A 56,702-nucleotide genomic window follows, 5' to 3' on the forward strand; every position below is an offset into this window, starting at 1 on the left:
GTGGTCGGAACGCCCGACGGGATGTAGCCGGTCTGGCCCTTCTTCGCCAGCTCCTCCAGATGCTTCTGGTAGCGCTCCGGAGAGACGACCTTGACGTTGAACAGCATCCGGGAGTGGTCCACGCCGCAGAGTTCGGCGCACTTGCCCATGAAGGTGCCCTCCTTGTTCGGAGTCACCTCGAAGCGGTTGGTGTGGCCGGGGATGACGTCCTGCTTCATCAGGAACGGCACCACCCAGAAGGAGTGGATGACGTCCCGCGAGGTCAGCACGAACTGGACGGTCTCGCCCTTGGGGAGCCACAGCGTCGGGCCGGGGTTGTCGTTCTGCGGGTTCCGGTCGCCGGGAGTGCCCGCCGTGTAGACGCCCTCGGCGCCTTCGGGGAACGCTTCCTTCATGCGGTCCGGGATCGCGTCGAGGGCGGTGGCCTTCTCGTGCGACGTGGACGGGTCGCCGTCGACGTCCTCGATGTAGTTGAAGCCCCAACTCCACTGGTAGCCGACGACGTTCACCACGTGGTCCGGCTTGTCGGAGGTCTCCAGGAGCTTCGCCTCGTCGCGCGCGGTGAAGTAGAAGAGCACGGCCACGATGATGATCGGGACCACCGTGTACAGCGCCTCGATCGGCATGTTGTACCGGGTCTGCGGGGGCACCTCGACCTTGGTCTTGGACCGCCGGTGGAAGATGACACTCCACACGATCAGACCCCACACCAGCACGCCCGTGGCGAGCGCGGCGGCCCACGAACCCTGCCAGAGGGAGAGGATGCGCGGCGCCTCCTCCGTGACCGGGGTGGGCATGCCGAGGCGGGGGAAGTCCTTCGATGTGCAACCGGTCGCGGTCGCCAGGACCAGGCCCGCCAGCAGTGCGTGGTGCAGCTTCCGCCGCATCGGGCGCCTCGACATGGGGGTACCGCCCCCGCCCTTCGGGCGGTGGGGGAGGTCGGAGCCGTTGGGACTCACGTAGCGCCTTCCCGAGAGTCTCGCCCGCTCGGCCGGGCTCGGCCGTTGGATGGTCGGGCGCGGCCCTGGCGGGGCAGGGGTTTGGATGTTTACGCGGACCAAACCCTAACGGACGCCATTTGGGCCCGCGCGGGGAGGGTGCCCAACGCGCCGCACCGCACCCCGAAGGGGTGGACGCGCCGCCCCACCGGCGGCGTTGCCGTACGGGGCGGGCCGCCTGACGGTGCGTACACGGCACGTCGGGGCGGTGCGGGCGGGTGGTCGCGGGCCCCCGCGCACGGGTGTCCTAACGTGCGTACGTGTCCTACTTCGACGCCGCGTCCTCCCTCCCCCTCCACCCCGTCGCCCGCCAGGCGCTGCTCGCGTCCCTCGACGAGGGCTGGGCCGACCCCGCGCGGCTGCACCGCGAGGGCCGCCGGGCGCGGCTGCTCCTGGACGCGGCGCGCGAGACCGCCGCCGACGCCGTCGGCTGTCGGCCGGACGAGCTGTCGTTCACCACGTCCGGCACGCGCGCCCTGCACACCGGCGTCGCCGGGGCGGCGGCCGGGCGGCGACGCGCGGGCCGCCGGCTGGTGGTCTCCGCGGTCGAGCACTCCGCCGTGCTGCACGCGGCGGCGGCCCACCGCGCGGCGGGCGGCGAGGTGACGGAGGTCGGCGTGGACCGTACGGGACGGGTGGACGCCGAGGCGTACGCGCGGGCGCTCGCGGCCGGGAACGGTACGGGGCACGGGGTGGCGCTCGCCTGCCTCCAGAGCGCCAACCACGAGGTGGGCACCGTGCAGCCGGTCGCCGAGGTGGCGGCGGCGTGCCGGGAGGCGGGCGTGCCGCTGCTGGTGGACGCGGCGCAGTCGCTCGGCCGCCAGGCCGTGCCGGAGGGCTGGTCGCTGCTGGCGGGCAGCGCGCACAAGTGGGGCGGGCCGTCGGGCGTGGGGCTGCTCGTCGTACGGAAGGGGACGCGGTTCGCCGCGCCGCCGCCGGTCGACGAGCGGGAGGCGGGGCGCGCGCCCGGCTTCGAGAACGTGCCCGCGGTCGTCGCCGCCGCCGCGTCCCTGCGCGCCGCGCGCGCGGAGGCCGAGGCGGAGGGCGCGCGGCTGCGCGCGCTGGTGGACCGGATCAGGGCCCGGGTGCCCGAACTGGTGCCGGACGTCGAGGTGGTGGGCGATCCCGTACGGCGGCTGCCGCACCTGGTGACGTTCTCGTGCCTGTACGTGGACGGGGAGGCGCTGCTGCACGCGCTGGACCGGGCGGGCTTCTCGGTGTCGTCCGGCTCGTCGTGCACGTCGAGCACGCTGACGCCGAGTCATGTGCTGAAGGCGATGCGTGTGCTGTCGGAGGGGAACGTACGGGTGTCGCTGCCGCCGGGGACGGACGCGGCGGAGGTGGACCGCTTCCTGGAGGTGTTGCCGGAGGCGGTGCGTTCCGTACGGGCGCACCTGGGGGCACCGGCCGGGAGCGGCACCCCGGCGGCCGAGGCGGAGGGAACGTCCGCTGGGGTGACCGTCGACGCGTTGGGGCGGCTGTGCCCCGCCCCCGTCATCGAACTGGCGCGGGCCATCGGCGGGGTGCCGGTGGGCGGCGTCGTCACCGTGCTCGCGGACGACGAGGCGGCGCGGCTGGACATCCCCGCCTGGTGCGAGATGCGCGGCCACGACTACCTGGGCGCGGAGGGCACCGCGTACCGCGTGCGCCGCCGCGACTGACGCGGCGGCGCACGCCGTACGGGTACGGGTACGGGGAGCGGGGGGCGCTCAGCCGAGGTGGGAACGGACCTCGGCGGCGGCGTCGTCGCCGTACGCCTTGGTGAAGCGCTCCATGAAGTGGCCGCGGCGCAGCGCGTACTCCTGCGTGCCGACCGTCTCGATGACCAGCGTGGCCAGCATGCAGCCGACCTGCGCGGCCCGCTCCAGGTCGACGCCCCAGGAGAGGCCGGTGAGGAAGCCCGCGCGGAACGCGTCGCCGACGCCGGTCGGTTCGGCCTTGCGCTCCTCCTCGGGGCAGCCGACGAGGATCGGCTCCTCGCCCTTCCGCTCGATCCGCACGCCCCGCGCGCCCAGCGTGGTGACGCGGGTGCCGACGCGGTCGAGGATCTCCTCGGCGGTCCAGCCGGTCTTGGTCTCGACGAGGCCCTTCTCGTACTCGTTGGTGAAGAGGTACGCCGCGCCCTCGGTCAGGACGCGGATGTCGTCGCCGTCCATCCGCGCGATCTGCTGCGAGAAGTCCGCCGCGAAGGGAATGCCGCGCGTCCGGCACTCCTCGGTGTGGCGGATCATCGCCTCGGGGTCGTCCGCGCCGATGCTCACCAGGTCGAGGCCGCCGACGCGCTCGGCCACGGTGTGCAGCTCGATGAGGCGGGCCTCGCTCATGGCGCCGGTGTAGAAGGAGCCGATCTGGTTGTGGTCGGCGTCGGTGGTGCAGACGAAACGCGCGGTGTGCAGCGTCTCGGAGATGCGCACCGAGCCGGTGTCCACCCCGTGCCGGTCGAGCCAGGCGCGGTACTCGTCGAAGTCCTCACCGGCCGCGCCGACCAGGATCGGCGCGGCGCCGAGCTGGCCCATGCCGAAGCAGATGTTGGCGGCGACGCCGCCGCGGCGGACGTCGAGGGCGTCGACGAGGAACGAGAGGGAGACCGTGTGCAGCTGGTCCGCGACCAACTGGTCGGCGAAACGGCCGGGGAAGGTCATCAGGTGGTCGGTCGCGATGGAGCCGGTGACTGCGATACGCACGACGAGATCTGCTCCTGGAGGAGAAGACGGGAGAGGGTCCCGTTCACGCTACCCGCTCCGGTGACGGAGCCGAACAGGGTGTAACTACCAGATAGTAGGGCCTTCCCGGCGCAGCACGGGCCGCATAGCGTCGCCCCCATGACGAACCACCCGCACCTCCCCGCGTTCCCCCCGTCCGAGCCCGAGTCCCTCGCCCAACTGCGCGGTGACTGCGCCCGGATGGCACCGCACTGGCACCAGGCGGCCGACGCGGGCCCCGTCCCCGGCTCCGCTTCCGGTTCCGTTTCCCGTTCCGCCACGGCGCCCGCCGGGCGCCTTCCCGCCGCCGAAGCTTCGCACGGCGTACGGGTGCCGTCACGCTCGGCGCAGCTCGTGGCCGGTATGTCCGAGTACGGGAACTGAGGGAACCGCTCACGGCGGCGCTCCGTCCAACCGGCGTCCCGCACCAAGGGACGCGACTCGAACGACGAGCGATGAGCGGAGCCGAAGGAGCGAAGCCGTGAGCACCCAAGAGAGCCCCGAGCAACCCCGGGAGCGACGTCGTCGCCTGACCGTCCTCTCGGTGGCGGCAGCCGTACTGCTGGCCGGGGGCGGAGGCGCGTACCTGGCCGCGAACGCCTCCGACGACGACGGCGGTTCGTCCGCCGCCGACGGCGGATCGCCCGAACCGCTCGTACTGGACGGCGCGGGCCGTACGGAGGCGGGCGGCGGTGACGGCGGCCGCTCCGGCGTGGCACCGGGCGAGCCCGACCCGGGCGGCACCGCGAAGTACCGCGCCGCGGGCGAGCTGCCCGACGGCCCGGACTCGGCGTCCGTGCACCGCCGCGCCGACGACGTCGACAAGGACGAGGTCGCCGGGATCGCGAAGGCGTTGGACGTGCCGGGCACGCCGAAGCTGGAGAACGGCCGCTGGACCATCGCGGGCGGCAAGGACGAGCCGTCGCTCTCGGTCGGCAGCGACAGCGCGCCGGGCATGTGGACGTACACCCGGCAGCCCGACCTGATCGACACCTCCTGCGGCACCGACCACGGCAAGGGCGGCGGGAAGCTGCCCGGCCACCAGAAGTGCGCGCAGCCGGGCGAGGGTTCGGCGGACGACGCCGTGCCGTCGGACGGCACCGAGCCGGTGTCGGAGGCGAAGGCGAAGGAGGCCGTCAAGCCGCTGCTGGAGGCGCTGGACATCTCCGACGCGAAGCTCGACGCGTCCTCCGCCTACGGTTCCGTACGCGTCGTCGACGCCCGGCCGGAGGTGGACGGCCTGCCGACGCACGACTGGGGCGGCAAGTTCACCGTCGGCCCGGACGGCGAGGTGGCTCGGGCGCACGGGCAGCTCGGCGAGCTGGACAAGGGCACCGAGTACCCGGTGATGAGCGCCGAGGAGACGCTGAAGCAGCTGAACGAGTACGGCGGCCCGACCACCCTGGAGGCCCGCTGCGCCACCCCGCCGCAGGCGAAGAAGCCGGGCGGCGGGTCGGAGACGAAGCCCGCGCCCGGCGGCACGTCGGAGGACGTGCCCTGCGGCCCCGGCACGGGCAAACCGCTGGCGGTGACGGGTGCGGAGTTCGGGCTGGCCACGCAGTTCTCGAAGGGCCAGCCGGTGCTCGTACCGTCCTGGATCTACGAGGTCCAGCGGCCGGGCGGCGAGGAGACCTACCCGGTGGCGTTCCCGGCCGTGCAGCCGAAGTTCCTGGAGCGCGGCGACGGTGACGACGGCACCGCCGAGCCCCCGTCCACGGGCGGCGGCGCGGAGAAGAGCAAGGCGCTCTCCTCGTACGAGGCCGACGGCCGGACGCTGACCGTCACCTTCTGGGGCGGCGTCTGCCACAAGCACGCGGTGAAGGCGGACGAGTCCGGGGACAAGGTCACCGTCACGGTCGAGGAGCGTGAGCGGGACCCGGAGAAGAAGGCGTGCGTGATGGTCGCGAAGAAGCAGACCGTCGAGGTCACGTTGGACAAGGCGCTCGGTGACCGCGAGGTCGTCGACGCCCGGAAGGGTGCGCCGCTGCCGGAGAAGTGAGGCGCGGCTGAGGCGCACCACGGCGAAGGCGGCGGGCCTGTGGGGGGCCGGCCGCCTTCGCCGTGTCCGCGCGTCGTACGGGGGCGGCGTACGGGCCGTCGTACGGGGTGGGAGAGCACGGAGCCCGTGGCGGCACACGTCGGGCCCGGCACCGCGGTGCGGCGGCCGGGCCCGGTGGTGCCGCCGTCAGCTGAACGAGTCGCCGCAGGCGCAGGAACCGGTCGCGTTCGGGTTGTCGATGGTGAAGCCCTGCTTCTCGATGGTGTCGACGAAGTCGATGGAGGCGCCGCCCAGGTACGGGGCGCTCATCCGGTCGGTGACGACCTTCACGCCCTCGAAGTCCTTCACGACGTCGCCGTCGAGGGAGCGCTCGTCGAAGAACAGCTGGTACCGCAGGCCGGAGCAGCCGCCCGGCTGGACAGCCACACGCAGCGCCAGGTCGTCGCGGCCCTCCTGCTCCAGCAGGCTCCTGACCTTCGCCGTGGCGGTGTCGGACAGGATGATGCCCTCGCTCACAGCGGTCTCGTCCGATACGGACATCTGCTTCTCTCCCGGGTTGTACGGACTGCTCTGCCACCGGCTGCAACCAGCGGCATCCCGGATTCATTCCAGGCGGTCGCGTCGTTTCACGCGCCTTCATGCTCGCACACCGGTCCCCGCACGGTCACCGGTCCGTTCCCGACCCCGCATACGTACGACCCCGGCACCGTACGCATCCGGGTCGTACGGTGCCGGGCCCGCGCGGTCGGAACGCGTCACATCGACGCGAGGGCCATCGTCAAACTGACGCGAAGCGGCTATGATAGATAGCGTCAAAGAGACGATAAGTCTCGTGTTCTGGAAACAGAAAGGGTGCGTGACGTGTCCACCGCCCAGCCCCTGGACGTACAGCCGACGCCCCTCGCCCTGCTCCTGCTCGGCCGCGAGGCGGACCCGAGGAGCGAACGCGGGGTGGAGTGCCCCGGGGACCTGCCCTCGCCGTCCGACCCGGACCTGGTGGAGCGCGCGCGGGCGGCCAAGGCACGGCTCGGAGACCGGGTCTTCGTGCTCGGCCACCACTACCAGCGCGACGAGGTCATCGAGTTCGCGGACGTGACCGGCGACTCCTTCAAGCTGGCGCGGGACGCGGCGGCCCGCCCGGAGGCCGAGTACATCGTCTTCTGCGGCGTGCACTTCATGGCCGAGTCCGCCGACATCCTCACCTCCGCCGCGCAGCAGGTCGTGCTGCCGGACCTGGCGGCGGGCTGCTCGATGGCCGACATGGCCACCGCCGAGCAGGTCGCGGAGTGCTGGGACGTGCTCACCGACGCCGGGGTCGCCGACGCCACCGTGCCCGTCGCGTACATGAACTCCTCCGCCGACATCAAGGCGTTCACCGGTCGGCACGGCGGCACCATCTGCACCTCCTCCAACGCGCGACGAGCCCTGGAGTGGGCCTTCGAGCAGGGCGACGACGGGGACGCGAACGGGCGGAAGGTCCTCTTCCTCCCCGACCAGCACCTCGGCCGCAACACCGCCGTACGGGACCTGGGCATGTCCCTCGACGACTGCGTCGTCTACAACCCGCACAAGCCCGGCGGCGGGCTCACGCCGCAGCAGCTGAGGGACGCCCGGATGATCCTGTGGCGCGGGCACTGCTCGGTGCACGGCCGGTTCTCGCTGGACTCCGTGCGCGACGTGCGGGAGCGGATCCCCGGCGTGAACGTCCTGGTGCACCCGGAGTGCAGGCACGAGGTGGTGGAGGCGGCCGACGAGGTCGGCTCGACGGAGTACATCATCCGCGCCCTCGACGCCGCCCCCGCCGGGTCGAAGTGGGCGATCGGGACGGAGCTGAACCTCGTACGGCGACTGGCGAACCGTTACGCCGACGAGGGCAAGGAGGTCGTCTTCCTCGACCGCACCGTCTGCTTCTGCTCGACCATGAACCGGATCGACCTGCCGCACCTGGTCTGGACGTTGGAGTCGCTGGCCGACGGCACCGTGGTGAACCGCATCGAGGTCGACGAGGAGACCGAGCGGTACGCCAGGCTCGCGCTGGAGCGGATGCTCGCCCTGCCGTGAACCGCGGGCCGCGAGCGGGCCGTGCGCCGCCGCGTGCCGGGTCCCGCCACGGGGGTGGGCCCGGCACGCGCGCGAGGATGGGGGCATGCTGCTGCGACCGCTGCGCGACACCGCCGAGGACGCCGAGACCGTCACCCGGATCGTGGCCGCCGCCGTACGGCCGCACGAGCCCTACCGGCCGCACGCGGGCGCGCTCCCACCCGGCACCGGCACGGGCACGGGCACGGCGACCGGTACGTACGACGACCCGTACGAGCCGCCCGACCCCTTCGCCGCGTACGACCCGCCCCCGCCCGCCGACCGCCTCCGGGAGACCGCCCGCCACCTCGTCCGCACGGACCCGCTCGGCGGCGGCTGGCTCGCGCAGACCGCCGACGGCCGCCCGGTCGGCGTGGCCCAGTCCGCGAAGCGCGAGGGCACCTGGACGCTCGCGCTGCTCGCCGTGGTCCCCGAGGCGCGCGGCGGCGGCGTGGGCACGGCGCTGCTGGGGCGGGCCGCGGAGTACGGGCGCGGCTGCCTGCGCGGCGTGCTGTGCTGCCCGCAGCAACCGGCGGCGGTGCGCGTCTGCCGCCGCGCCGGGCTCGCGCTGCACCCCGCGATGCGGCTGCGCGGCGGCGTCGACAAGGCGCGGCTCGCCGCACCGGACGGCGCGGTCGTACGGGGCGGCGCCGCGCAGCGGGACCTCCTCGACTCCGTCGACCGCGGGCTGCGGGGCGGCGCGCACCGCGCCGACCACGACCTGCTGCTGCGGCACCACACGCTGCTCGTCACCGACGACCTGGCGGGCAGCGGCTACTGCTACCTCGGCGCCGACGGCACGGTCGAACTCCTCGCCGCCACCTCCCGGCGGCTGGCCACCCGGCTGCTCACGGCCGCGCTGCTGGCCGTACCGGACGGGACGCCCGCGCACGTCCCGTACCTGACGGCCGACCAGCAGTGGGCCCTCGACGTGGGGTTGGCCGCGGGCCTCGACGCGGTCGCGGCGGGCTTCGTGGGGCTGCGCGGGATGCGGCCCCCGGCGCCGTACGTGCCGTCGCGGGTCCTCGGCTGACGGCGGCGGGCCCTGGTCGCGCACCGGCGCTCACCGTCCGCTCACCGCCCGTCAGCTGCCCGGCTGCACCAGCCCGCTCTCGTACGCCGCCACCACCAGCTGGGCGCGGTCGCGGGCCGTCAGTTTGGACATGGTGCGGTTGACGTGCGTCTTCACCGTGAGGGGGCTGACGGAGAGGCGTCCGGCGATCTCGTCGTTGGACAGCCCGGCCGCCACCAGGGCCAGCACCTCGCGCTCCCGCCCGGTCAGCAGGTCCATGCCCGCCACCTGCCGACCCTCCCCCACGCCGCCACCCGAACCGCCGCCCTGCGCGAGGAACTTGGTGATCAGCCCCTTCGTCGCGACCGGTGACAGCAGCGCCTCGCCCTGCGCGGCGATCCGGATCGCCGCCAGCAGCTCGCCCGGCTCGGCGCCCTTGCCGAGGAAACCGGAGGCGCCCGCGCGCAGCGACTGGAGCACGTACTCGTCCTGTTCGAACGTCGTCAGGATCACCACCTTCACCGCCCCCAGCGCCGGGTCGGCGCTGATCGCGCGCGTCGCGGCGATGCCGTCCGTACCGGGCATCCGGATGTCCATCAGGACGACGTCCGCGGCCCGTTCGCGGGTGACCGCCACCGCCGCCGCGCCGTCCGACGCCTCCCCGACGACCTCCATGTCGGCCTCCGAGTCGACCAGCACCCGGAACGCGCTGCGCAGCAGCGCCTGGTCGTCGGCGAGCACCACTCGGATCGTCATCCGGAACCCTCCTCGGGGGCCGCCTGGAGCGGCAGCCGTACGTGTACGCGGAAGCCGCCGTCCTCCAGCGGCCCCGCCTCGCAGCTGCCGTGCAGCGCCGCCGCGCGCTCCCGCATGCCGCGCAGCCCCAGCCCGCTGCCGGTCGGCGCCGACGACGGCGCCTGGCCGCCGCCGTCGTCGAAGACGGTGACGTCCAGCGCGGCCCGGTCCCGCGCGAGCCGCACCCACGCGTGCGCGCCGGTGCCGACGTGCTTCTGCACGTTCGTCAGCGCCTCCTGCACCACGCGGTACGCGGTCAGGTCCACGGCGGACGGCAGCGGTCCGCCCGTCTCCGGCAGGTCCAGCTCGACGGTGAGCCCCGCCCGTACGAAGCCCTCCACCAGGTCGTCCAGCACGCCCAGCCCCGGCGCCGGTTCGGTCGGGGCGGCCGGGTCGCCGGACTGGCGGAGCAGCCCGACGGTCGCCTGCAACTCGTCGAGGGCGTGCCGGCTGGCCTCCCGTACGTGCGCCAGCGCCTCCTTCGCCTGGTCCGGGCGCCGGTCGAGGACGTGCGAGGCCACTCCGGCCTGGACGTTGACGAGGGCGATGTGGTGCGCGACGACGTCGTGCAGCTCGCGGGCGATGCGCATCCGCTCCTCCGCGACGCGGCGCCGCGCCTCCTCCTCGCGGGTGCGCTCGGCGCGTTCGGCCCGCTCCTGGATGGCCTCGACGAAGTCGCGGCGGCTGCGTACGGCGTCGCCCACGGCGGCGGCCAGGGCGCACCAGGCGAGGGTGCCGAGGTTCTCCTGCGCGTACCAGGGCTGCGCCCCGTACAGCATCGCGGCCCCCGTCACGACGAACACCGTCGTGGCGCCGACCCGCCAGGAGAAGGAGCGGTCGGTGCGGGCGCACACCGTGTAGAGGGCGACGACCGTGGCCATCGACAGGGACGAGCGCTGGTCCGAGGGGGCGCCCGCGTCCAGGTCCAGCACCAGCCCGAGGACGGTGACGAACGTCGTGAACGCCAGCACCGGCAGCGGCATCCGCCGCCGCAGCACGAGGACGACGCAGCTGAGGGCGGCCAGGGACACCAGGTCGGCGTGGAGCTGCCGCTCCCCGAAGTGCGGCCGCCCGTCCACGGAGTGCGGCTGCGCGGCGGCGCCGACGAGCACCACCACGAAAGTGCCGCAGGCGAGGAGCGCGTCGGCGACGTACGGGTGGGCCCGGAGCCAGCCGCGCACCTCGGGGACGCGGGCCGCGCCGGAGAGGGTGGTCACGGGAGGCACGTTACGGCGCGGGGGCGCGGCGTACGCCCGCGGGCACCGCCGGTCAGCCCGCCGGGCCGGGGATGAGGCCGTCCTCGGTGAGCATCTCCCGCACCTCTTCGAGGCTCGCGTCGGGGGCGGGGAGGATCAGCTCGGACGGTTCCAGCGAGTCGTCGGGCAGAGCGGCGCCGCGCGTCCGTACGGCGCTCAGGAGCGCCGTCAGGGTGCGGCGGAAACCGGGGCCGTCACCGGACTCCATCTCCTTCAGCAGTTCGTCGTCGAGCCTGTTCAACTCGGCGAAGTGGCTGTCGTCCAGCCGGACCTGACCCTCACCCATGATCCGTACGATCACGACGCTCTCCTCCTCCGGGGCGGTACGCCCGCCGTCGGCCGGGTGCCCACGGGCACCGCCCGCGGACGCCGTCGGCGGTCAGGTCACTGCTTGTCGAACCGGGGGGTGCCCTGGGACTGCTGGCCGCCCTCGATGGCCGGCTTGCTCTCGCCCGGACCGGCCAGCTCGGCCTTCATGCGCTGGAGCTCCAACTCCACGTCGGAACCGCCGGACAGCCGGTCCAGCTCGGCGGAGATGTCGTCGTGCGGCGTGCCCGAGGGGTCCTCCAGGGCGCCGGACGCGAGGAGTTCGTCGATGGCGCCCGAACGCGCCTGCAACTGCTGCGTCTTGTCCTCGGCCCGCTGGATGGCCATGCCCACGTCGCCCATCTCCTCGGAGATGCCGGTGAACGCCTCCCCGATCCGGGTCTGCGCCTGCGCCGCGGTGTACGTGGCCTTGATGGTCTCCTTCTTCGTACGGAACGCGTCCACCTTCGCCTGGAGCCGCTGCGCCGCGAGCGTCAGCTTCTCCTCCTCGCCCTGGAGCGTCTGGTGCTGCGTCTCCAGGTCCGTGACCTGCTGCTGGAGCGCGGAACGACGGGTCAGCGCCTCACGCGCCAGATCCTCGCGGCCCAGTGCCAGCGCCTTCTTGCCCTGGTCCTCCAGCTTGGCGGACTGACCCTGGAGCTGGTTCAGCTGGAGCTCCAGGCGCTTGCGGGAGGTGGCGACGTCGGCGACGCCGCGGCGCACCTTCTGGAGGAGTTCGAGCTGCTTCTGGTACGAGTAGTCCAGCGTCTCGCGCGGGTCCTCGGCCCGGTCCAGGGCCTTGTTGGCCTTCGCGCGGAAAATCATTCCCATACGCTTCATGACACCGCTCATGGGCCTCGCGCGCCCCCTTCGTAACGGACTCGAGCCTCGGCACGTCTTGAGACCCCAGGGTACGGGGCCTGGTTCCATTACCGCACTGTTCGGGCGATGATCCGCTCATCCTGGAGGACGATCGCTCCCGCCCCGGCTCCCGCGGAGGGAGTAGGTGGGGCACGGGGGACCGTCGGGTGCGGCGGGTGCGCCGGGGACGTTGCCGGATCGTGCTTCGGCGGGGGTGGGGGGAGCCCGGGGGGCACCGTACCCTGGAGGCGTGTTCCGTAGCCGTTCGAAGGACGGGCCGGCCGCGACCACCCAGGTCGCCGAGCCCCAGACCCGCGACCCCCAGGCCCCGAAGGGCCGCCCGACGCCCAAGCGCAGCGAGGCGCAGAGCCAGCGGCGCAGCCTCGCCAAGGCTCCGGCCAACCGCAAGGAGGCGACCAAGCGCACCCGGGAGGCCCGGCGCACCGCGCTGGCCCGCCAGCGGGAGGCGCTGAACAGCGGCGACGAGCGTTACCTCCCGGCCCGCGACCAGGGCGCGACGCGGCGCTTCGCCCGCGACTTCGTGGACGCGCGGTGGTGCGTGGCCGAGTTCTTCCTGCCCATCGCGGTGGTGATCCTCGGGCTGAGCCTGATGCCGTCGATGCAGGTCAAGAACGCCTCGCTGTTGCTGTGGCTCGGCGTGATCGTGATGATCGTCGTCGACTCCGTCACCCTCTCCGTGCGGCTCAAGAAGGAGCTGCGCGAGCGCTTCCCGGACGACAGCAGGAAGGGCGTCGTGATGTACGCCCTCATGCGGACCCTCCAGATGCGCCGCATGCGCCTGCCGAAGCCGCAGGTCGCCCGCGGCGAGCTGCCCTGAGCCGGAACGGCGCCCCGGTCCGGGACGAGTTGGTCGCCCGCCAGCTCGACGAGCAGCTCGCGGCCCTCTTCGGCGCGGACGCCGGGGACGCCGCGGGCAGCGGTGACGCCACGGGCCCGGCGGCACCCCGGGTCCTCCGGGTCCTCGACGCGGGCCTCGGCAACGGCGCGCAGGCGCTGCGCCTGGCGCGGGCCGGTCACCGGGTGACCGGCCTGGAGCAGGACCCGGCGCTGCGCGCGCTGGCCGCCGAGGCGTTGCGGGCCGAGCCCGAGGAGATACGGGCGCGGGTCAGCATCGTGGCGGGCGGCGGCCAGGACACGGGGGCGCACTTCCTGCCGGGCGCGTTCGACGTGGTGCTCTGCCACGGCGTGCTGCTGGAGGCGCGCGATCCGGGGAGCACGCTGGCCGGGCTGGCCCGGGTGCTGGCGCCGGGCGGGCTGCTGTCGCTGCTGCTGCGGAACGACGCCGCGCTCGCGATGTACCCGGGGCGTACGGGCGACTGGGACGCGGCGCTGGCCGCGTTCGACTTCCCGGACCGCGCCTACCGGTTGGAGGCGCTGACCGCGCTGCTCGGCGGGATCGGCACGCCGCTGCGGCAGTGGTACGGCGTGGGGGTCTTCGGGCGCGAGCCGGAGGAGCCCGGCGACGGGCGGGTGCTCGCGGCGGAGGAGCGCGCGGGCCGCACCGACCCGTACCGGGCGGTGGCGTCGATGCTGCACCTCTGCGCCGTACGGGACTGAGACGTACGGGACCGGGACGCCGTACGGCGCGGGGCCGTTGAGCGGGGCCCGCCTATCCGCGCAGCCGCTGAACCGTTCCGGCGACCACCAGCAGCACCTGCTCGCACTCCCCCGCCACCGCCGCGTTCAGCCGCCCCAGCTCGTCGCGGAAGCGGCGGCCCGCCGGGGTGGCGGGGACGACGCCGGAACCGGTCTCGTTGCTGACGGCGACGACCGTACGGCGCGTGGCGCGCACCGCCTCCGCCAGCTCCGCGACGCGGGCGGCGAGGGCGCGGGCGCCGCCGTCCCGCCAGCGGGCGTCGTCCCAGGCACCGACCGTGTCCATGGCGTCCGTCAGCCAGAGCGCGAGGCAGTCGACGAGCAGCGGCGGCGCGTCCCGTTCGGCGAGGAGCGGCAGCAGGTCGCAGGTCTCCGTCGTACGCCAGGACGCCGGGCGCCGGGCGCGGTGCAGGGCCACGCGGTCCGCCCACTCGGCGTCGCCGTCGCGGGTGCCGCCCGTCGCCACGTACTCGACGCCGGGGAACGCCGCCAGCCGCCGTTCCGCCTCCGCCGACTTGCCGGAACGGGCGCCGCCGAGCACGAGCGTGCGGCGCGGCAGCGGCGGCACCTCGCGGTACTCCCCCACGTGCAGCGTCGTCCCGTCCGCCTCGGCGCGCGCGCCCGCCGCCGCCAGCCGCCGCCGCAACTCCCCGCCGGGCGGCACCTCGTGGCCGACGTGCACGGCGACGACGTCGGTCGGCGCGGCCACCGCGCCGTCCGCGCGCAGCCGCGCCAGCGCGTCGGGGCGGCCGGTCACGTCGAGCAGCACCAGGTCGTACGGCAGGTCGTACGGCGCGTCCCCGCCGGACGCGGACGGCCCGCCGTACGGGGACGGCCCGGCGGGTCCGGCGCCCGGCGGGAGGTAGAGCAGCCGGTCGCCGTGGGGGCCGGTCACGGCGTAGCCGGTGCCGGGGGCGTCCAGGGAGACGGCCCGTACCCGGTGGCCGCTGATCAGGGCCAGTTCCTGCCCGTCGGGGACGCGTACGGGCGCGGGCAGTTCGGCCGGGAACTCGACCGCCGGGCCGTCGTGCGGGTGGGAGAGCAGCAGGTGCCGTACGCCGTGCAGCGAGTGGCCCGCACGGGCCGCCGCCAGCGCGGGCCCGGGGGTGAGGTCGAGCAGCAGCACGCCGTCGACGAGCACCGCGGTCGCCGCCCGCGCGCCGGTGCCCACGGCGGCGGCGCAGGCCGCGCACGGACAGTCGGGGCGGGGCAGGCCCGCGGGGCCTCCGGTGCCGAGCAGGGTGAGTTCCACGCGTCGATCGTCTCGCGCCCGTCCACGGGGCGCGCACCGGGCATTACCCTTCGGGAGGCACACGAGGGCGATCCTGGAGGCGACATGGCGTGGACGTGGCGGTTCGAGAAGTCCGACGGCAGTGAGACGGAACCCGCCGTCCAGCCGGAGGAGTTCCCGACGCAGGGGGACGCCGAGTCGTGGATCGGCGAGGTCTGGAAGGACCTGGCGGAGGGCGGCGCGGCGCAGGTGACCCTGCTGGAGGACGGCACGCCGGTCTACGGGCCGATGAGCCTCGACGCGGGCTAGGTGACAGGTGACGGCCCCGACTCCCGTACCCCGTACGGCCTTGGGTTCGAGGGGTCGTTGCAACACCACTTGGTTTTAGGTGGTGAGTAGATCACGTAGACGCTCGGCTGGGGTATCCCAGCCGAGCGTCTTGCGTGGGCGTCCGTTGAGTTCCTGGGCGACGTGTTCGAGGTCTTCGGGGCTGTGCGCGCTCAGATCGGTGCCCTTGGGGAAGTACTGGCGGAGCAGTCCGTTGGTGTTCTCGTTGGAGCCGCGTTGCCAGGGGGATGCCGGGGCGCAGAAGTAGACGGGCATGTCGGTGGCCGTGCTGAACTGCTTGTGGCGTGCCATCTCGCTGCCCTGGTCCCAGGTGAGGGAGCCGCGCAGGTGGGCGGGCAGGGTCTGGACCGTGGTGACGAGGCCGTCGCGGACGGTCTCGGCGTCGTGGGCTCCGCCCGGCAGGTGGACCAGCATGGTGTAGCGGGTGCTGCGCTCGACCAGGGTGGCGATCGCGGAACGGCCGTTTGCGCCGATGATCAGGTCGCCTTCCCAGTGACCGGGCACGGCCCGGTCCTCGACGTCGGCGGGCCGGTCGCTGATCATGATCATCGGGTCGTTGAACCGCGGTGTGCGCCGCTGGGGGTCCCGGCGTGGTTTGCGGCGGGTCCGGCCGGAGCGGATGGCTGCCTGTACTTCCCGCTTCAGGCCGCCGCGAGCCTGGAAATACAGCGCCTGGTAGATCGTTTCCACGCTCACCCGCATGCTCTCGTCGTCGGGATGTTCCCTGCGTAGAGCGTGGCAGATCTGTTCCGGTGACCACCGCCTGCGCAGTCCGTCCTTCACGAAGCGTCGCAGCCGTCCCTCGCGCAGCAGCTTGCGGTCCTTGGGCCGGGGCCTGCGCGAGGCGGCCGCCCGGTGGGCCGCGTAGGGCTGGTAGCCCTCGCTGCCCGAGTTCGCGTCGATCTCCCGCTTGACGGTGCTCGCCGACCGTCCCAGGGCCCGTCCGATCGCCCGCAGCGACGTGCCTGTCGCGCGCAGATCGCGGATCCGTTCACGCTCGGCCAGTGTCAGAAACCGCGGGTCGAGCTGCTTGTCCAGGGCCGTCAGGCCCACCGGTGCTGTGGTCACACCGCACATCGTGACGGTCCCGGTGGCGTAGTCGACACGGCGCCCGTCGGCATAAGTGCGCGAAGAACTGGTCTTCTTGACGCCCCAGTCCCAGTCCTTGGCCGTGCGCTCGTTCACACCAACCTGCCGGGCCGCCACCCGCCGTGCGACACCAGCGGCCCGAAGCCGCTCGTACTCGTCACGCCCGGGATGCCGGCGCGGCAGACGCACCGAAATCCGTCCGGCCTTCCGAGCCCAACCGAAAGCCGTGTTCCGGTTCACCCCCAGCTCACGCGCCACCACGGTCACATTCCCCACGACATCCAGCCGCGCAAGGAAACGCTCCCTCAACCCTGCAAGATCATCACGCCCAACAGCCACGGTCCTCGCAACTCCCACAGATCGCAGGTGTTGCGAGGACCGTTAGAACCCAAGGGCAGTCGGGGCCCTACCCGTACGGGGCGGGTGCCTGCGGGCGGGCCCGGGTGCGCGCCCGCGACCCGCGCGCGCCGGTCGCGTAACCTTCGCGCATGCGTGACGGCAGCCTGAACCTGGACGACTTCGAAGACCTCATCGAGCGCCCCGACAGCGGCCTCCGCCGCGACGCGGAAGACCGGCGGTCCCGTACCGGCCTGCCGTCGGGGGCCCTCGGGCGCCTCGACGAGCTGGGCGAGTGGCTCGCCGCGGCCCAGGCGTCCGTACCGGTACGGCCGGTCGTGAGCCCGCGCCTGGTCCTCTTCGCGGGCGACCACGGCGTGGCCGGGCTGGACGTCTCCGGGCACCCGGCGGGCACGGCCGCACGGCTCGTACGGAGCGCGCTCGACGGCGAGAGCCCCGGCGTGGTGCTGGCGCGGCGGCTCGGCGTCGAGGTGCGCGTCGTGGACATGGCGGTCGACTGCCCGGCGGACGAGCTGCCGCCGGAGGTGACGCGGCACCGCGTACGCCGCTCCTCGGGGCGGCTGGACGTCGAGGACACGCTGACCGCCGAGGAGGCGGAGCGGGCATTCCGCGCGGGCATGGCCGTCGCGGACGAGGAGGCCGACGCGGGCACCGACCTGGTGGTGCTGGGCGACCTGTCGGTCGGCGGTACGACGGCGGCGGGCACTCTCGTCGCCGCCCTCTGCGGCACCGACGCCTCCGTGGTGACGGGGCGGGGCGGGGCGGGCATCGACGACCTGGCGTGGATGCGCAAGTGCGCGGCGATCCGGGACGGGCTGCGGCGGGCGCGGCCCGTGCAGAGCGACCAGTTGCGGCTGCTGGCGACCGTGGGCGGCGCGGACCTGACGGCGATGACCGGCTTCCTGCTCCAGTGCGCGGTGCGCCGTACGCCCGTGATCCTGGACGGTGTCGTCACCGCCGCGTGCGCGCTGGTCGCGCAGCGGGTGGCGTTCCGCGCGCCCGACTGGTGGCTGGCCGGGCAGGGCAACGAGGAACCGGCCCTCCGCAAGGCCCTCGACCGCATGGCGCTCGAACCGCTGACCGGGCACGGGGTGGCCGTCGGCGGCGGCGTGGGCGCGCTGCTCGCGCTGCCGCTGGTGCAGGCGGCGGCGCAGCTGGCGGCGGAGCTGCCGGAGCGGGACGGCGACGCGGACGCGGCCGAGCCGGGCGCCACGGACCCGGCGGAGGACGCGGACGCGGCGCTCGACGCGACCTGACCCGTACTCCCGCAGCCGGAGGTACGGGCCCGTACTCCCGGCGGTAGCCTCCCCGCCATGACCCCGGCAGACCCGGCGCGCCCCGAGGACCCCGCAGACCCCACGGACCCCGCGCCCGCGCCGTCCGCGCTCGCCACCGGGCTGCGCTTCGCCTTCGGCACCCTCACCGTGCTGCCCGTACGCGTCACCCGCTGGGACCGCGACGCCGCGCGCACGGGCATGCTGTGCGCGCCCGTCGCCGGTGCCGTCGTCGGCCTGGCGGCGGCCGCGCTCGGCGGCGTGCTCCTGCTGCTCGGCGCCGGGCCGCCGGTGGCCGCCGTCGCCACGGTCGCCGCGACCGCCGCGCTCACCCGGGGGCTTCACCTGGACGGGCTGGCCGACGTGGCCGACGGGCTCGGCAGCGGCAGGCCCGCCGAGGACGCGCTGCGGATCATGAAGCAGTCCGACATCGGCCCGTTCGGCGTCCTCACCCTCGTCCTGGTGCTGCTGGCGCAGACGGCGGCGCTGGCCGAGCTGTACGCCGACGGCTGGGCCACCGGCGCCTCCGCCGCCGCCGTCGCCGCCGTCACGGCCCGCGCCGCCCTCACCCTCGCCTCCCGCGCGGGCGTGCCCGCGGCCCGCCCCGGCGGGCTGGGCGCGGCGGTCGCGGGCACGGTTCCGGTACGGGCGGCGTACGCGACCGCCGTGGCGGTCGCCGTACTGGCCGCCCCCGTGGGCGCGGCGGGCGGCGGGGCGGTGGCCGGTGCGGTGGCGTACGCGGCGGCCGTCGTGCTCGCCCTCTGCTGCGGGGAGTCGCTGCTGCGCCACTGCCTCCGGCGCCTCGGCGGGGTGACCGGCGACGTGTACGGGGCGCTGGCCGAGACGGCCGCCTGCGCCGTACTGGTCGTGCTCACCCTGGGCTGAGCGGCGACGGGTCCGTCGCGCCCGCGGACCGTACAGGCGTAGGGTCGCCGGAAACCCGGGCCCGGCCCGGCATACGATGCCCGAAGTGTCCGCACCACGGACGCGCGCGCCGAATCCGAACCGGCGGCCCCCAAGACGAAAGCAGGTCCCCGCAACCGTGTCTCCTCTGACTCTCAGCACCTCGTCCGCAACGGCGCTGCGCGCGGACGCCGTCGTCGTCGGTGTCGCCAAGGGCGCGAAGGGGCCCGAGCTGGCGCCCGGCGCCGAGGGCGTGGACAAGGCGTTCGGCGGGAAGCTGGCCCGCGTCCTGGACAGCCTCGGCGCGGCGGGCGGCGAGGGCGAGATCACGAAGCTGCCCGCGCCGGCCGAGGGCCTGAAGGCCCCGGTCGTCGTCGCGGTCGGGCTGGGCAGGGCCCCCGCCAAGGGCGGCGCGTACGAGCCGGAGGCGCTGCGCCGCGCGGCCGGTGCCGCGGCCCGCGCGCTGGCGGGGACGGAGAAGGCCGGGTTCGCGCTACCGCTGGCGGACGTGCCCTCGGTGGCGGCGGTCGCGGAGGGCGCGCTCCTCGGGGCGTACACCTTCACCGCGTACCGCGGCACGGAGGACAAGAACGCGAAGGACGCCAAGGCCGGGAAGAACGGCAAGGCGGGCAAGGGCGGCAAGGACGCCGGGAAGGGCGGCGCCCCGCTCGCGGAGATCGTCCTCGTCGGCGGCAAGCCGCGCGACAAGGCCCACAAGACGGCCGTCGAGCGCGCGCAGGTGCTGGCCGCCGAGGTGCACCGGGCCCGCGACCTGATCAACACCCCGTCGAACGCCCTGGACCCGGCCGCGTTCGCCGCCGAGGTGGAGAAGGCGGGTCGCGAGCACAAGCTCAAGGTCGAGGTGCTGGACGAGAAGGCCCTCGCCAAGGGCGGCTACGGCGGCATCCTCGGCGTCGGCCAGGGCTCGGAGGCCCCGCCGCGGCTGGTGCGTATCGCGTACACGCACCCGAAGGCGAAGAAGTCGCTGGCGTACGTCGGCAAGGGCATCACGTACGACTCGGGCGGCATCTCACTGAAGCCCGCGGGCTACAACGAGACGATGAAGTGCGACATGAGCGGCGCCGCCGCCGTGTTCGGCGCCGTCGTCGCGGCGGCCCGGCTCGGCCTCCGTGTCAACGTCACCGGCTGGCTGGCGCTCGCGGAGAACATGCCGTCCGGCGCGGCCACCCGCCCCGGCGACGTGCTCACCATGTACAGCGGCCGGACCGTCGAGGTGCTCAACACCGACGCCGAGGGCCGCCTGGTGCTGGCCGACGCGCTGACCCGCGCCTGCGAGGAGTCGCCGGACGCCGTCGTGGACGTGGCGACGCTGACCGGCGCCATGGTGGTGGCGCTGGGCGACCGTACGTTCGGGATCATGGCGAACGACGACGCGTTCCGCACCAGCCTCTTCGAACTGGCCGGCGAGGCGGGCGAGGACGCCTGGCCGATGCCCGCGCCGGAGCACCTGCGGGAGACGATCGACTCCCCGGTGGCGGACCTCAAGAACATCGGCGGCCGGATGGGCGGCGGACTGCTCGCGGGCGTGTTCCTGGCGGAGTTCGTCGCGGAGGGCACCACCTGGGCCCACCTGGACATCGCGGGCCCGGCGTTCAACGAGTCCGGCCCGTACGGCTACACCCCCAAGGGCGGCACCGGCTCCGCCGTGCGCACGCTGCTGGCGCTGGCGGAGCGTACGGCCGCGGGCGACCTCGGCTGACACCGGACCACCGGACACGTACGCGGTCACGCGTACGACGATCCCGTGCGAAGGCCCCGATCGCTCACGGCGAACGGGGCCTTCGGCGTCCGTACGGGACCCGAGTCCCGTCTTCCGGCAACAAGTGCGAAGATGGTTCCTCGGCAGGACAGGGCCCCAGCGGCTTCCAACAGAAGACGAGTCCAGGGCCGAACACAGATGCGGCCGCACATACAGCCGCCCGGCCGGTGAGGACCGGCCCCGGCGCACCCATGCATGGAGGACGTGACGTGGCGAACGACGCCAGCACCGTTTTCGACCTAGTGATCCTCGGAGGCGGTAGCGGCGGCTATGCCGCTGCCCTGCGCGCCGCACAGCTGGGTCTCGATGTCGCGCTGATCGAGAAGAACAAGCTCGGTGGCACCTGCCTGCACCAGGGTTGTATTCCCACCAAGGCGCTGCTGCATGCGGGCGAACTGGCCGACCAGGCGCGCGAGAGCGCCGAGTTCGGCGTGAAGGCGACGTTCGAGGGCATCGACATCGCCGGCGTGCACAAGTACAAGGACGGCGTCATCGCCGGTCTCTACAAGGGCCTCCAGGGCCTGGTCGCCAGCCGCAAGGTGACCTACGTGGAGGGCGAGGGGCGGCTCGCCTCCCCCACCTCCGTACAGGTCAACGGGCAGACGTACGAGGGTCGGCACATCCTGCTGGCGACCGGCTCGGTGCCCAAGTCCCTGCCGGGGCTGGAGATCGACGGCAACCGGATCATCTCCTCGGACCACGCGCTCGTCCTCGACCGCGTCCCGCAGTCCGCGATCATCCTCGGCGGCGGCGTCATCGGCGTCGAGTTCGCCTCCGCCTGGAAGTCGTTCGGCACGGACGTCACCATCGTCGAGGGCCTGCCGCACCTCGTGCCCGCCGAGGACGAGAACAGCTCCAAGCTCCTGGAGCGCGCCTTCCGCAAGCGCGGTATCGGCTTCTCCCTCGGCTCGTTCTTCGAGAAGGCCGAGTACACCGAGAACGGCGTCCGGGTCTCCCTCGCCAACGGCAAGACGTACGAGGCCGAGGTGCTGCTCGTCGCCATCGGCCGCGGCCCCGTCTCGCAGGGCCTGGGCTACGAGGAGGCCGGGGTCGCCACCGACCGCGGCTTCGTCCTGGCCGACGAGCTGTGCCGGACGAACGTCCCGACGGTCTCCGCCGTGGGCGACCTCATCCCCACGCTCCAGCTGGCGCACGTCGGCTTCGCGGAGGGCATCCTCGTCGCCGAGCGGCTGGCCGGGCTGAACCCGGTGCCGATCGACTACGACGGCGTGCCGCGCGTGACGTACTGCCACCCCGAGGTCGCCTCGGTCGGTGTCACGGAGGCGAAGGCCAAGGAGGTGTACGGCGCCGACAAGGTCGTGACGCTCAAGTACAACCTCGGCGGCAACGGCCGCAGCCGCATTCTGAAGACCCAGGGCGAGATCAAGCTCGTCCAGGTACGCGATGGCGCCGTGGTCGGCGTCCACATGGTCGGTGACCGGATCGGCGAGCAGGTGGGCGAAGCCCAGCTGATCTACAACTGGGAGGCGCTGCCGGCCGAGGTCGCGCAGCTCATCCACGCTCACCCGACGCAGAACGAGGCGCTCGGCGAGGCCCACCTGGCGCTCGCGGGCAAGCCGCTGCACTCGCACGACTGACCGCGCCCGCCCGGGGCGCGACGCCACCACGAACATCCGTACTTTCCGTGAGGAGCAACCGAAACCATGGCGGTTTCCGTAACCCTGCCGGCGCTCGGCGAGAGCGTCACCGAGGGCACCGTCACCCGCTGGCTGAAAGCCGAGGGTGAGCAAGTCGAGGCCGACGAGCCGCTGCTGGAGGTGTCGACCGACAAGGTCGACACCGAGATCCCCGCCCCCGTGTCGGGCACCCTCGCCTCCATCAAGGTGGCCGAGGACGAGACGGTCGAGGTCGGCGCCGAACTGGCCGTCATCGACGACGGGAGCGGCGGCGCGCCCGCCGCCGAGCCGGAGCAGGCCGCGCCCGCGCAGCCCGAGCCCGCCCCGGCCCCGCAGGCCGAGCAGGCGCCCGCGGCCGAGCCGCAGCAGCCCGCGGCGGCCCCGGCCGCTTCGGGCGGCGGCGCGGAGGGCACCGACGTCGTGCTGCCCGCGCTGGGCGAGTCCGTCACCGAGGGCACCGTGACGCGCTGGCTGAAGGAGGTCGGCGAGTCCGTCGAGGAGGACGAGCCGCTGCTGGAGGTGTCGACGGACAAGGTCGACACCGAGATCCCGGCGCCCGCGGCGGGCACCCTGCTGGAGATCGTGGTGGGCGAGGACGAGACGGCGGAGGTCGGCGCCAAGCTGGCCGTCATCGGCTCCGGCTCCCCCGCGCCCGCGCCCGCCGCGGCCCCGGCGCAGCCCGCCCCCGCGCAGCAGGCGCCCGCGCAGCCCGAGCCCACCCCGGCACCGGCACCGGCGGCTCCGCAGCCGCAGGCCGCGCCCGCCCAGCCCGCACCGGCGGCGGCGCCCGCGCCGACCCCGGCTCCGGCCCCGGTCCAGCAGGCCCCCGCCGCCCCGGCGGCCGCGCCCGCCGCGTCCGAGGCCGACGGCGCGTACGTCACGCCGCTCGTCCGCAAGCTGGCGGCCGAGCACGGGGTGAACCTGGCGAGCGTCAAGGGCACCGGCGTCGGTGGCCGTATCCGCAAGCAGGACGTCACGGCCGCGGCCGAGGCGGCCCGCGCGGCGCAGCCGAGCGCGCCCGCCGCGGCGGCGCCGAAGGCCCAGTCCGTGTCGCTGGAGCCGTCGCCGCTGCGCGGCCAGACGGTGAAGCTGCCGCGGATCCGCAAGGTCATCGGCGACAACATGATGAAGGCCCTGCACGGGCAGGCGCAGCTGTCGAGCATGGTCGAGGTGGACGTCACCAAGATCATGAAGCTGCGGGCGCGCGCGAAGGACTCGTTCGCGCAGCGCGAGGGCGTCAAGCTCTCCCCGATGCCGTTCTTCGTCAAGGCCGCCGTCCAGGGCCTGAAGGCGCACGCGGGCATCAACGCGCGGCTGAACGAGGACGAGGGCACCATCACCTACTTCGACACCGAGAACGTCGGTATCGCGGTGGACTCCGAGAAGGGCCTGATGACCCCGGTCATCAAGGCGGCCGGTGACCTCAACATCGCGGGCATCGCGCGCAAGACCGCGGAGCTGGCGGGCAACGTACGGGCGAACAAGATCAGCCCGGACGACCTGGCGGGCGCGACGTTCACGATCAGCAACACCGGTTCGCGCGGCGCGCTGTTCGACACGATCATCGTGCCTCCCGGTCAGGCGGCGATCCTCGGCGTCGGCGCCACCGTCAAGCGCCCGGTGGTCCTGGACCACCCGGAGCTGGGCGAGACGATCGCGGTGCGCCACATGACGTACCTGACGCTCTCCTACGACCACCGCCTGGTGGACGGCGCGGACGCCGCCCGCTACCTGACGGCGGTCAAGGCGGTACTGGAGGCGGGCGAGTTCGAGGTCGAGCTGGGCCTCTGACCCGCACCGCACGCACGGCCCGTACGGCGGCCCCGCCCGGAACGCACCGGGCGGGGCCGCCGTCGTCGTACGGGTCCCGGCGCGGGTCGTGCGCACGACTGTGACGCACGGCCCGTGTGCCGTATCCCGCACACCGTGTGCGGCCCCGCGCCGTAGGGTTCGGGGCACCAGCCGCCCCTGAGGAGCACGCCATGACGCCGCCCGTCGTCCACTCGCTGCGCGAGCAGATCCGTGAGCACCTCGTGGAGGGGATCGTCAGCGGGCGCTGGAAGCCGGGCGAGCGGATCGTGGAGCGGCGGATCGCGGTGGAGCTGGAGGTCAGCCAGACGCCCGTACGGGAGGCGCTGCGCGAGCTGGAGGCGCTGCGGCTGATCGAGTCGGTGCCCAACAAGGGCGTACGCGTGCGGGAGTTGACCGCCGCCGACCTGGAGGAGATCTACCCGGTGCGGGCGGGCCTGGAGCAGCTCGCCGCGGAGCTGGCCGCGCCCGCGCTGGCGGCGGACGCGTCCAGGCTGGAGCCGCACGTCACGGCGTTGTACGGGGCGGACCGGGGCGGGGACGGGGAGGCGCAGGTCCGGCACACGGTGGCGTTCCACCGGGAGCTGGTGCGGGCCTCGGGGAACAGCGTGCTGCTGCACACCTGGGAGTCGCTGGGCATCGAGGTGTGGACGGCGCTGTCGATCCGTTGGCTGGGCACGGTGCAGGAGTCGTACGCGGAGGAGCACGCGGCGGTGCTGGAGGCGTTCCGGCGGGGGGCGCCGCGGATCGGTGAGCTGGTCCGGGACCATGTGCTGGGGTGCGCGCCCCGGCCCTGACGGGGAGCGCGCCGCCACGGGCGGCCTGTCCGCCGCCGTCACCGCCCGGTACCGGGCGCGCACGGCCCGGTCACCGCTCGCGGCACCTGGTGCCCAATTCCACGGCACGGAATGCCAATTTCACCGGAAACCTTTGATCGATCATCGATCGCAGGCTTACAGTCCGAGTGCTGGGACGCGACCCTGTCCTGCCTGCCAAGCGGACCCACCGGTCACCTGCCGGTCCCCCGCACCACAGCGTCCAGCTCAGCTGTCCGCCCGTCCGGAAGGTGGCCACCATGCCCGACCCCGTACGCGTCTCCCCGAGCCAGCTCGACCAGCTCCCGGACCGCGACCCGCAGGAGACCGCCGAGTGGCGGGAATCGCTGGACGCCGTGACCGCCCACGCGGGCGGCGACCGCGCCGCGTACCTGCTGCGCCGCACCCTCGAACACGCCGACAGCACGGGCGGGGGCCTCGCCCTCCCCCCGCTGCTGGAGACCGACTACGTCAACACCATCCCCACCGCCGCCGAGCCGGAGCACCCCGGCGACCCGGTGCTGGAGGCGCGGATCACCGCCTGGAACCGGTGGAACGCCGCCGCCATGGTCACCCGCGGCAGCCGCTACGGGCTCGGCGGGCACATCGCCACCTTCGCCTCCGCCGCCTGGCTCTACGAGACCGGCTTCCAGCACTTCTTCCGCGGCAAGGAGGACGCCGCCTCGGGCGGCTCCGGCGACCAGCTCTACCTCCAGGGCCACGCCTCCCCCGGCATCTACGCCCGCGCCTTCCTCGACGGCCGCCTCACCGAGGCGCACCTCGACCGCTTCCGGCAGGAGACCGCGGGCGCCGTCGAGGGCCTGTCGTCGTACCCGCACCCGCGGCGGATGCCGTGGCTGTGGGAGTTCCCGACCGTCTCCATGGGCATCGGGCCGATCTCCGCCGTCTACCAGGCGCGGTTCAACCGCTACCTGGCCGGACGCGGCATCAAGGACACCGCCGGTTCGCACGTGTGGGCGTTCCTCGGCGACGGCGAGATGGACGAGCCCGAGTCGACCGCCGCCCTGGCGCTCGCCGGGCGCGAGGGCCTCGACAACCTCACGTTCGTCATCAACTGCAACCTCCAGCGCCTCGACGGCCCGGTCCGCGCGAACTTCAAGATCGTGCAGGAGCTGGAGGCGCAGTTCCGCGCTGCCGGCTGGAACGTCGTGAAGTCCCTGTGGGGCGCCGCCTGGGACGAGCTGTTCCGGCTCGACACCACGGGCGCGCTCGTACGGCGGCTGCGCGAGGTGCCGGACGCGCAGTTCCAGACGTACGCGACGCGCGACGCCGCGTACATCCGCGCGCACTTCTTCGGCGCGGACCCGGCGCTCGCCGCCATGGCGGAGCTGCTCACCGACGCGAAGATCACCGAGTGCTTCCACACCTCGCGCGGCGGGCACGAGCCGCGGAAGGTGTACGCCGCCTACCGCGCGGCCGTCGCGCACGAGGGCGCGCCGACGGTGATCCTCGCGCAGACCGTGAAGGGCTGGACGCTCGGCTCCGGCTTCGAGTCGCGGAACGCCAACCACCAGATGAAGAAGCTCGACGGCGCCCAGTTCCGCGCCATGCGCGACCTGTTGGAGCTGCCGATCCCGGACAGCGCGCTGGACGCCGACCTGGTGCCGTACGCCCACCCCGGCGCGGACTCCCCCGAGGTGCGCTACCTCCAGGAGCGGCGCGCCGCCCTCGGCGGCCCCGCGCCCGCGCGCCGGGTGCACCCGGTGGCGCTGCCGGAGCCGTCCGCGAAGCCGTTCGAGACGCTGGCCAAGGGGTCGGGCACGCAGGAGATCGCCACGACGATGGCGTTCGTACGGCTCGTCAAGGACCTGATGCGGGACAAGGAGACCGGCCGCCGCTGGGTGCCGATCGTGCCCGACGAGGCGCGGACCTTCGGCATGGAGTCGCTGTTCCCGACCGCCGGGATCTACTCGCCGCGCGGCCAGACGTACGACGCCGTCGACCGCGACCAGCTGCTGTACTACAAGGAGGCCACGGACGGCCAGATCCTCAACGAGGGGATCACGGAGGCCGGTTCGATGGCGGACTTCACGGCCGCGGCGACGTCGTACGCGACGCACGGCGAGCCGATGATCCCGTTCTACATCTTCTACTCCATGTTCGGCTGGCAGCGCACGGCCGACCAGATGTGGGCGCTCGCGGACCAGCTCGGCCGCGGCTTCCTGATCGGCGCCACCGCGGGCCGTACGACGATGACCGGCGAGGGCCTCCAGCACGCCGACGGCCACTCCCCGCTGATCGCGTCGACCAACCCGGCGGCGCTCAGCTACGACCCGGCGTTCGCGTACGAGGTCGGCGTGATCGTACGGGACGGGCTGCGCCGCATGTACGGGCCGGACGCCTCCCGGCACGAGGACGTCTTCTACTACCTGACCGTCTACAACGAGACGAAGGTCCAGCCGCCGATGCCGGAGGGCGTCGAGGAGGGCATCCTGCGCGGGCTGTACCGCTTCCGCGAGGGCGTGCCCACCGAGGCCGACGCGCCGCGCCTCCAGCTGCTGGCGTCCGGCACCGCGATCCACTGGGCCCTCGACGCGCAGCGGATGCTCGCGGACGAGTGGGGCGTGACCGCCGACGTGTGGTCCGCGCCGTCCTGGAGCGAGCTGCGGCGGGACGCCCTGGCCTGCGACGCCGCGCAGCTGCGCGGCGAGGACCGGGTGCCGTACGTGACCCGCGCGCTGGCCGGGGCGCCCGGCCCGGTGCTGGCGGTCAGCGACTGGATGCGGGCCGTGCCGGACCAGATCAGCCAGTGGGTGGAGCAGGACTGGTCGTCGCTGGGCACGGACGGCTTCGGCCTGTCCGACACCCGCGAGGCGGCCCGGCGGCACTTCGGCGTCGACCCGGAGTCGGTCGTCGTCGCGGCGCTGTCCCGGTTGGCCCGGCGCGGCGAGGTGAAGCACGAGACGGCCCGGCGGGCGGCGGAGCACTACGGGCTGGCCTGAGCGGGCGCCCGCTGAACGGCGGTGGTCCGGTGCCCGCGCCGGGCGGTGCTCGGTTGCCCGCGCCGGGCGGGCGATCCGCCCGGGGCGACTGAAACGGGCAGCGGCCCGGGGCGCGCGTGCGGCGGCGGTGCGCGTACGGCACGTACGGGCACCGCCGTTCGCGTGCGGCGTTCCGCGTACGATCACCCCGGCGCGACCGTACGCGTACGGAGCGATCACGCCGTTTCGTGACCGCGGCGGTCCGCGACGCGAGGGGGCCAGGCACACTTCGGTCATGCGCGCTGCACGTCTCATCAGATTGGTGCTCCTGCTCCAGACCCGTCGGTCGATGACCGCCGCCGAGCTGGCCGCGGAGCTGGAGGTGTCCGAACGGACCGTGTCCCGGGACGTGTTGGCCCTGTCCGAGGCCGGGGTGCCGGTCTACGCGGACCGCGGCCGGTCCGGCGGCTACCGGCTCATCGGCGGCTACCGCACCCGGCTCACCGGCCTGGCCCGTACGGAGGCGGAGGCGCTGTTCCTGTCCGGAGTGCCGTCCGCGCTGCGGGAGATGGGGCTCGCGGACGCGGCGTCGGCGGCGCGGCTGAAGGTCTCCGCGGCGCTCGTACCGGAGTTGGCGGACGCCCAGCGGTCGGCCGCCCAACGCTTCCACCTGGACGCGCCGGGCTGGTGGCAGGAGCCGGAGACACCGCCGCTGCTGCCCGCCGTGGCCGACGCGGTGTGGGACGACCGGCGCATCGCCGTGCGCTACCGGCGCAAGCGGCGCGAGGGCGGCGGTGACGGCGGCGGCGGGGACGGTGGTGACGGCGGCCGGGCGGGGAGCCAGGAGGCCGAGGTGGCGCGGGAGTTGGAGCCGTACGGGCTCGTGCTCAAGGCGGGCGTCTGGTACGTCGCGGCGCGGGTGGGCGGCGACTTCCGGGTGTACCGCGTGGACCGTTTCACGACGGTGGACGGGACGGCGGGCGGGGGCCGGTTCACGCGTGACGAAACGTTCGACCTGCCGGGGTTCTGGGCCGAACGGGCCGCCGCGTTCGCCCGTTCCCTGCTGCGGGAGGAGGTGGTCCTGCTGCTGTCGGAGCAGGGCGAACGGCGGCTGCGGTACGTCACCGACCGCGCCGCCGCGGACGAGGCGGTGGCCCGCGGCGAACGGGCGGCCTGCGGGAGGCTGACCGTACGGCTGCCGGTGGAGGGCATGGACGTGGCGTTCGGCCAGCTGTTCCAGCTGGGCCCGGAGTGCGAGGTGCTGGAGCCGGGCGCCCTGCGCGCCCGCTTCCTGGCGGTGGCGACGGCCACGGCCGCGCTGTACGGCGGGACCGCGGGCGCCGGGACTCCGGGCGGCGGCACGCCGGGCGCGGGGGCGTACGGGAGCGGGACCAGCGCCGGGGACGGGCCGCCGACGTCCTGACGGCCCCTCCCCCGGCGCCCCCGCGCCCCCGCGCCCCCGCCGTCAGCGGTAGCCGGTGGTGTCCGCGGGCTTCCCGGCCTGCTCCACCTCCGTGATGTACCGCCAGGCGTCCGGCTGCGACCCGTCGGTGTCCGTGAAGCCGTACACCTTCGCCAGGCCGCCGCTGGACAGCGACTGCCCGTGGAAGCGGCCCCGGTCCGGGTCGGCGGCGAGCGCGGCGAGGGCCCGGCCGACGTAGACGGGGCTCTCCGAGATGGCGAAGTGCGGGTCCTTCGCGCAGCCCGCCCGCCAGTCCTCCTCCGTCACCTCGAAGTGCGTGTCGAGCATCGCCTCGGAGCGCAGCCACCCCGGCGTGAGGCAGACCGCCGTCGTGCCGTACTCCTCCAGTTCGACCGCCAGCCCCCGGGTCATGCGCAGCGGCGCGTACTTGGCCAGGTCGTAGTAGAACGGCTCGCGGTAGCGCGCGTTGTACTCCTCCGTGCCGTCCGTCACCTCCACCAGCAGGCCGCCGGGCCTGCGGATCAGCAGCGGCAGCGCGTAGCTGCTGGTGATGATGTGCGACTCGACGCCGAGCCGCAGCACGCGCAGCCCGTCCGCCAGGTCGTGCTCCCACATCTTCTTGCCCCACCGCACGTACCGGTCGCCGCCCCAGACGTCGTTCACCAGGATGTCCAGCCCGCCCCGTTCCCGGTCGACGCGTTCGGTCAGCGCCCGTACCTGCTCCGGGTCCAGGTGGTCGGTGGGCACCGCGATGCCGGTGCCGCCCGCCGCCGTCACCAGCTCCGCCGTCTCCTCGATGGTCTCGGTGGCCCGGCCGACCTCGCTCACGTGCTCGCGGGTGGTGCGCCCCGTGGCGTACACGGTCGCCCCCGCCCGACCCAGCTCCACGGCCATGGCCCGGCCCGCCGCCCGCGTCGCGCCCGCCACCAGGGCGGTCTTCCCCTCGAGTTCCCGCACGGTCCTCGCCTCTCCTCGTCGTCGCGGCGTACGACTCCGTACCCGCGTCGGTGACTGTGCCAGCGATACCCGACATCCTGTGTCGGGCTTTACGGGTGTCGCGTACGCGCCGTCGCGCTCCTCGCCGGGACGGGTGGATAACGACACAGCCGCAGGTGTGCGGCTCCGCGTGCGGCGGCGGGTGCGAGGCACGATGCTGGTGCCGTGATGGACGAGACGGAGTTCTGGGAGCACGTGGACAGCGCCCGCGAGGCCGCCGACGGCGACCCCGAGGAGCAGGCGGACGTGCTCGTCGAGCGGCTGGCGAAGCTCGACCCGGAGGCGGTGGCGGTCTTCGCCCGGCACTTCGAGTCCCGGTTCGACCGAGCGTACCGGTGGGACGTCCGGGCCGCCGCCCGGCTGCTGCTGGACGACCCGGGGGACGACGCGTTCGACGCGTTCCGCTGCTGGCTGATCGGGCAGGGCCGGGAGGTGTACGAGACGGCCGTGCACGACACCGACGACCTCGCCGGTGTGCTGGCGGACTTCGACCCGGAGCTGGACGGCGACGCCGACGACCTGGGCTACGCGGCCGACGAGGCGTACGAGCAGCTGACCCGTACCGAACTGCCCGACCCGGGGCTGCCGGAGCCGCCCGAGGAGCCGGAGGGCACGGCGCTCGACCTGGCGGACGACGGCGCCCTGGCGGCGCGGCTGCCGAAGCTGTGGGAGCGGTTCGGCGGGGGCTGACGGGCGGGCGGTACGGCAGCGGGCGGGCGCGCGGGGTCCCGTACGGCGAGGGCCCCGCGCTCAGCCCGTGACCCGGCGCCCCATCAGCACGTCGTCCACGTACTCCCCGTCGAGCAGGAACTCCCCCGGCAGCACGCCCTCCACCGCGAAGCCCGCCGCCGCGTAGAGCCGCCGCGCGGGCCGGTTGTGGCCGAGCACGCGCAGCGTGACGCGTTCGACGCCCTCCTCGCGCGCCCGTACGCACGCGGCGTCGACCAGGGCGCGGGCGATCCCGAGGCCGCGGGCGGAGGCGGCGACGAGCAGGCCCTGGATCTGGCGGACGTGCGCGTTGGAGGGCAGGCCGGTGGGCGGCGCGAGCCGTACGTAGCCGACGACGCGCGCCTCCGGTTCCGGCCCCCGCCCCGGCAGTTCGGCGACGAGGAACTGCTCCGGCGGGTGCGCCCGGTCGAAGAACGGCGCGTACGGCGGCAGCGGCCGCGGCGTCACCGCGTGCGCCGTCGACCAGCCCTCCCGGTCCAGCACGGCGAGCGCCTCCTCGTCGGCGGGACGGGCGGGGCGTATCGCGTACGGAGCGGCTGCGGTCATGGCGCTCACCTTGCCTCGCCCGCCGCGCGGCCGTCCACCACAATGGGCGCCATGCGTATCGCGGTCACCGGCTCCACCGGGCTCATCGGCACGGCTCTGCTCGCCTCCCTCCGGGCGGACGGACACGAGACAGTACGACTCGTACGGCACGCGCCCCGCGCGGGCGACGAGGTGCGGTGGGACCCCAAGCGCGGGTACGTGGACACGGCGGGGCTCGTCGGCTGCGAGGCCGTCGTGCACCTCGCGGGCGCGGGCGTGGGGTCGCGGCGCTGGACGGAGGCGTACAAGAAGGAGATCCGCGACAGCCGCGTCCTGGGCACCACCGCCGTCGCCGAGGCCGTCGCCTCGCTCGACCCGAAACCGCGCGTCCTCCTCGTCGGCACCGCCGTCGGCTACTACGGGGACACCGGCGACCGCGCCGTCGACGAGACCGCGCCACCCGGTACGGGCTTCCTGGCCGACGTCTGCCAGGAGTGGGAGCGGTCCGCCGCACCGGCCGAGGAGGCGGGCGTACGGACGGCGTTCGCGCGTACGGGGCTCGTCGTCGCGCGGGGCGGCGGCGCGTGGGGGCGGCTGTTCCCGCTGTTCAAGGCGGGGCTGGGGGGACGGCTCGGGGACGGGCGGCAGTTCTGGAGCCACATCGCGCTGCACGACCACATCGCGGCGCTGCGGCACGTCCTCGACACGGAGACCCTGCGCGGTCCGGTCAACCTGACCGCGCCGGAGCCCGTCACCAACCGGGAGGTGACCGCCGCCATGGGGCGGGTGCTGCACCGGCCGACGGTGTTCACGACGCCCGCGCCCGCGCTGCGGATCGCGCTGGGCGACTTCGCGGAGGACGTGCTCGGCAGCCAGCGCGTACTCCCGTCGCGGCTGCTCGACTCGGGCTTCACGTTCGCCTTCCCCGGCATCGACGACGCGATCCGCGCGGCGCTGGACTGACGGGGTACGCGAAGGTGCGCGCCGGTCCCCTCCGTACGGTCGCCTCCCGCGGCGTCGGACGCCCCCGTACGAGCCCGCACACGCCGTCCGTACGCCCGCCGTGCGACTCCCGTGCGCTGGCGTTGCGCTCCCGTGCACCGGCCCCGGCCCGCGCGCTACTGACAGCGATCCCCCAACTGCATAGGGTCTGTGCCGACTTGGGTATTCCTCGCGCTCGCCTGGGCATGAGGTCAACGGGACATTCCTGATCCCCGCTGGCAAAAGCCCTACTGTCGCGGTCGACCCCCGGGAGGGCACGTGCACATCAGCAGCGCACGCACACGCCGTACGGACACCTCGGACGCCGACGTGGTGATCGTGGGCGCGGGCCTGGCGGGTCTCGCCGCGGCCCACCACCTCACCGGCGCCGGGCTGGAGGTGGTCGTGCTGGAGGCCGGGCGGGAGGTCGGCGGCCGGATGGCGACCGACCACGTGGACGGCTTCCGGCTGGACCGCGGCCCCGGCCTGCTGTGCGCCGACTGGCCCGAGCTGGCCGGGCTCCCGGGCCTGGGCCTGGCGTCCACGCTGGCGCTGCGCCCGTTCACCCCGGGCGCCCTGCTGCGCACCGGCGACCGCTGCCTGCCCGTCGGGGACCTGCGCGCGGGCACCGGGCGGCACGCGCGGGCCGTACGGCAGGGGCGGGAGGGACGTCAGGGGCACGGGGTGGCGTACCCGTCCGCGTACCACCCGCGCAGCACGAAGCAGGCGCTCAACGCGGCGCGCTCCTTCGGCGGCGGCCGGGGGCGCGGTCGTACGCCCCGGGCCACGCGGACGACCATGAGCGACGCGCTGGACCTGGCGCTGCTGCGCGCGGGCTTCGCGCGGCTGGCCAACACCCCGGCGGAACGGCTCCGGGCGCGCGCCGAACTGCCCGCGGGCGAGGCCCTGTCGGTGCGCGGGCTGCCCGCGCGTACGGCGGACACGCTCGTCGCCCCGCTGCTCGCCGCGCTGCTGGGCGACCCGGAGCTGCGCACGTCCAGCCGGGTCGCGGACCTGGCGCTGCGCGGCTTCATACGTTCCGGGCTGTGCCTGCCCGCGGGCGGCGCCTCGACCCTGCCCGAGCTGCTGGCGGCGGGGCTGCCGCCGGGCACGGTGCGGCGGGGCGTACGGGCCACGTCGGTCGCGGCGAACGGCGTCGGCACGGCGGACCACGGCACCTTCGGCTGCCGCGCCGCGCTCATCGCGACCGGCGCGGGGGACGCCGCGCTGCTGCTGCCCGGCCTGCGCGTACCGGACTACCACCCCGTGACCGTGCTCCACCACGCCGCGGACGAGCCGCCGATGTCGGCGCCCGCCCTGGTCGTGGACGCCGACCGGCGGGGCCCGGTGTCGCACACCTGGGTCGCCTCGGCGGTGGACCCGTCCCGCGCCCGCCCGGACCGCACGCTGGTCACCTCGGTCGTGCTCGGGCCGGCCGCGACCGACCCGACGGGGCCGCTGGACAAGGCCGTACGCGCCCGCCTCGCCGACCTGTACGGCACCTCGACGGACCGCTGGGAGCTACTGGGCGGGCACCACGACCCGCGCGCCGTCCCCGCGATGCCCGCGCCGCACGACGGGCGGCGGCCGGTACGGGTGCTGTGCGGGCTGTACGTGTGCGGCGACCACCGCGACGCCTCCGGCCCGCAGGGCGCGCTGTCCTCGGCCCGGCGCGCGGCGGTCGAGGTGCTGCGGGACTTCGGGCTGCGGACGGCGGGCGTCGACGAGGACGAGGAGCTGGCGGCGGCCTGACGCGTCGGGGGCGCGGGGCGGCTGTTGTGGCGGGCGGGTCCGGCGTGACGGAGGGTCACCATCGGGACGTCCCGTCCGGGCCCGCGCACCCCTCCCCGTACGGGCCGGGTCGGCCCCCGTGGACGGCGCGCGGCGGGGGCGGGGACGGGCGGCGGGGGCGTACGCGGCGGCCGGGTCGCGGAATCCCCAACTCCGCCGCGACCAGGGCGTTGTCAGTGGGCGGCGGTACTCTTGGAGTAGTTCACAGCAGCGGAATCCCTGGCCCGTGGAGGTCCGAAGATGGCGACTGCCCGCCCCCTGACGAAGCGCCCGCCGACGCACCGTTCCGCATCGAAGTCCACGCCGAAGACACCCCGTTCGACACGTTCCGTGTCCGTCCAGTGCCCGCTGTCGGCGCCGAAGGTGCCGCTCCCCGCCGGGCAGCCCCGCGAGTGGTACGAGACGCACAACCGCCAGCTGAAGGCGATGCGGCTGGCGATAGCCCTGCTCGACTCGGGGGTCTACACCCCGGCCCGCGCCACGGACCAGCGCATCAGCGGCACCGCGGCCCGCATCGGTGTGCGCCCGCCGTCGCGCGCCACGTGCCGACTGGTCCGCTCGTTCCTGCCGACGCTCGGGGGCTGCGCGCGCTAGGCGATGTCCGGGGCGATGTGCCCGCCCGTCCGTCGTACGGTCGCCGTGGTGGCGGCCGCACGGCGGACGGGCGGGCGTTGTCCGACCCCTCGGGCAGGATCGTCGGCGGGCCCGTGCCACGGGTCCGTGGACCCCGCGCCCGTGCGGGGCCGGTGCCCACGGAGGGGTGCTCATGACGACCACGTTGCAGCTGACGATCGACTGCGCGGACCCGGCGCGGCTGGTGCGCTTCTGGGCGACCGCGCTCGGGTACGAGCCGGAGGCCCCGCCGGAGGGCTTCCCCGACTGGCGGGCGTACTGGCTCCACCTGGGCGTCCCCGAGGAGGAGTTGGGCGAGGGCGACTGCGCCGACTCGGTGGTGGACCCGACGGGCGCCGGGCCCCGCGTGTGGTTCCAGCAGGTGCCGGAGGGCAAGTCCGGGAAGAACCGGCTGCACCTCGACCTGAAGGTGGGCGGCGGCCGTTCCGTCCCGCTGGAGACGCGCAGGGAGCGGGTCGACGCCGAGGTGGCGCGGTTGCTCGCGGCGGGCGCGAGCCGTCTGCGGGTGCTGTCCACCGACGGCCTCGACCACTACGCGGTGACGCTGCGGGACCCCGAGGGCAACGAGTTCTGCGTCTGCTGACCCCGTACGCCCGTCGCCGTGAGCCCGCCCCCCGTGCGCCCGTCGCCGCCCGTGCCGGGGGCGGTCCCGGCACGGGCGCGGCGGCGGGTCAGCCCAGGGCGGCCACGCGGTCGCGGTAGCCGCGCACGGATGCCGCGTCCCGGTACGGCTCCAGCCGCCGCTCGAAGTCCCGTACGTACTCGTGCGCGCGGGTCGAGCGCATCTCCGTCGCCTGCTGGGCCGCCTCCGCGCCCAGCGCGCACGCCTGGTCCACCTCGCCCAGCGCCAGCCGCGCCGTCGCGAGCACCACCCGGCAGAAGAGGCGGCTGCGCGCGAACCCGGCGCCGCGCAGCTGGAGGGAGCGCTCGGCGTGCTGCGCCGCCGCACGGTACTGCTGGAGGTCCCGGTGGCAGTGCCCGAACTCGTCGGCGAGCTGCGCCTCGTCGAAGAACCGCGCCCACGGCGGCACGTCCTCGCCCGGCCGGGCCGCCTCCAGCGACCGTTCCGCGCGGGCCAGCGACGTCGTGCAGGCCCGCACCTCGTTCAGCACCCCGTGCCCGCGCGCCTCGGCGGCGTGCAGCAGCGCCTGCACGGCGGGCGGCGCCGCCGCGCCGACGCCCTGCTGCGCGACCCGCGCCAGCTGCACGGCCTCCCGGCCGTGCCCCAGGTACACCGCCTGCCGGCTCATCGTGACCAGCACGTAGCTGCCGTACGCGCGGTCTCCCGCGGCCTGCGCCAGCCGCAGCGCCTGCACGAAGTACCGCTGCGCGAGCCCGTGCGCCGCGATGTCGTACGACGTCCAGCCCGCCAGCCGGGTCAGGTCCGCGACCGCCGCGAAGAGGCGGCGCCCTGCCTGCTCGCCGTAGACGCCGCGGAGCAGCGGCTCGGCCTCGTGCTCCAGGTACCGCACCAGCGCCTGCCGGGCGTGGCCGCCGCCGTACGCGTGGTCGAGGGTGCGGAACAGGTCCCCTACGGAACGGAGCGCGGCGATGTCGCCGTTGGTGACGCGCAGGCCCGGCCCGCGCTCGATGCGGTCGAGGAGCGGCACCGCGGGCACCGGCATCCGCACCGGCGCACCACCGGCACCCGCCGGACCCGGACCGCCCGGCCCCCGCCCCGCGAGCGGCACCCCGGCGCCGCGCGCCTGCGCGGGCACCCGTACGGGCCCCTCGCCGGGCCGCCCCGCGGCACCGTCCGCGCGCCCGTCGGCCTTCCCCGGGTCCGTCCGCGCGCCGGGCACGGCCGGGCCGCCGCCCGGCTCCGGCCCGCGCGCCACGCGCTCGTCGGCCCGGCCGATGAGCCAGTCGCGGCTGGGCACCACCAGCCCGGCCGGGGTGAAGGCGATCTTGCGCAGCTCGGCGTGGCTCCCGGAGTCCTTCCGCCACAGCCCGCTCACGATGTCGACGGCCTCCACGGGCGTCGCCGCGAACTCCAGGCCCGCGTAGACCGGCGCGCACGCGTCGAGCCCCAGGTCCTGCGCGGACAGCCGCCGCCCCAGCCGCCGCGTGAACACCTCCGCGATCAGCGCGGGCGTCGTCCCGCGCGGCTGCTGGCCGCGCAGCCAGCGGGTCACGGACGTCTTGTCGTAACGCAGGTCGAGACCGTGCTCCAGGCCGAGTTGGTCCACGCGCCGGGCGAGACCGGCGTTGGAGAACCCGGCCTCCGCGATCAGCGCGGCGAGCTGGCGGTTGGGAGTGCGCTGCTGGGTCGAGCCCCCAGGTCGTTCCGTCGTCATCAGCTTTACGGTCTCCTGCCTCACGGCTTGCGGCAGACGCCGGGGCGCCCTGCTGGAACGGCGCGAATGTAATGGCCGGCGCCCCCGCGCAGGCCCCCTCCCAGCGGGTATTCATCCATACGTGTGAGGCGATGCCCGAAAGCCCCCGCGGTCCCGGCCACCCGTACAGTTGCACCCGTGCGCGACGGACATGAGGGAGCTGCGATGAACGGGTTGCGCTTTGTGACGCTGGGACTGGGCCCGGAGGCGGTCGAGTACACCGAGGCGCTGGCCGAGCAGCGGCGCGTGCACGAGGCCCGGGTCGCGGACGAGGTCCCGGACACCTGTCTCCTGCTGGAACACCAGCCGGTGTACACCGCGGGCCGCCGCACCGAGGACAGCGAACGCCCCCTCGACGGCACCCCCGTGGTCGACGTCGACCGCGGCGGCAAGATCACCTGGCACGGCCCCGGACAGCTGGTGGGCTACCCGATCCTGCGGCTGCCGCGCCCCGTCGACGTCGTCGCGCACGTACGGCGCCTGGAGGAGGCCCTGATCGGGGTCTGCGCCGAGTTCGGCCTGCCGACCACCCGCATCGAGGGCCGCAGCGGCGTCTGGGTCCTCGGGGAGCCGAAGCAGGAACTCGGCGGCCTGGCCCTGGACTTCGACCCGCGGCGGGACGACGAGTTCGACGCGCGCCTCAGCGGCCCCGAGTACGCCCCGTCGAACGCGGGCCAGCGCGGCGAGGACCGCAAGCTGGTGAACATCGGCATCCGCGTCGCCCGGGGCGTCACCATGCACGGCTTCGCGCTCAACTGCGACTCGGACAACACCTCGTACGACCGGATCGTGCCCTGCGGCATCCGCGACGCGGGGGTCACCTCGCTGTCGGAGGAGCTGGGCAGGAATGTTTCCGTCCCGGATGTGCTTCCAGTGGTGGAGAGGCACCTGCGCACGGTGCTGGAGTCACCGGCGCCGCTGCCCCGCGCCGTCTGAGCCGCACAAGCACAGGCGTACGCTGTGAGAAGCCGATGAATCGAAAGTACGTAGGTACGTAGGGAGCCGGACGTGTCCGCTGTCGCACCCGACGGTCGCAAGATGCTCCGCCTGGAGGTCCGCAACAGCGAGACCCCCATCGAGCGCAAGCCCGAGTGGATCAAGACCCGCGCGAAAATGGGTCCGGAGTACAACGCGCTCCAGAGCCTCGTGAAGCGCGAGGGCCTGCACACGGTGTGCCAGGAGGCGGGCTGCCCCAACATCTTCGAGTGCTGGGAGGACCGCGAGGCCACGTTCCTCATCGGCGGCGAGCAGTGCACCCGGCGCTGCGACTTCTGCCAGATCGACACCGGCAAGCCCGCCGAGCTGGACCGCGACGAGCCGCGCCGCGTGGCCGAGTCCGTGCAGCAGATGGAGCTGCGGTACGCGACGATCACCGGCGTCGCCCGCGACGACCTGGACGACGGCGGCGCCTGGCTCTACGCGGAGACCGTGCGGCAGATCCACGGCCTCATGCCGGACACCGGCGTCGAGCTGCTGATCCCGGACTTCAACGCCGTCCCGGAGCAGCTGGCCGAGGTCTTCTCGTCCCGCCCCGAGGTGCTCGCGCACAACGTCGAGACGGTGCCGCGGATCTTCAAGCGCATCCGTCCCGCGTTCCGCTACGAGCGCTCGCTGGAGGTCATCACCAAGGCGCGCGAGGACGGGCTGGTCACCAAGTCCAACCTGATCCTGGGCCTCGGCGAGACCCGCGAGGAGGTCAGCCAGGCGCTGCGCGACCTGCACGACGCGGGCTGCGAGCTGATCACCATCACCCAGTACCTCCGCCCGACGCCCCGGCACCACCCCGTCGAACGCTGGGTGAAGCCCGACGAGTTCGTCGAGCTCCAGCAGGAGGCGGAGGAGATCGGCTACGCCGGTGTCATGTCCGGCCCGCTGGTCCGCTCCTCGTACCGCGCGGGACGGCTCTACCAGCAGGCCGTGGCGGCCCGCGGCGCGCGGGTCGCGTGAGCTTCGCCTCAAGCGTTCTCCTTGGTTTGATTCTCCTGACATCCGCTGGTAACAACATTCCGTGAGGGTGGAATCACCCGTTGCCATGCCATCCGAAGGGGACGATCTGAATGCGTACGACGCTGCGCGCGCTGGAAGGACTGCTGCTGAGCGGCGGACAGCGGACCGCACGCCGTAACGCCTGGACGGCGGTCCTGGACGACCGTCGGCGGGCGACCGCGCGAGCCGAGGTGCAGCACGTACTGGACGCCCGTACGGAGGCTGTGCGGCGGCCCGTCTAGGGGCGCCGGTGAGGGTCGCCGCCGAGGGGTGAGCTCGTCCACTCGGCGGGGACACGTAAACTTCCTCCCATGGCGAGGAAGGAAACATCCGAGAATCCAGGGCGGCTCAAGCAGATCGCCCTGACGTACAAGATGACCCGGCGTGCCGACCGGTGGATCGGCTGGATTCTTGCCGGCGTGGGGCTCGTCACCTTCGGTGTCCTCCTCGCGATCGGCTTCCTGATCGGGCACCCGGTCTACCTGGGCATCCTGGGCTTCCTGTTGGCGTTCCTCGCGATGGCGATCGTCTTCGGACGGCGCGCCGAGCGAGCGGCGTTCGGGCAGATGGAGGGCCAGCCGGGAGCCGCGGCGGCGGTACTGGAGAACATCGGCCGTGGCTGGAACGTGACGCCCGCCGTCGCGATCAACCGCCAGCAGGACGTCATCCACCGCGCCGTCGGCAAGGCGGGCATCGTGCTGATCGGCGAGGGCAACCCCAACCGTGTACGGTCCCTGCTCGCGTCCGAGAAGAAGCGCATGGCGCGCGTCGTCTCCGAGGTGCCGGTGCACGACATGATCGTGGGCAACGAAGAGGGCCAGGTCCCGCTGAAGAAGCTCCGGTCGAAGATGTTCAAGCTGCCGCGGGTGCTCGCCGGACCGCAGGTCACCGAGACCAACGACCGGCTGCGGGCGATGGGTGACCTGATGAAGAACATGCCGATCCCGAAGGGCCCGATGCCCAAGGGCATGCGGATGCCGAGGGGGCAGGGCGGCCGCTGAGCCGTACCGGGCACGGCCCCTCCGGTCCGCCGGAGGGGTACGGGCGCACCACGCGGTGCCGGACACGTACGCGGGACGAGGCGTACGGGGGCGGGCGCGCGAGGGGCGCCCGTTTCGCGCGCGGGGAGCCGGTCGGGGGCGGGGTCGGCCGGTCGGGGCGGGGTGGCCGGGGGTTACATCCGGACCTGTACGGCGCCGGCGAGCCGGTCGTGCAGCCCGCGGCCGTCGCGGTCCCAGACCAGCGCGGGGAGCGCGAGACCCAGCAGCACCGTACGGACCAGCACGCGCCACGGCACGAGCCGCCCGCCACCGTCGGCGGCGACGACGCGCAGCCCGAGCAGCCGCTTGCCGGGCGTGCAGCCGACCGTGCCCACCGTGAGCAGGCTCATCAGCAGGAACACGGCGAGCGTCCAGGTGTCCGCGGCGGCCAGGTCCCGGTCGGCCAGCAGCCCGTAACCGATGAGGCCGGACATGCCCCAGTCGACGAAGATGGCCGCGAAGCGCCGCCCGAGCGGCGCGACCGAGCCCGCGCCCTCGCGCGGGAGGCCGAGGCGTTCCCCCCGGTAGCCGAAGTCCGCGCCCATGCTCTCGGCGGCGGCACGCGGGCCGGAGAGCCACGATCCGATCGCTTCCCTGTTGTCCACGCGTCCACGGTATCGCGGCGGAGATCGGCCTCGCGGGCGGAGTAGGGCCGTACGACCAGGGGCGGACCGTACGACCGGAGGGGGCCCGTACGAAGCGCGCCGGACGGACCGTCCGGTTAACATCGGCGAAACGAACGGGTCATGCCCGAGAAATGCCCTCTGCCTATGGTCGGGCACCAGCGCGGCGCCGTACGGACTCCTCGTGACCGTACGGGTCAGGCGCTCCGAGGCAGCAAGCCCGTCCCCTCGCGGCGGGACACAGGAGGAGTGGGATGTTCCAGAACGCCGACGAGGCCCAGGGGTACATCGCGGACAACGACGTGAAGTTCGTCGATGTCCGCTTCTGCGATCTGCCGGGCATCATGCAGCACTTCACGATCCCGGCCGAAACGTTCGACCCGGGCGAGAGCCTGATGTTCGACGGCTCGTCGATCCGCGGCTTCCAGGCCATCCACGAGTCCGACATGGCGCTCGTACCGGACCTGTCGACGGCCCGCGTGGACGCGTTCCGCAGGGACAAGACGCTCAACATCAACTTCTTCATCCACGACCCGATCACCGGCGAGCAGTACAGCCGCGACCCGCGGAACGTGGCGAAGAAGGCCGAGGCGTACCTCGCCTCCTCCGGCATCGCGGACACCGCGTTCTTCGGCCCCGAGGCCGAGTTCTACGTCTTCGACGACGTGCGCTTCGAGACCAAGGCCAACGCGGGCTACTACCACATCGACTCCGAGGCGGGCGCCTGGAACACCGGCGCGGTCGAGGACGGCGGCAACCGCGGCTACAAGGTCCGCTACAAGGGCGGCTACTTCCCCGCCCCGCCCGTCGACCACTTCGCGGACCTCCGCGCGGAGATCTCCCTGGAGCTGATGAAGAACGGCCTCGAGGTCGAGCGCCAGCACCACGAGGTCGGCACCGCGGGCCAGGCGGAGATCAACTACAAGTTCAACACCCTCCTCGCCGCCGCCGACGACCTGATGCTCTTCAAGTACATCGTGAAGAACGTCGCCTGGCGCAACGGCAAGACCGCCACCTTCATGCCGAAGCCGATCTTCGGCGACAACGGCTCGGGCATGCACGTACACCAGTCGCTGTGGAACGGCGGCGAGCCCCTCTTCTACGACGAGCAGGGCTACGCGGGCCTCTCCGACACCGCCCGCTTCTACATCGGCGGCATCCTCAAGCACGCCCCCTCGCTGCTGGCGTTCACGAACCCGACGGTGAACTCGTACCACCGCCTGGTCCCCGGCTTCGAGGCCCCGGTCAACCTGGTCTACTCGCAGCGCAACCGCTCGGCCGCGATGCGCATCCCGATCACGGGCGCCAACCCGAAGGCCAAGCGCGTCGAGTTCCGCGCCCCGGACCCGTCGTCGAACCCGTACCTCGCGTTCTCGGCGCTGCTGCTCGCGGGCCTGGACGGCGTCAAGAACAAGATCGAGCCGGCCGAGCCGATCGACAAGGACCTCTACGAGCTGGCCCCGGAGGAGCACGCGGGCGTCCCGCAGGTCCCCACCTCGCTCCCCGCGGTCCTGGAGGCCCTGGAGGCGGACAACGAGTACCTCCAGGCGGGCGGCGTCTTCACCTCGGACCTGATCGAGACGTGGATCGACTACAAGCGCACCCACGAGATCGCCCCGATGCAACTGCGCCCGCACCCGCACGAGTTCGAGCTGTACTTCGACATCTGAGCCGCGGATTCCGCACGAAGGCCGTCACTCCCGCTCCGGGGTGGCGGCCTTCGGCGTGGCCCGGGTACGGGTCGGCGGAGCGCCTGGTCCACGGGCACCGGCTTCAGCCCGTGCTGCCGCGCAACGTACGCAATTCTCGTCACAATGACGACAAGCGTCCGTCCCACCCTCACCCACCACCTCCGGTCGGCAGGGCGTCGACATCCATGTGTTCGGATGGGGGCGTTGGTCGTGGGGAACGTGGTGGGAGGCGTGGAGTGATCGGGATTCGGGAGATCGAGGACGCGGCCGAGCGGATCGCGGGGCATGTGGTGCGTACGCCGACGGTGCCCGCGCCGGGTTTGTCCGGGCTGCTCGGGGTGCCGGTGGTGGCGAAGCTGGAACTGCTCCAGCGCACCGGCTCGTTCAAGGCCCGGGGCGCGACGGCGAAGCTGCTGTCGCTGGACGGGGACGCCCGCGCGGCCGGGGTGGTCGCGGTCAGCGGCGGCAACCACGCGATCTCCGTCGCCGTCATGGCCGAGGCGCTGGGGGTGGCGGCGACCGTGGTGATGCCGAAGGCCGCGCCCGCGTACGCGGTGGAGACGGCCGAGGCCGCCGGGGCGGTGGTGCGGCTGACGGACACGATGGACGGCGCGTTCGACCTGATGGCGCGGTTGCAGGCGGAGGGGGCGACGCTGGTGCACCCCTTCGACGACCCCGTGGTGCTCGCCGGGCAGGGCACCGCCGGGCTGGAGTTCGCCGAGGACGTGGCCGCGACGGACGGCGTGCCGACGGACGGTGTGCCGACGGACGTGCTGGTGAGCGTCGGGGGCGGGGCGCTGATCTCGGGTGTCGCGGCGGCGTTCCGGGCGCGGCTGCCGGGCGTACGGATCTGGGGTGTGGAGACCGAGGGCGCGGAGGCCATGTCGCGGGCGCTGGCGGCGGGCGGGCCGAGGCCGGTGGAACTGTCGTCGATCGTGACGACGTTGAGCGCGCCGACCGTCTCGGAACTGACGTACGCGCACGTGTCCGCGCTGGTCGAGGACGTGCTCGTGGTGCCGGACCGCGAGGCGGTGCAGGGCACGCTGGACCTCGCGCGGCACGGGAAGGTGTGGGCCGAACCCGCGGCGGGGTGCCTGCTTCCGGCGGCCCGGCGCGTACGCGAACGGGTCGGCGGTGACGTCCGGTTGGGCCTCGTGCTGTGCGGCGGCAACGCGGCACCGGGCGACGTGTTCGCCTGGTCGGAGCGGTTCGGGCTGCGCTGAGCCACCGTACGGACGCGCGCGTCGCTCCGTACGCCGCACGCACGTACGACCGTCCCGGGCCGACGCGGACGCCGGGGGCGGACGGTCAGAAGCTGGGCGGGGTGACCGTCCAGACGCTCACCGACGGGACGGTGCCCGGGTTCGCGTAGCGGTGCGGGCGGGTCGCGTCGAAGCTGACGGCGTCGCCCTCGCGGAGGGCGTAGTGGACGCCGTCGACCCAGTAGTCCAGCTCGCCGCTGAGGATCAGGCCGACCTCCTCGCCCGCGTGCGTGTGCGGGTGGCCGCCGGAGGTGGCACCGGGGGCGACCTCCATGATCATGGATTCGAGGCGGCCGAGGGGGTTCGGGTTGAGGAGTTCGTAGCGCACGTCGTCGTTGCCGGTACGGGCGATGACCACGCGCTGGTCGGGCCGGGTGACGGCCGGGCGCTCGCCCTCGACCGTACGGAACAGCTGACTCAGGGTGACCCCGAGCGCGTCCAGGATGGTGCGGAGGGTGCTGATGGTGGGGCTGTTCTTGTTGTGCTCGACGTTGCTGAGGTAGCTGCGGGACAGACCGGTGGCCCTGGCCAGCGCCTCCAGCGTGAGCCCGCGCTGTACGCGGGCCTCGCGGATGTGGCGCCCGAGGTCGTCCTCCCCGGGGGCCCCGGAAGATCCGGCGGCCACGGGCGCGGCCGGGCCATCGGCGACCGCCGGGCCCGGCGCCACCGCCGTGGCCACGTCCCGGTCCGCCGCCGTACGTTCGACGCTCCCTGTCCCCTCGACGCTCCGCACCGCGCTGCCCTCGTCCCCTTGCCCTCGTCCCCTCGTCCCGTGCGCGCCAAGTTACCGGGCGGCTCCACGGGCGTCCAACACGGACGTCCACTAAAGAAGACAGGCCGTCGCACTTACTGGTTGACGTGAGCGTCCACCATCCTCGACAGTGTGTCCGGGATAGTGGCCATCCGAACGCACGGGACTGGAGTGACATGGCGCACGACGAGCGCGAGAAGTACCTGATCCGATACGCCGGCGACTTCGCGCCGTTCGTCGTGCAGAGCGCCGAGGGGTCGTGGGTGACGACCACCGAGGGACAGCGCATCCTCGACTTCACCTCCGGCCAGATCAGCTCGACGCTGGGCCACAACCACCCGCGCATCGCCGCCGCCGTCGAACGCTCCCTGCGCGAGGTCATCCACCTCAACTCCTGGATGGTCAACGAGGACGTCCTCGAACTGGCCCGCCGCCTCGCCGAGTTGCTGCCGGAGCCGCTGCTGCGCTCCATCCTCCTGAACACCGGCTCGGAGACGAACGAGGTCGCGTTCCGGCTGGCGAAGAAGTACACGGGCAAGTTCGAGATGGTGGGCCTCACCCGCAGCTTCCACGGGCTGGTCGCGGGCACCAACTCGCTGACGTACTCCATGGGCCACAAGGGCAACGGCCCGCTGATGCCGGGGAGTTTCGCGATCCCGGCGCCGTACGAGTACCGCTGCCCGATCCGGCACTGCCGCGACGCCTGCGACAAGCTCTGCCTGGACGTCGGCTTCGAGACCGTCGACCAGTCGTCCGTCGGGTCGCTGGCCGCCATGGTCGTGGAGCCGGTGCTGTCGACCGGCGGCATCATCCCGCTGCCCGACGGCTACCTGGAGGCGGCCAAGCAGAAGTGCGACGAGCGCGACATGCTGCTCATCGTCGACGAGGCGCAGACGGGCTTCGGGCGTACCGGCTCGATGTTCGCCTTCGAGCACGACGACGTGGTGCCCGACATCCTGACCGTCTCCAAGACGCTCGGCGGCGGCGTACCGCTCGGCGCTACCGTCACCAGCGCCGAGATCGAGGAACGGTGTGTGGAACGCGGCTTCCTGCACCTGACCACGCACGTCTCCGACCCGATGCCCGCCGCGGCCGGGCTGGCGGTGCTGGACGTCATCGACGAGGAGGAGCTGGTGGCGCGCGCCGCCGCCAGTGGCGACTACCTCTTCGCGCGGCTGCGTGAACTCCAGGAGCGGCACGAGGAGATCGGTGACGTACGCGGGCGCGGGCTGCTCGTCGGCGTGGAGCTGGTGACCGACCGCGAGAGCCGGGAACCCGCGAGCGCGCTCGGCGCCGCCGTGACCAACGAGTGCCTGCGGCTGGGCCTGTCGATGAACATCGTCAAGGGCGACGGCTCGCAGACCAACTGCCTGCGTCTGGCACCCCCGTTGAGCGTCACGCACGGTGAGATCGACACGGCGGTGGACATCCTGGACCAGGCGCTGACCAGCTGCAAGGCGGCCGGTCGGGCCGCGGCGCACGCCCGGGACTGACGGGCGGGCGGCCCGCCCCACGAACGGGGGCGGACGTACGGGCGGGGTCCCGTACGTCCGCCCCTCCGGCTCACGCCGCTGCGGTCACGCCGCTGCGGGCGGGGACGTCAGCCGAGGGACCCGCAGTCCGAGGACGGCGCCTTGTCCGCGAAGCGGCTCTCCAGCCACAGGAACACCCGCGGGAACGACTCGATCGCCCCGCCCACGTGCGTCGGCGTCGCGAGCGTCGCGAACTCGACGTTCTCCGCGCCCCGTTCGCACCAGCTCGCGGCCATGTCGCGGCCGACCTCGTACGGGATCACGTCGTCCAGACGGCTGTGGGTGACCAACACGGGCGCCTTCGGGGCGCGTTCACCGATGCGCTGCTCGTCGACGATCGTCTTGAACGGCTCCTCGCCCAGGTAGTCGGCGAGCGGACGGCCGTCCTCGGTGAAGTCCTGGCTCTTGAGGAACGGGAACTTCAACACCGCCTGGACCGTGCACTCCTTGCCGACGTCCGCGAGGAACTTCTCGCCCTTGTCGTTCAGGTACGGCGCCAGGTCGAGGTCGTAGCCCGCGGCGAGACCGGCGAGGGAGTAGCCGAGGAAGGCGGAGTACAGCGAGTTGTCCAGCTTCCCCGCCGTCTTGGCCAGGTCGGCGGGTACGGCACCGGCCGAGACGCCTTTCAGGTCCAGCTCGGGGGCGTACTCCGGGGCGAGTTCGGCGGCCGAGGCGGCGGCGCCGCCACCCTGCGAGTAGCCGGTGATCGCGACGGGCCCGTCGTCCGGGAGGTCGGCCTCGGGGAGGCGCTGGGCGGCGCGTACGACGTCGATGAGGGCGTTCCCGGACACCTCCCGGTTGACGTACGTGTGGGTGCCGGGCGTGCCCAGACCCTCGTAGTCGGTCATCGCGACGGCGTAGCCGCGGGCGAGCAGGCCCTTGACGAACAGGCCCTCGTACTCGGTGCCGTGGGCGAGCTGGCGGGACGGCGCGCACTTGTCGTCGATGCCCTGGGTGCCGGGCGCGTAACCGATGACGGGGCGCTCGCCGCCGCCGGGCCAGGCCGACTTGGGGGTGATGACCGTGCCGGTGACGGCGACGGGCTCGCCGCGGCCGTCGGTCGACCGGTACATGACGCGGTTGACGTGGGCGTCGACCTTGATGGCCTTCAGGGGGTCGAGGTAGTACTCCGACGCCTCGGAGCGTACGACGTCGCCGTTGGCCGCGGGCAGGCTGGCGGGCGGCTCGTAGAACGGGGGCCGGGGGTCCTCCGCCTGCGCCGAGGGCATGGCGACGACGCCGAGCGACACAGCGGTGGCGAGGGCGAGCAGTGCGGTGACCGCTTTCCGGGGCGGACGGGGCTTCACGGGCGACTCCTCGCCGGACGATGGGAGGGGGGTGGTGGTGCGGGGTGGTGCCGAGGTGGAACACCTGGTGGCTTACCGGGCGGTAAGTACGGTGTGAGGATGCTCACTGCCGGGTGGCGCCGTCAATACCCGGGAGTAAGTTCGTTTTCCGGTGCACGGCCGCCCCGGTGGGCGACCCGGGCCACTCGACTCACGGGCCGGGAGCCGGACGTACGGCGGGTCGCGGCTCGGCAGGCTCCGGGTCGGCAGGCCGCGGCTGCCCCGGCTCCGCGTCGGCAGGCCGCGGCTCGGTCGACTCCGGTTCGACGAGCAGGCGCGCGTAGGCGGCCATCGAGCGCTGGTAGCGCGGAAGATGGCGGGCCAGCGCCCCCAACACCAGTGACACCGCCTCCCGTTCGCGCCCCGTGTCGGTGAGCGCCAGCGCGAGGACGGCACGTACGGCGTCGTCGAGGGCGCGGGCGGGCTCGTCCAACTCGTCGTACGGCACGGCCAGTTCGGCCCGGAGCAGCCGTACGCTCTCCGTCGCCCCGCCCACGTTCCGCAGCGAGCTGGACAGTTGGATGACCGCGCGGCGCCTGCGCAGGCCGGTGAGGCCGGTGGCCAGCGCGCTCCGGTAGAGCGGGACGGCACGGTCGGAGTGGCCGGTGGAGTCGTACGCGCAGGCGCGCTCGAAGTCCGCGAGGGCGCTGCCGGGCGGCAGTTCGGCGGCGAGCGCGTCGACCGCCGCGCGGAATCCCGCCTCTCCACGCGCCTCGACCGTGCGGTCCAGCGCCGCCCAGACGGCCGCGACCCGCCGCTCCCAGTCCGTCGCGGCGACACCGCCGTACGGGTCGGCGGACACCCCGCCGACACCCGCCGTCGAGGCGGTCCCGGATTGTGCCCCGGTCTTCGTTTCCTCACACATCTCGTCACCCATCCGCACAAGGTTCACACACCGCCGCACCTCGCCGACGACGGTCGAACCGGGCCTGACAGCATCTCTGTCACATCCCTCAACTGCGGTTATGTACCGAGTTGTTGGAGTAGTGGGGGTGGGTGCGCACCCCCTTTCGCGCAGGAGTACGGTTCTGCCTCGTACCACACCCATTCCCGCAACGATTCCTCGACCCGGAGGCCACATTGAACGCACCGCACCGCAGACGCCGCCGCACTCTCACCCTGGCCGCGACCGGGGTGGTCGCCATGGTGGGCGCGGGCGTGTTCGCCTCGCCCGCCTCCGCGCACACTCCCGACTGGTCGGTGGACTGCTCCACGGTGACGGTCGACCTCAAGAGCTACAGCTCCGACCCGACCAACACCGTCACCCTCCAGGCCGACGGCAAGGACCTGCTCAGCGAGAAGTTCGGCGGCGGTTTCCACAAGAAGCTGGACCTGGCGAAGCACGACAAGCCGCTCGAGGTCCGACTGATCGTCAAGGCCAACGACGGCGACCAGCACAACGTGGACGACACCAAGACGTCCCCCGTCTGCGACGAGCCGGAGCCGGAGCCCACTCCGACGCCGACCGAGACGCCCTCGGAGACGCCGTCCGAGACGCCCTCGCCCAGCGAGAGCAGCACGCCCCCGGCGGACACCCCCAGCAGCAGCGCGCCCGCCGAGGAGCCCGCGCCGAGCACGTCGGAGCCCTCCTCCGACCTCGCCGAGACGGGTTCGTCCAACTCGACTCCGATCATCGCGGGTATCGCCGCGGCCGTGGTGGCCGCCGGTGGCGGTCTGCTGATGCTGGCGCGCAAGCGCCGTTCCGCGCAGCAGTGACGCACGCGGGAGCGGCCGCCGAGCGGACGCGGTAGGGCCGCGCCGGGCAGGCGCGGCCGACGGGCGGTCACCGGACCGTCGTGGCACGCAACGGGGATCGGGCCGGGGTCCGGCGCCGCAGTACGGGCGCCGGGCCCCGGCTTTCGTCTGCGCGCCTCGTCCGCGCGCCTCGTCCCCGCGTCTCGCCGACGCGCTTGGTCCGCGCGCGGGACACGCGCCGCCGGGGGCGCGGACACGCTTGCTTCGGCCGAGGGCCGTCCCTAATGTGCGGTAGCCGTACGACTCGTGGCGGTATCGCCCGGATCGTCGGCAGCTCCCCGTCTCCCCTCCCTCCCCTCCCTCCCCTCCCCCGCCGCCCCGCGCGGCCGGTCGGCAGCCCGTAGGAGTGTGTGGCCCGTGCGTCCCGTCCCGAGCAGCGAGAGCAGAGCGAGCAGCGAACGCGACAGGAGATCCGCGCCCGGCGCGCGCGGGACGCGGATCTGGCTGGCGTGCGCTGCTGCCGCCGCCACCGTGGGCGCCGCGCTGCCCGCGTCGCTCCCCTCCGCCGCCCCCGTACGCGCCGAAGGGCTCTCCGCGCGCGTGGGCGCCGACTGCGCGGACGGACGGCTGGAACTGATCCTCGGGAACGCCACCGGCAGCGAGCAGACGTTCACCGTGAACGGCCCGGAGGCGGGCGTCACTTCGACCCGTACGGTCCCCGCGCGCGGCACTGCGACGGTGCGCTGGCCGCGCGACCGGGGCGACGCGTACGCCCTGCACGTCAGCACCCCGAGCGGCTATCTGAGGACCGCCGCGGGCACCTTCGGCTGCGGGCTGCGGACCGGTGAACCCGGGCTGGCGACCAGCACCGTGTTCACCACCGGCACCCGTTTCACGGGGATGGTCGACGCGCGCGGCGGTACGTACACGGGGTCGGCCGCCTCCGTCCGCATCCCCGCGCTGGCGGTCACGGACAGCGGCACGGTCCTCGCCGTGGCGGACGCCCGCGTGACGGGCCCCGGCGACCTCGGCGTCGGGGACAACGACATCCAGCTCGGCCTGCGGCGCAGCACCGACCGCGGCGCGACGTGGACGGACCCGGAGATCGTGGTGCACGGGCCGACCAGCGCGACGGGCACGGGTGACGCGAGCCTGCTGGTGGACCGGCAGGAGGACCGGGTGTTCCTCTTCTACAACAGGGCGCGGAAGGGCGCCGGTTACCACCGGCCGCCGGACGGTTCCGGCTCCAACTCCACGGACGACCCGCGGAGCATCCACGTCGAGTACGTCACCAGCGACGACGACGGCGCCACGTGGAGCGCGCCGCGCGACCTCAACCCGTACGTCAAGGACCCGGCCTGGAAGGGCGTCCTCTCCGCGTCCGGGCACGGCGTCCAGACGAGCACCGGACGGCTCCTCCAGCCGATCGTCTACCGCGACGGGGACGGCGGCCACGCCCTCAACCTTTACAGCGACGACCACGGCCGCACCTGGCGTACGGGGGCCGTGGCGGGCGACGGCTTCAACGAGAGCAAGCCCGTCGAGCGGTCCGACGGCGGCGTCGCCCAGAACATGCGCTCGGACCTGGAGCCGAGGCGCTTCCACGCGGTGTCCCCGGACGGCGTGCGCCCCTTCGGCCCGGCGACCGCCTCGGACCTGGTCGACCCGCGCGTCAACGCCGACGAGATCGCGTACCTGCGGCCCGGCTCCGGCGGCACGGACCCGCGGACGGGCGCGCCGCGCCGTACGTCCACCGCGCTGTTCGCCAACCCGGCGAGCGCCACCGCCCGCCGGGACCTGACCGTACGGCTGAGCGGGGACGACGGCGCGAGCTGGCCGTACGACGCGCTGCTACGGACGGGCACCGCGGGCTACTCGGCGCTGGCCGTCCTGGACGACGGCTCGGTCGGCGCGCTGTACGAGATCGGCGCCACGGGCGGGCTGCGCTTCGCCCGCTTCACCCTGGACTGGCTGCGCGCGCGGTGACCGGCCGACGACCGGACGGTGACCGGCGGTCGGGCGGTTTGGGAAAACTGTCTGCGTTGTCATTGTCCTGGCCATTCGAGTGGAGGAGTCTGGTTCCCGGGTCGGCCGCGCGTACGGCGTGCCGACGGGCTCCGGTACGGGCCCCGTACGGGCTCCGGCGCAGGTCAGCGGGGGCCCTGACGGCGGTACCGCGGCGTTGTCAGTGCCCGCTGCCAAGATGACCCGGAGTGCGCAGATCCCGGTGACGAGAGGCATGACCATGACGCAGAACCAGGTCGGCGAGGACTTCCCGCGGCTGGCCGACCCCTTCCGGCGCGAGCTGCTGGCGCACTGCTACCGCATGCTGGGATCGGTGCACGACGCCGAGGACCTGGTGCAGGAGACGTACCTGCGCGCCTGGCGGGCGTACGACAAGTTCGAGGGCCGCTCCTCGATGCGCACCTGGCTGCACCGGATCGCGACGAACACCTGTCTCGACGCCCTGGAGAGCCGCGGCAGGAGACCGTTGCCGACGGGGTTGGGGGCGCCGAGCGCCGACCCGTCGGACGATCTCGTCGAGCAGCACGAGGTGCCGTGGCTGGAGCCGGTGCCGGACGCGATGGTGGGCGCGGACGGCGCGGACCCGGCGGCGATCGTCACGTCGCGGGAGAGCATCCGCCTCGCGTTTGTCGCGGCCCTCCAGCACCTGCCGCCACGACAGCGCGCGGTGCTGCTCATGCGGGACGTGCTCCGCTGGAAGGCCGCCGAGGTCGCCGAGCTGCTCGACACGACGACCGCCTCGGTGAACAGCGCGCTCCAGCGCGCGCGGGCGCAGATCGAGAAGGTGGCACCGAGCGAGGAGGCGGCCACCGCGCCGCTCACCGAGGAACAGCGGGCGCTGCTCGACCGCTACGTGGCGGCGTTCGAGGTGAAGGACATGGACGCCATCGTGCAGCTGTTCACGGAGGAGGCCGTCTGGGAGATGCCGCCGTTCACCGGTTGGTACCGGGGGCCGCAGGACATCGGCACGCTCATAGCCACCCGCTGCCCGGCGGGTCCCGGCGAGCTGGCGCTGATCCGTACGACGATGAACGGGCAGCCCGCCTTCGGGATGTACATGAAGGACGAGGACGGCGTGTTCCGCCCGTTCAACCTGATGGTGCTCTCGCTGCGCGGGGCGCGGGTCTCGCACGTCGTGGCGTTCTTCGAGACGCGCCTGTTCAAGGAGTTCGGCCTCCCGGAGACGGCGCCCCCGCCCGCGTGACCGGCCGGGGCGGACCGGGCGCGTGTGCGCGGCGGGCGCGCGTGCGCGGCGGGCGCGCGTGCGCGGCGGGCGCGCGTGCGCGGCGAGCGTACGGGCGGCGGGCGTACGGGCGTCGGGCGCGGCTCCCCCGGAGCTACGGTGACCGCATGGAGATCTGGCTCAACCCCGCGTGCTCGAAGTGCCGTTCCGCGCAGCGGCTGCTGGACGAGGACGGCGCGGAGTACACCGTCCGCCGCTATCTCGACGACCCGCCCACCGAGGCCGAACTGCGCACGGTGCTGGACCGGCTCGGCCTGGAGCCGTGGGACATCGTCCGTACGCGGGAGCCCGACGCGGAGGCCCTCGGGCTCCGGGACTGGCCGCGCGACGCGGACGCGCGCGGCCGCTGGCTCGCGGCGCTGGCCGCGCACCCCGCGCTGATCCAGCGGCCGATCCTCACCGCGGACGACGGGACGGCGGTGGTGGCGCGCACCGAAGAGGCCGTACGGGACGCGCTGTCCCGCCGCCCGACGTAGCCGGTCCGGCGGAAGGGGGCGCGGGCACCGCAGCCCGCACCCCCTTCCGTCGTACGGCTACGGCTCAGGGCAGCGACGCCTCCGCCCGCGCCAGCACGTCCGTGACCCGGGCGGCGAACCGGGCGCCGTACGGGTGCGGTTCGCCCGTGCGCACCGCCGCGAGCAGCGCGTCCACCGCCCGCCCGAAGGCCGCCGGGGCGTCCGTCTCCCGCTCCGGCAGCGCCACCACCCCGGCCGTCCCGCGCAGCTCGGCGGAGACGCCCGCCGCCTCCGGCGGCATGGTGTGGCTGACGGTGACCGTGCTGGAGGCCCCGCCCGCGTGCCGCAGCACGAGGTGCGCGGTGTCGCCGGGCCCGGCCGCCGCCCGTACGTCCGTCACGTCACCGAGCACCGGCAGCAGTACGGACAGCGCGTGCGGCCCCACGTCCCACAGCGCGCCGCGTTCCCGGCGCCACGGCGAGTCGGCGTACGGCGACGACGCCCCGCCGAAGACCGGCGACAGCCAGTCGGCGCGGCCGACCAGCCAGCCGTCCCGCGCGGCCTGCTCCCGTACCCAGGACGCGGTGGGCTCGCTGAAGTGCAGCGTGAAGAAGACGACGGAGGCCACCCCGTTCCGTTCCGCCGCCTCCGCGACCCGCGCCGCCGCCTCCGGTTCGGTCGCGACGGGCTTGTCGAGCAGCAGGTGGCAGCCGGCTTCGGCGGCGCGTACGGCGAGCGGCGCCTGTACGTCCGGGGGCAGCGCGATCGCGACGGCGTCGCAGTCCGCGAACAGCGCCTCGGGCTCGTCGTACGTGCCGGTGTCGAAGCGCCCGGCGAGTTCGGCGGCGGCCTCGGGGCGGCGGCCCCACACCCCGGCCAGCTCCACGCCGGGGTGCGCGTGCAGGGCTGGCCCGTGCGCGCCCACGGCCCACGGCCCGGTGCCGAGGAGGCCGACCCGCAGGGGGCGGCCGGACGCGCCGCCGTCCGGCGCGGCGTCTCCCGTACCGCCGGTGATGTCTCCGGTCATGCCGTCGCCACCGCCCTCTCCTGGTGGCTGGAGTAGCAGCCCCGGTCGAGTTCGCTGACGTCGACGGAGGCGTGCAGCGTGTGGCCGGGGACGGGCCCGACGAAGCCGCGGAGCAGTTGGAGGACGGAGCGCGACAGCTCCCCCTTGACGTCGGGGGTACGCCCGGACAGCAGCGCGATCTCCACGTGCACCATGGCGATGCCGGTCTCGCCGTCGGCGATCACGCATTCGTCGGCCCGCCGGAAACGGGTCTTGCAGGCGTAGACGCTGCCGTCCACGGCCTGCGCCACCAGAGGGTGGAGCGCGCGGCCGAAGCCGCGGCGGTCGAAGGATTCACTGAGGACGTCGGAGTAGTCGACGGTGATGTGCGGCATGGGGGCAGCGTAGTGCGATCCTGTGGTGCCGCCCGGGAGTTCGGGGCGCGCTGCGCGTCCGCGCGGGGGTACGGCGGCGCGGGGCACGGTGGTGCCAGGTACACCCCGCGCCGGGTGCCGACCCCCCGTGTCATCGCTGGGCGGGCGCGGGAGACTGGCACCGGAGACTGGTGGTCCCCCTCGTGGGGCCACGCCCAGAATGGGTGCCCGAACGGTTCATCCGGGCAGGAAGAGGAGCGTCAAGTGAGCAGCATGGTGGGCACTTCGCGGTCGTGGCGACCGCCGGTGGGGGAGTCGCTGCTGGCGTCGGCCCGGGGAGTGGCGCTGGCCCTCCTGTCGATCGTGATCTCCCTCCTCCTCTTCCTCCTCGTCCTCGTCTCCCTGACGCTGATGATCGTCGGCCTGGGCATCCTCACGACGCCCCTGGTCCTGGGCATGGTGCGGGCGCACGCGAACCAGCGGCGGGTGCTCGCCGTCGAGTGGGCGGGCGTCCCGATCCCGTCGCCGTACCGCCCGGAGCCCGAGGAGCGGCGCGGCGGTTTCGTCGGCGTCGTCGAGCGCAACTCGTACCTGCTGAAGGACCCGGCCACCTGGCGGGACATCGTCTGGCTGCTGGTCGACGCGATCGTCGGCTTCACGACGGCGCTGCTGTCGTTCGCCATCCTGGCGTACGGCATCGAGGGAGTGTGCATGATGTTCGGCCTGTGGGAGTACATGGGCGACCGCTACTGGTACGGCTTCATCCACATCGACGGCTACGACAGCGCCGTGAAGGCCACCGTGCTCGGCGCGGTCCTGGTGATCTTCAGCCTGTACACCAACCGCCTGCCGTTCATGATGCACTTCATGATCGCCCGGGTCCTGATCGGCCCGAGCCGCGGCGCGCAGCTCGCGCAGCGCGTGGAGCAGCTGTACGAGACGCGGCACGACGCCGTCGACTCGTCCGCCGCCGAGCTGCGCCGCATCGAACGGGACCTGCACGACGGCGCGCAGGCGCGGCTCGTCGCCATGGGCATGAGCCTGGGCACGGTGGAGGCGCTGATGGAGCGCGACCCGGCCAAGGCGAAGGAGATCCTCATGCAGGCCCGGTCGTCCTCCGCGGAGGCGCTGACCGAGCTGCGCGACCTCGTACGGGGCATCCACCCGCCCGTACTGGCCGAGCGCGGTCTGGGCGACGCCACGAAGGCCCTGGCGCTGCGCATGCAGATCCCCGTCACGGTGGACGTGGAGCTGCCCGGCCGGTTCGACGAACCGGTGGAGGCCGCCGCGTACTTCGCGGTGAGCGAGGTCCTGACGAACGCGGCGAAGCACTCCGGCGCCGAGCAGGTCTGGCTGGACATCCACTACAGCGCGGCGGCGGGCGGCATGCTGCGCATGGCGGTCACGGACAACGGCCGCGGCGGCGCCGACCTGAACCGGGGCACGGGCATGAAGGGCATCCAGCGCAGGCTCGGCGCGCTCGACGGCGTACTGGCCGTGAGCAGCCCGGCCGGCGGCCCGACGCTGGTCACCATGGAGATCCCCTGCCGGTTGACGCAACGGGCACCGCAACGCGGCTGAGCCGTACGGGCCGCCGAACCGTACGCACCGCCGAACCGTACGCACCGGGGCCAACGCGCCCTCCGTACACGGCGGTTGCCGATCCCGCGCGATCGGACCGGCCGAACCGGCCGTGCCGGGCCCGTCGAGCCGGGCAATCGGCCGAGCTGCGCCGACCGGGCGGAACGGCGGGCGCGCAGACGGTAGATTCGTCGGAGATCGGGCCCTGACCAGCCGTCCTGACCGACCCGCCATCCTGATGGAGATTCCGTTGCGCGTTGTCCTGGCAGAAGACCTCTTTCTTCTCAGAGACGGGCTCGTCCGCATGCTGGAGGCGTACGAGTTCGAGATCGCGGCCGCGGTGGACAACGGGCCGGAACTGACGCGCGCGCTGGAGGAGTTGCAGCCGGACGTCGCGGTGGTCGACGTACGGCTGCCGCCCTCGTTCAGCGACGAGGGGCTCCAGTGCGCGCTGGAGGCGCGGCGCAAGCGGCCGGGGCTGCCGGTGCTGGTGCTGTCGCAGCACGTCGAGCAGTTGTACGCGCGGGAGCTGCTCGCGGACGGCAACGGCGGCGTCGGCTATCTGCTGAAGGACCGCGTGTTCGACGCCGACCAGTTCATCGACGGTGTACGGCGGGTGGCGTCGGGCGGTACGGCGATGGACCCGCAGGTGATCCAGCAGCTGGTGTCGCGGCGGGCGCAGGACAGGCCGATGGCCAACCTGACCTCGCGGGAGAAGGAGGTCATGGAGCTGATGGCGCAGGGGCGTTCCAACGCGGCGATCGCGCAGCAGCTGTTCATCACGGAGCGGGCGATCGCGAAGCACACCTCGAACATCTTCAACAAGCTGCGGCTGCCGCCGTCCGACGACGACAATCGGCGGGTGCTG

The 56,702-nt window shown here is 73.8% G+C and carries 51 protein-coding genes and 1 pseudogene (2 of these 52 only partly in view); 34 read left to right on the top strand and 18 right to left on the bottom strand.

The features are described from left to right. A protein-coding gene (gene coxB / locus D7M15_RS05595) for a cytochrome c oxidase subunit II (RefSeq protein ID WP_121516475.1) crosses the window boundary here: on the bottom strand, positions 1 to 902 show its 5' portion. The gene continues 37 nt to the left of window position 1, outside the view; 902 of the gene's 939 nt are visible here — the first part of the coding sequence; it begins with the start codon at positions 900 to 902; the stop codon falls past the left edge of the window. A gap of 356 nt (positions 903 to 1,258) precedes the next feature. On the opposite strand from coxB, the gene D7M15_RS05600 reads away from it, so the two are divergent. Further along, on the top strand, positions 1,259 to 2,659 hold the full coding sequence (locus tag D7M15_RS05600; RefSeq protein WP_121516476.1) for a cysteine desulfurase/sulfurtransferase TusA family protein: 1,401 nt from the start codon (positions 1,259 to 1,261) through the stop codon (positions 2,657 to 2,659). Positions 2,660 to 2,707: 48 nt separating this feature from the next. Here D7M15_RS05600 and D7M15_RS05605 read toward each other — a convergent pair whose 3' ends face one another. Next, the gene (locus tag D7M15_RS05605; protein WP_121516477.1) at positions 2,708 to 3,682 is read right to left on the bottom strand and encodes a carbohydrate kinase family protein; all 975 of its coding nucleotides are present in this window, start codon (positions 3,680 to 3,682) and stop codon (positions 2,708 to 2,710) included. Between the two features lie 138 nt (positions 3,683 to 3,820). Between D7M15_RS05605 and D7M15_RS05610 the strand changes: the two genes are divergently transcribed. Continuing rightward, positions 3,821 to 4,084, top strand: a complete 264-nt coding sequence (locus D7M15_RS05610) for a hypothetical protein (RefSeq protein ID WP_121516478.1) — start codon at positions 3,821 to 3,823, stop codon at positions 4,082 to 4,084. Between the two features lie 97 nt (positions 4,085 to 4,181). Further along, a complete protein-coding gene (locus tag D7M15_RS05615; RefSeq protein WP_121516479.1) occupies positions 4,182 to 5,699 on the top strand; it encodes a hypothetical protein in 1,518 nt (505 codons plus the stop codon). A gap of 186 nt (positions 5,700 to 5,885) precedes the next feature. Here the strand turns inward: D7M15_RS05615 and D7M15_RS05620 are convergent, their stop codons facing one another. Beyond that, positions 5,886 to 6,239 carry an iron-sulfur cluster assembly accessory protein gene (locus D7M15_RS05620; RefSeq protein ID WP_121516480.1) on the bottom strand — a complete coding sequence of 118 codons (354 nt, stop codon included), beginning with the start codon at positions 6,237 to 6,239 and terminating at the stop codon, positions 5,886 to 5,888. A gap of 321 nt (positions 6,240 to 6,560) precedes the next feature. Between D7M15_RS05620 and nadA the strand changes: the two genes are divergently transcribed. Both nadA and D7M15_RS05635 read left to right on the top strand, forming a co-directional pair. Next, positions 6,561 to 7,760 (top strand): quinolinate synthase NadA, encoded by a 1,200-nt coding sequence (gene nadA / locus D7M15_RS05630; RefSeq protein WP_121516481.1) that lies wholly within the window; start codon positions 6,561 to 6,563, stop codon positions 7,758 to 7,760. A gap of 85 nt (positions 7,761 to 7,845) precedes the next feature. Beyond that, positions 7,846 to 8,811 (top strand): GNAT family N-acetyltransferase, encoded by a 966-nt coding sequence (locus D7M15_RS05635; RefSeq protein WP_121516482.1) that lies wholly within the window; start codon positions 7,846 to 7,848, stop codon positions 8,809 to 8,811. A 51-nt stretch (positions 8,812 to 8,862) separates the two neighbouring features. Here D7M15_RS05635 and D7M15_RS05640 read toward each other — a convergent pair whose 3' ends face one another. The 4 genes from D7M15_RS05640 to D7M15_RS05655 all read right to left on the bottom strand — a co-directional run bounded on the left by D7M15_RS05640 (position 8,863) and on the right by D7M15_RS05655 (position 11,999). After that, a complete protein-coding gene (locus D7M15_RS05640) occupies positions 8,863 to 9,546 on the bottom strand; it encodes a response regulator transcription factor (protein ID WP_121516483.1) in 684 nt (227 codons plus the stop codon). Then, complete coding sequence (locus D7M15_RS05645) at positions 9,543 to 10,766, bottom strand: histidine kinase (protein ID WP_121520265.1); 1,224 nt, start codon at positions 10,764 to 10,766, stop codon at positions 9,543 to 9,545. Before D7M15_RS05645 ends, D7M15_RS05640 begins: the two co-directional genes overlap by 4 nt. An 88-nt stretch (positions 10,767 to 10,854) precedes the next feature. Further along, positions 10,855 to 11,142, bottom strand: a complete 288-nt coding sequence (locus tag D7M15_RS05650) for a hypothetical protein (protein WP_121516484.1) — start codon at positions 11,140 to 11,142, stop codon at positions 10,855 to 10,857. 83 nt (positions 11,143 to 11,225) lie between these two features. Continuing rightward, complete coding sequence (locus tag D7M15_RS05655) at positions 11,226 to 11,999, bottom strand: PspA/IM30 family protein (RefSeq protein ID WP_121516485.1); 774 nt, start codon at positions 11,997 to 11,999, stop codon at positions 11,226 to 11,228. A gap of 259 nt (positions 12,000 to 12,258) precedes the next feature. Here D7M15_RS05655 and D7M15_RS05660 point away from each other — a divergent pair, with 259 nt between their 5' ends. After that, the gene (locus tag D7M15_RS05660; protein WP_121516486.1) at positions 12,259 to 12,846 is read left to right on the top strand and encodes a DUF3043 domain-containing protein; all 588 of its coding nucleotides are present in this window, start codon (positions 12,259 to 12,261) and stop codon (positions 12,844 to 12,846) included. Continuing rightward, a complete protein-coding gene (locus tag D7M15_RS05665; protein WP_121520267.1) occupies positions 12,843 to 13,586 on the top strand; it encodes a class I SAM-dependent methyltransferase in 744 nt (247 codons plus the stop codon). Before D7M15_RS05660 ends, D7M15_RS05665 begins: the two co-directional genes overlap by 4 nt. Positions 13,587 to 13,638: 52 nt before the next feature. On the opposite strand, the gene D7M15_RS05670 is transcribed toward D7M15_RS05665, so the two are convergent. Beyond that, positions 13,639 to 14,877 (bottom strand): bifunctional adenosylcobinamide kinase/adenosylcobinamide-phosphate guanylyltransferase, encoded by a 1,239-nt coding sequence (locus D7M15_RS05670; protein WP_121516487.1) that lies wholly within the window; start codon positions 14,875 to 14,877, stop codon positions 13,639 to 13,641. Between the two features lie 84 nt (positions 14,878 to 14,961). Between D7M15_RS05670 and D7M15_RS05675 the strand changes: the two genes are divergently transcribed. Continuing rightward, positions 14,962 to 15,165: a hypothetical protein gene (locus D7M15_RS05675; RefSeq protein ID WP_121516488.1), complete on the top strand. Its 204-nt coding sequence runs from the start codon at positions 14,962 to 14,964 to the stop codon at positions 15,163 to 15,165. Between the two features lie 75 nt (positions 15,166 to 15,240). Here D7M15_RS05675 and D7M15_RS05680 read toward each other — a convergent pair whose 3' ends face one another. Further along, positions 15,241 to 16,281, bottom strand: coding sequence for an IS30 family transposase (locus tag D7M15_RS05680; protein ID WP_165906359.1), 1,041 nt, complete (start codon positions 16,279 to 16,281; stop codon positions 15,241 to 15,243). A 500-nt stretch (positions 16,282 to 16,781) separates the two neighbouring features. On the opposite strand from D7M15_RS05680, the gene D7M15_RS05685 reads away from it, so the two are divergent. From D7M15_RS05685 to D7M15_RS05720, 8 genes are all read left to right on the top strand, one after another. Continuing rightward, positions 16,782 to 17,906 carry a nicotinate-nucleotide--dimethylbenzimidazole phosphoribosyltransferase gene (locus D7M15_RS05685; RefSeq protein ID WP_121516490.1) on the top strand — a complete coding sequence of 375 codons (1,125 nt, stop codon included), beginning with the start codon at positions 16,782 to 16,784 and terminating at the stop codon, positions 17,904 to 17,906. Between the two features lie 57 nt (positions 17,907 to 17,963). Continuing rightward, the gene (locus D7M15_RS05690) at positions 17,964 to 18,809 is read left to right on the top strand and encodes an adenosylcobinamide-GDP ribazoletransferase (protein WP_121516491.1); all 846 of its coding nucleotides are present in this window, start codon (positions 17,964 to 17,966) and stop codon (positions 18,807 to 18,809) included. A 157-nt stretch (positions 18,810 to 18,966) separates the two neighbouring features. After that, positions 18,967 to 20,547 carry a leucyl aminopeptidase gene (locus D7M15_RS05695; RefSeq protein ID WP_121516492.1) on the top strand — a complete coding sequence of 527 codons (1,581 nt, stop codon included), beginning with the start codon at positions 18,967 to 18,969 and terminating at the stop codon, positions 20,545 to 20,547. Between the two features lie 269 nt (positions 20,548 to 20,816). Beyond that, positions 20,817 to 22,205: a dihydrolipoyl dehydrogenase gene (lpdA, locus tag D7M15_RS05700; RefSeq protein WP_121516493.1), complete on the top strand. Its 1,389-nt coding sequence runs from the start codon at positions 20,817 to 20,819 to the stop codon at positions 22,203 to 22,205. 66 nt (positions 22,206 to 22,271) lie between these two features. Continuing rightward, positions 22,272 to 24,035, top strand: coding sequence for a 2-oxoglutarate dehydrogenase, E2 component, dihydrolipoamide succinyltransferase (gene sucB, locus D7M15_RS05705; protein WP_121516494.1), 1,764 nt, complete (start codon positions 22,272 to 22,274; stop codon positions 24,033 to 24,035). A 191-nt stretch (positions 24,036 to 24,226) separates the two neighbouring features. Beyond that, a complete protein-coding gene (locus tag D7M15_RS05710) occupies positions 24,227 to 24,850 on the top strand; it encodes a GntR family transcriptional regulator (RefSeq protein ID WP_121516495.1) in 624 nt (207 codons plus the stop codon). A 278-nt stretch (positions 24,851 to 25,128) separates the two neighbouring features. Then, positions 25,129 to 27,831, top strand: coding sequence for a pyruvate dehydrogenase (acetyl-transferring), homodimeric type (gene aceE / locus D7M15_RS05715; protein ID WP_121516496.1), 2,703 nt, complete (start codon positions 25,129 to 25,131; stop codon positions 27,829 to 27,831). 274 nt (positions 27,832 to 28,105) lie between these two features. After that, the gene (locus D7M15_RS05720) at positions 28,106 to 29,233 is read left to right on the top strand and encodes a WYL domain-containing protein (protein WP_121516497.1); all 1,128 of its coding nucleotides are present in this window, start codon (positions 28,106 to 28,108) and stop codon (positions 29,231 to 29,233) included. 42 nt (positions 29,234 to 29,275) lie between these two features. Here the strand turns inward: D7M15_RS05720 and D7M15_RS05725 are convergent, their stop codons facing one another. Beyond that, positions 29,276 to 30,190: an SDR family oxidoreductase gene (locus D7M15_RS05725; protein WP_121516498.1), complete on the bottom strand. Its 915-nt coding sequence runs from the start codon at positions 30,188 to 30,190 to the stop codon at positions 29,276 to 29,278. A gap of 207 nt (positions 30,191 to 30,397) precedes the next feature. Here D7M15_RS05725 and D7M15_RS05730 point away from each other — a divergent pair, with 207 nt between their 5' ends. Next, entirely contained in the window at positions 30,398 to 30,919 is a 522-nt protein-coding gene (locus D7M15_RS05730; RefSeq protein ID WP_121516499.1) for a DUF4240 domain-containing protein, read from the top strand. A 60-nt stretch (positions 30,920 to 30,979) separates the two neighbouring features. Here D7M15_RS05730 and D7M15_RS05735 read toward each other — a convergent pair whose 3' ends face one another. Beyond that, entirely contained in the window at positions 30,980 to 31,504 is a 525-nt protein-coding gene (locus D7M15_RS05735) for a GNAT family N-acetyltransferase (RefSeq protein WP_121516500.1), read from the bottom strand. Between the two features lie 42 nt (positions 31,505 to 31,546). Here D7M15_RS05735 and D7M15_RS05740 point away from each other — a divergent pair, with 42 nt between their 5' ends. The 4 genes from D7M15_RS05740 (at position 31,547) to D7M15_RS05755 (ending at position 35,471) form a co-directional block, all read left to right on the top strand. Further along, on the top strand, positions 31,547 to 32,446 hold the full coding sequence (locus D7M15_RS05740; protein WP_121516501.1) for a TIGR01777 family oxidoreductase: 900 nt from the start codon (positions 31,547 to 31,549) through the stop codon (positions 32,444 to 32,446). A gap of 297 nt (positions 32,447 to 32,743) precedes the next feature. Further along, positions 32,744 to 34,216: an FAD-dependent oxidoreductase gene (locus D7M15_RS05745; RefSeq protein ID WP_240649142.1), complete on the top strand. Its 1,473-nt coding sequence runs from the start codon at positions 32,744 to 32,746 to the stop codon at positions 34,214 to 34,216. 279 nt (positions 34,217 to 34,495) lie between these two features. Further along, positions 34,496 to 34,849, top strand: a complete 354-nt coding sequence (locus tag D7M15_RS05750) for a hypothetical protein (RefSeq protein ID WP_240649143.1) — start codon at positions 34,496 to 34,498, stop codon at positions 34,847 to 34,849. 172 nt (positions 34,850 to 35,021) lie between these two features. Beyond that, positions 35,022 to 35,471, top strand: a complete 450-nt coding sequence (locus tag D7M15_RS05755; RefSeq protein ID WP_121516502.1) for a VOC family protein — start codon at positions 35,022 to 35,024, stop codon at positions 35,469 to 35,471. An 88-nt stretch (positions 35,472 to 35,559) separates the two neighbouring features. Here the strand turns inward: D7M15_RS05755 and D7M15_RS05760 are convergent, their stop codons facing one another. After that, complete coding sequence (locus D7M15_RS05760) at positions 35,560 to 37,185, bottom strand: regulator (protein ID WP_121516503.1); 1,626 nt, start codon at positions 37,183 to 37,185, stop codon at positions 35,560 to 35,562. A 204-nt stretch (positions 37,186 to 37,389) separates the two neighbouring features. Here D7M15_RS05760 and lipB point away from each other — a divergent pair, with 204 nt between their 5' ends. From lipB to D7M15_RS05775, 4 genes are all read left to right on the top strand, one after another. Next, entirely contained in the window at positions 37,390 to 38,160 is a 771-nt protein-coding gene (gene lipB / locus D7M15_RS05765) for a lipoyl(octanoyl) transferase LipB (protein WP_121516504.1), read from the top strand. Positions 38,161 to 38,232: 72 nt separating this feature from the next. Further along, a complete protein-coding gene (lipA, locus tag D7M15_RS05770) occupies positions 38,233 to 39,171 on the top strand; it encodes a lipoyl synthase (RefSeq protein ID WP_121516505.1) in 939 nt (312 codons plus the stop codon). 110 nt (positions 39,172 to 39,281) lie between these two features. Beyond that, a complete protein-coding gene (locus tag D7M15_RS28385; RefSeq protein ID WP_165906204.1) occupies positions 39,282 to 39,452 on the top strand; it encodes a hypothetical protein in 171 nt (56 codons plus the stop codon). A 69-nt stretch (positions 39,453 to 39,521) separates the two neighbouring features. Further along, positions 39,522 to 40,211 (top strand): DUF4191 domain-containing protein, encoded by a 690-nt coding sequence (locus D7M15_RS05775; protein ID WP_121516506.1) that lies wholly within the window; start codon positions 39,522 to 39,524, stop codon positions 40,209 to 40,211. Positions 40,212 to 40,384: 173 nt separating this feature from the next. Here the strand turns inward: D7M15_RS05775 and D7M15_RS05780 are convergent, their stop codons facing one another. After that, positions 40,385 to 40,855 (bottom strand): RDD family protein, encoded by a 471-nt coding sequence (locus D7M15_RS05780; protein WP_121516507.1) that lies wholly within the window; start codon positions 40,853 to 40,855, stop codon positions 40,385 to 40,387. 272 nt (positions 40,856 to 41,127) lie between these two features. On the opposite strand from D7M15_RS05780, the gene glnA reads away from it, so the two are divergent. Both glnA and D7M15_RS05790 read left to right on the top strand, forming a co-directional pair. Further along, complete coding sequence (gene glnA / locus D7M15_RS05785) at positions 41,128 to 42,543, top strand: type I glutamate--ammonia ligase (protein ID WP_121516508.1); 1,416 nt, start codon at positions 41,128 to 41,130, stop codon at positions 42,541 to 42,543. A gap of 257 nt (positions 42,544 to 42,800) precedes the next feature. Continuing rightward, positions 42,801 to 43,787, top strand: a complete 987-nt coding sequence (locus D7M15_RS05790; protein WP_121516509.1) for a threonine/serine dehydratase — start codon at positions 42,801 to 42,803, stop codon at positions 43,785 to 43,787. A gap of 85 nt (positions 43,788 to 43,872) precedes the next feature. Here the strand turns inward: D7M15_RS05790 and D7M15_RS05795 are convergent, their stop codons facing one another. Beyond that, positions 43,873 to 44,559 (bottom strand): XRE family transcriptional regulator, encoded by a 687-nt coding sequence (locus tag D7M15_RS05795; protein ID WP_121516510.1) that lies wholly within the window; start codon positions 44,557 to 44,559, stop codon positions 43,873 to 43,875. A 194-nt stretch (positions 44,560 to 44,753) separates the two neighbouring features. Between D7M15_RS05795 and D7M15_RS05800 the strand changes: the two genes are divergently transcribed. Beyond that, positions 44,754 to 46,070, top strand: a complete 1,317-nt coding sequence (locus D7M15_RS05800) for an aspartate aminotransferase family protein (RefSeq protein WP_121516511.1) — start codon at positions 44,754 to 44,756, stop codon at positions 46,068 to 46,070. A gap of 107 nt (positions 46,071 to 46,177) precedes the next feature. On the opposite strand, the gene D7M15_RS05805 is transcribed toward D7M15_RS05800, so the two are convergent. Both D7M15_RS05805 and D7M15_RS05810 read right to left on the bottom strand, forming a co-directional pair. Then, positions 46,178 to 47,416 (bottom strand): lipase family protein, encoded by a 1,239-nt coding sequence (locus D7M15_RS05805; protein ID WP_240649144.1) that lies wholly within the window; start codon positions 47,414 to 47,416, stop codon positions 46,178 to 46,180. Positions 47,417 to 47,711: 295 nt separating this feature from the next. Next, positions 47,712 to 48,257, bottom strand: a pseudogene (locus D7M15_RS05810) (tetratricopeptide repeat protein); the annotation flags it as partial. Between the two features lie 341 nt (positions 48,258 to 48,598). Here D7M15_RS05810 and D7M15_RS05815 point away from each other — a divergent pair. From D7M15_RS05815 to D7M15_RS05830, 4 genes are all read left to right on the top strand, one after another. Beyond that, positions 48,599 to 49,171 (top strand): LAETG motif-containing sortase-dependent surface protein, encoded by a 573-nt coding sequence (locus tag D7M15_RS05815; RefSeq protein ID WP_121516512.1) that lies wholly within the window; start codon positions 48,599 to 48,601, stop codon positions 49,169 to 49,171. 396 nt (positions 49,172 to 49,567) lie between these two features. After that, positions 49,568 to 51,136 (top strand): exo-alpha-sialidase, encoded by a 1,569-nt coding sequence (locus D7M15_RS05820; protein ID WP_165906205.1) that lies wholly within the window; start codon positions 49,568 to 49,570, stop codon positions 51,134 to 51,136. Positions 51,137 to 51,389: 253 nt separating this feature from the next. Then, positions 51,390 to 52,379: a sigma-70 family RNA polymerase sigma factor gene (locus D7M15_RS05825; protein ID WP_121516514.1), complete on the top strand. Its 990-nt coding sequence runs from the start codon at positions 51,390 to 51,392 to the stop codon at positions 52,377 to 52,379. A 146-nt stretch (positions 52,380 to 52,525) separates the two neighbouring features. Continuing rightward, entirely contained in the window at positions 52,526 to 52,894 is a 369-nt protein-coding gene (locus D7M15_RS05830; RefSeq protein ID WP_121516515.1) for an ArsC/Spx/MgsR family protein, read from the top strand. A gap of 64 nt (positions 52,895 to 52,958) precedes the next feature. Here D7M15_RS05830 and D7M15_RS05835 read toward each other — a convergent pair whose 3' ends face one another. Both D7M15_RS05835 and D7M15_RS05840 read right to left on the bottom strand, forming a co-directional pair. Further along, positions 52,959 to 53,834 (bottom strand): Gfo/Idh/MocA family oxidoreductase, encoded by an 876-nt coding sequence (locus D7M15_RS05835; RefSeq protein WP_121520277.1) that lies wholly within the window; start codon positions 53,832 to 53,834, stop codon positions 52,959 to 52,961. Between the two features lie 62 nt (positions 53,835 to 53,896). After that, the gene (locus D7M15_RS05840) at positions 53,897 to 54,274 is read right to left on the bottom strand and encodes an isomerase (protein WP_121516516.1); all 378 of its coding nucleotides are present in this window, start codon (positions 54,272 to 54,274) and stop codon (positions 53,897 to 53,899) included. A gap of 252 nt (positions 54,275 to 54,526) precedes the next feature. On the opposite strand from D7M15_RS05840, the gene D7M15_RS05845 reads away from it, so the two are divergent. After that, on the top strand, positions 54,527 to 55,834 hold the full coding sequence (locus D7M15_RS05845; protein WP_121520279.1) for a sensor histidine kinase: 1,308 nt from the start codon (positions 54,527 to 54,529) through the stop codon (positions 55,832 to 55,834). Between the two features lie 250 nt (positions 55,835 to 56,084). Then, positions 56,085 to 56,702 carry the 5' portion of a response regulator transcription factor gene (locus D7M15_RS05850; protein WP_121516517.1) on the top strand. The gene runs 30 nt beyond the window's last position, so only the first 618 of its 648 coding nucleotides appear in the window; it begins with the start codon at positions 56,085 to 56,087; its stop codon lies off the right edge, out of view.

Source organism: Streptomyces sp. Z26, assembly GCF_003665095.1.
In the GTDB taxonomy this organism is placed as follows: domain Bacteria; phylum Actinomycetota; class Actinomycetes; order Streptomycetales; family Streptomycetaceae; genus Streptomyces; species Streptomyces phytohabitans.

Coding starts and splice junctions, on each gene's coding strand:
- D7M15_RS05610 (WP_121516478.1), top strand. CDS start 3,821: ATGACGAACCACCCGCACCTCCCCGCGTTCCCCCCGTCCGAGCCCGAG.
- D7M15_RS05620 (WP_121516480.1), bottom strand. CDS start 6,239: ATGTCCGTATCGGACGAGACCGCTGTGAGCGAGGGCATCATCCTGTCC.
- D7M15_RS05635 (WP_121516482.1), top strand. CDS start 7,846: ATGCTGCTGCGACCGCTGCGCGACACCGCCGAGGACGCCGAGACCGTC.
- D7M15_RS05640 (WP_121516483.1), bottom strand. CDS start 9,546: ATGACGATCCGAGTGGTGCTCGCCGACGACCAGGCGCTGCTGCGCAGC.
- D7M15_RS05655 (WP_121516485.1), bottom strand. CDS start 11,999: ATGAGCGGTGTCATGAAGCGTATGGGAATGATTTTCCGCGCGAAGGCC.
- D7M15_RS05675 (WP_121516488.1), top strand. CDS start 14,962: ATGGCGTGGACGTGGCGGTTCGAGAAGTCCGACGGCAGTGAGACGGAA.
- D7M15_RS05680 (WP_165906359.1), bottom strand. CDS start 16,281: ATGTGCGGTGTGACCACAGCACCGGTGGGCCTGACGGCCCTGGACAAG.
- D7M15_RS05685 (WP_121516490.1), top strand. CDS start 16,782: ATGCGTGACGGCAGCCTGAACCTGGACGACTTCGAAGACCTCATCGAG.
- D7M15_RS05690 (WP_121516491.1), top strand. CDS start 17,964: ATGACCCCGGCAGACCCGGCGCGCCCCGAGGACCCCGCAGACCCCACG.
- sucB (WP_121516494.1), top strand. CDS start 22,272: ATGGCGGTTTCCGTAACCCTGCCGGCGCTCGGCGAGAGCGTCACCGAG.
- D7M15_RS05710 (WP_121516495.1), top strand. CDS start 24,227: ATGACGCCGCCCGTCGTCCACTCGCTGCGCGAGCAGATCCGTGAGCAC.
- aceE (WP_121516496.1), top strand. CDS start 25,129: ATGCCCGACCCCGTACGCGTCTCCCCGAGCCAGCTCGACCAGCTCCCG.
- D7M15_RS05720 (WP_121516497.1), top strand. CDS start 28,106: ATGCGCGCTGCACGTCTCATCAGATTGGTGCTCCTGCTCCAGACCCGT.
- D7M15_RS05730 (WP_121516499.1), top strand. CDS start 30,398: ATGGACGAGACGGAGTTCTGGGAGCACGTGGACAGCGCCCGCGAGGCC.
- D7M15_RS05735 (WP_121516500.1), bottom strand. CDS start 31,504: ATGACCGCAGCCGCTCCGTACGCGATACGCCCCGCCCGTCCCGCCGAC.
- D7M15_RS05740 (WP_121516501.1), top strand. CDS start 31,547: ATGGGCGCCATGCGTATCGCGGTCACCGGCTCCACCGGGCTCATCGGC.
- D7M15_RS05750 (WP_240649143.1), top strand. CDS start 34,496: ATGGCGACTGCCCGCCCCCTGACGAAGCGCCCGCCGACGCACCGTTCC.
- D7M15_RS05755 (WP_121516502.1), top strand. CDS start 35,022: ATGACGACCACGTTGCAGCTGACGATCGACTGCGCGGACCCGGCGCGG.
- D7M15_RS05760 (WP_121516503.1), bottom strand. CDS start 37,185: ATGACGACGGAACGACCTGGGGGCTCGACCCAGCAGCGCACTCCCAAC.
- lipB (WP_121516504.1), top strand. CDS start 37,390: ATGAACGGGTTGCGCTTTGTGACGCTGGGACTGGGCCCGGAGGCGGTC.
- D7M15_RS28385 (WP_165906204.1), top strand. CDS start 39,282: ATGCGTACGACGCTGCGCGCGCTGGAAGGACTGCTGCTGAGCGGCGGA.
- D7M15_RS05775 (WP_121516506.1), top strand. CDS start 39,522: ATGGCGAGGAAGGAAACATCCGAGAATCCAGGGCGGCTCAAGCAGATC.
- glnA (WP_121516508.1), top strand. CDS start 41,128: ATGTTCCAGAACGCCGACGAGGCCCAGGGGTACATCGCGGACAACGAC.
- D7M15_RS05800 (WP_121516511.1), top strand. CDS start 44,754: ATGGCGCACGACGAGCGCGAGAAGTACCTGATCCGATACGCCGGCGAC.
- D7M15_RS05815 (WP_121516512.1), top strand. CDS start 48,599: ATGGTGGGCGCGGGCGTGTTCGCCTCGCCCGCCTCCGCGCACACTCCC.
- D7M15_RS05825 (WP_121516514.1), top strand. CDS start 51,390: ATGACCATGACGCAGAACCAGGTCGGCGAGGACTTCCCGCGGCTGGCC.
- D7M15_RS05830 (WP_121516515.1), top strand. CDS start 52,526: ATGGAGATCTGGCTCAACCCCGCGTGCTCGAAGTGCCGTTCCGCGCAG.
- D7M15_RS05840 (WP_121516516.1), bottom strand. CDS start 54,274: ATGCCGCACATCACCGTCGACTACTCCGACGTCCTCAGTGAATCCTTC.
- D7M15_RS05845 (WP_121520279.1), top strand. CDS start 54,527: ATGGTGGGCACTTCGCGGTCGTGGCGACCGCCGGTGGGGGAGTCGCTG.